Here is a 51,830-nt window from a genome sequence, read left to right on the forward strand (position 1 = left end):
AGGGCGCGTATGACAGTGTTGATGCCAATTTTGAGGACGCGAGCAGTATCACGAACACCTGAGCCGTTGAACGCCATATCAACAATCTTGTCTTTGACACCAGGCTTGCGGGCTTCATAGGTATAGGTGAGCTGAAACACGTGCGGACAGGCGGGGCAACGATAGCGAACATGGCCTGCAGGGGTCTTCCCATGGCGATATACGTGGTCAGAGTTGCAACGAGGGCAGTGAACGGTGATGGATGCCATGAAGCGATGAGTCTCAAAGGCACCCATCATACCAGCTCAACCGATCGGAGGCATTACCCGGATGTCGTAGAGGCGAGGTCGCTAATATGCGTTTTTCACATATTAGAGATGATATCTGGACGATCCCTGATACTAAGAATGGGAAGCCTCATTCGGTATTCTTATCTCGACAGGCGAAAGCGTTGATTGATGAACAGGCACTATATGTAAACGGGGACTTCGTTTTTGAATCAGATAGACCTAAAAGTGACGTAATTGAACCAATTTTAGTTGACTCGATAACCAGAGCTTTAAGGCGATTCATTTCTCGCTCTTTATCTGACATGGAACCATTTACCGTACATGATTTACGGCGTAGTGCTGCAACCAATTGGGCTGAGAGATTAGATGCAGAAGAGAGAGTGATCGAATTATGTCTGAATCATCTCCCACTAAATAAATTGGTTAGAACCTATCATCGTTCGCGACATGATGATAAGAAAAAAATGCTATGGCAACGCTGGGGCGAGTTGGTTGAACTAGAAGTAGAAAATGAGCCGCAAAAAACTAATCTTCATGGGAATGTTATTGAGTTCGTAAGAAAAGTAAAATAAAAAAAGGCGGACTAGTGTCCGCCTTTTTTTATTTGTTCATATTCTTCTCGTATCAGTCTTGTGACTACCTCATTTTTCCTTCTATCTGTTGTTTCACAGATGAAGTCTAGTCTTTTTATAATGTCTTCAGATAGCACAATGCTAACAGATTTTTTTCCATTATTCTTATCCCGATAGGTTTTTTGAGACCAAGCTGATTTCATTTTAGCTAGTAATAGCTCTCTTCTATCTTCAGCGTCGTTTAGTAAGTCGAACGTTGTTATTATTCCATTTAGATGATTTTTTTGATGCCCGTTTTCGATAAACCATATCGGATTGCTACCTTTATAAAGGTAGTTCCAAGCCCATTCTTTATTATTTGAGTCTACCCATTGGACAACATCGCGTATCTTACTTACGAATATCCACTTTTCTTTTAAAGTATTAAGCATGGTGTTTTTTATTTTTGGTTCATTGTTCAATAAATCAAAAAAACAAATAATAGATGCTTTCTTTGCTTTATTATCTTTTGGCAGGAGTGGGGTTTTATTTATCTCAGAGAGATAGTTGCTAGTTAAATTCAGACCTTTCCCAGTGTTGAAAATATCTGCCTTATCTATATAAAAATTATAATGTGGTGTTGATGGTTTTAAAATTCTAACGTAAGACCAAATATAATCGCATAACCTTTCATTTTCTGTATCAATCCAGTCAAAGTTACTTAGTTCCATGCATTCAAAATTGATATAATCAATCAACGTAACCTTGTTAATGTTTTGTTTGGAACTGAAAACCTTATATGCAGAGCGGCTTAATATAGCGTTGGCGTTTTTTTGAATTTCATTTAAAAGGGTTTGTTCATCATAAATATGGTTGAAGTCTACATTAGGAATTACTTTTGATAGATAGTTTATTTGTCTATTTGTAAGACCGACTGAATTGATTGCTTGAGGCATTTTAGTATTAATCCTTTATGATTACTTAGTAATTTATTGTGTTTTTAATGTATTTATATCGCATATTTGTGACTTTTTATGGCGTGATTTTCAACTTCATTATGTCATATTTTTGAGCCAGATCACTTAAGTTTGATGGTCTATCTATGCTGGTTTTAGGTTGTTTAAGGCTCAATACTAGATCAAGTTCTTATGGCTTTGCGCTGCAGTCGTTGTGTCTACCTGAAGCAAGGGTGCGTCACTCATCAACTTAGCCTTGTAACAGTGATGAAGGTGACTGAGCTACTATCTAAACATCCATTTTTAATAATAAAGCATTGCTCTTATGCATGACTATAAATGTGATATGCAGTACAAAAAATGCCTTTATGTATAGTGGGGAGGGGTATCTTATATTGCAGGGCTTATAGTAAGGTGTGTCGCTATAGTTGTTTTGGCTGGTGCTCTGATGAGAGATGTTTTTTACATGTGGACCTCCTCCTATGTACGACAAAGGAGCTCATCATGAAACTACTTAAATTGAAAGATGTCATCGCAATGACATCACTCTCTAAGGCATCAGTTTATCGACAGATGAATGACGGAAAATTTCCAGCGTCAGTCAAGATCGGCCCGAGATCTGTTGCTTGGGTTAGCTCTGAAATAGAGTTATGGATTGAAGGGAAAATAAATCTTCGCTAGGGCTAATTTCTGACGAATAATTTAAAAAAATTAGCTCGTTGCTGAGGCTACAAGTCTTATCCTATCAGGGATTAGAGTTATCAGGTTGGTTTTATATTAAATCATTCTGTGTAGGTAATAGTAATATATGTTTTAAGTTAAGCAGGGGGATGTATTTAGATTCTATAGGTTCTGTATTGGGAGTTCATAGGTAAATGAACCTACGTGTTTGAAACACTCAAAGCAATAGTCATCAATTATCATGACAGTTTAATTGCTCTACTCCGTATTCAAAGAAAGTGCTAATCGCATCTATACACAAACTATTCTGGTGATTACACCAGTTAATCGGCCGTGTTTGAAAAACACTACGGCTCTATCCGCAAAATATACCCATCATTATTTAAACCTTCAATGTCTATCAATAATCTATTGGGAGAGTTCAAATGTCTATTTCTATAGAAGAGTATGTCCTGCTTGCTCAGCTGTTCTACGAAGGACAGAACTATAGCTTTAATGTGGATAATTTAGAGAAAATCCTCTCTGTGTCGGAAAGTGCTCTTCAGAATTACTCAAGAGTGTTTGCTTTTCGAGTTGACTTTCATTTTGAACAACACACTGGCTTTGGAATGTATTTAGCCTTAAAGCCTGAGTCGGGTTCGAGAATAATTAAAGAGTTTTTTTCAAGGCTTAAATGGCTCATTGAGCGCGATGAGTTAGAACGACGTTATGAAGGCAAGCGGGTTCATTCGACTGAGATTAGATACGTTTGGGCTAAGGAGCAGACTGCCAATGCTCCCTGTCCTCACTATCACATGATGATATTTTTGAATAGGGATGCTTACTACAAATTAGGGAACTATGAATCTGAAAGAATGAACCTTGCTAATAAAATCAGAATGGCGTGGCACAGAGCTGTGTATGATGAAGATACCACTCTGCAAGATTGTAAAAAAATGGGATTGGTGCATTTCCCCAAGAATGCTGAGTATCTCATTGAGCGGAATGATACTGAGTCACTCAAGAAGATGCTTGTGCGGGCAGCCTATCTGGCTAAACACGAGACAAAACGACGCAGAGAGGGATACCGCTGTTTCGGGGGGAGTAACCTTTGAAGGCTTATTGGTGTTGATAAGAGACTTTTACTGCAGCTTTAGATGGCATCTGAGCCGGGAGTTTCTACTCCCGGATCTGTTAAGCTAATCCCTCATTTGTTATCGCATCAGTTGGAGTAACCCATGGCAGCCTATTCCCCTCCCTTCACCCTGACCCACGCCATGTTGAGTCGAGTGGCGGACATCGCCGAGTTGGTGGGGCAGTGGCGGTTTGCTCAGAGTTCTCAGGTTCCGATGCTGCGTCGAGAGAACCGGATCCGCACGATCCAAGCCTCCCTAGCTATTGAGCACAATACCCTGAGTGTTGAGCAGGTGACTGCAGTGATTGAGGGGAAGACGGTACTTGGGCTTCCACGGGAAATCCAAGAGGTCCGTAATGCGTTTGCGGCCTATGAAGCAATGCCTGAGTGGGATCCGGCTTCAGCTGATGATTTACTTCTGGCTCACGGACTACTGATGCGTGGACTCTGTGATGATGCAGGTCACTGGCGTAGCGGTGGTGTAGGTATCTATCGAGGTGAGCAGTTAGTGCATATGGCTCCCACCGCGAATCAGGTCCCTCGCCTGATGGGACAACTATTGACGTGGCTTGCAAAGACCGAGGCTCATCCGCTGATCGCTTCCTGTGCCTTGCATTATGAGTTGGAGTTTATTCATCCCTTTGCTGATGGAAATGGTCGGATGGGGCGCTTATGGCAGACTGTGATCTTGAGTCGCTGGCAGCCTGTAATGGCCTTCTTGCCAGTGGAGACGGTGATCAAAGAGCGGCAAGATCACTACTATCAGCAGCTAAGTCAGGCTGATAGTCGCAGTGATTGCACCGAGTTCATCCTCTTTCTACTGGAAGCGCTGCGCGATGCGCTGGCTCAAGCGATTGCGATTCAACCAGCAGCAGTATCACCTCATCAGGAGAAAATGCGGGTAGAAATGAAGGTTGAAACGCAGGTAGAAAAACGGGTGAAAACACCGCAGGCCATCTTGGCAGAATTGGCGGCTGAGCCGACCATAACGCTCAAGCAAGTCGCTGTGCGGATTGGCAAGTCGACCAGTACCGTCGAGAGAGCTGTTGCCGTGCTGATCAAGGACGGTCGATTACGTTTTGTTGGACCGCGTAAGAGCGGACGTTGGGAGGTATTGGATCCTAATACGTAACCATCCAGCCCCACAACTAACCGACGTGGAATTACCTCGCCACCGGCAGGTCCTCCCAGTGGGTGGTGTAACAGGGGCTCTTGGGGCCTACAGTCTCAGGCATGATTGCCGTACAATGCATGCCTGCTATCGCATTTTTGAAGATCTTTTTTGCTTTAGAATGGATAAGAATGATCCGGATTATGGTGTCTGTAGATGTAGGTAGCTTTCTTAACAACAGATTTGCTTGCCAGTTCACTCCCACTTCCAACTGAACCACGAATTCTCTAGCGGTACGGTTTCGCGCCTAAGGTGTTGCCGTTTGAGGGTGCTGGTGGAACAATATCCTCAATTTCAATATCTTGGTAACCAAAGGGCAAGGAGTACAGATTATGTACTCCTTGCTTTATGTAGGAAAATTATCATGGCGGACCTCAGTCGAGAGTCAAAAATCACTGCTGATGTGCTCGAAGAAGGAAAGATTTTCGATTACATCACCGGCGCTCAAGTAAAGAACACTGACAAAGAAAAGGTTAGGCAGCGGGTCGCACGAGCCATCATCCATGAATATGGTATCGCAGCTGAGGACATGGAGCCTGACTTCAAGGTCAAGGTGCAGGGTAAAAACCGTAAGCTTGATATCGCCATCTTCAAGCCTGGTCAGCCGCACATAATAGACAACCTCTACCGTGCAGTAACGGTTGATAAAGAGCCAAAAGTAGGAACCAAAGGTGCCTACCGAATGCGTGATCCCGAGGAGGCTCGCAAAGAATTTGAGCTGTTAGAAGCCGTAATGTCCGAAGCCGAAGGCTGTCACTATGGCCTCTGGACCAACGGCCTTGAATTCTTCTTCTTCCAGAAAGAAGTTTCGCGATTCGACACTTGGCTCAATCCAATCGGTGACTGGCCCATGGGGGACGACACCTTCAGTGTTGAAGGGCGCACCATGGGGCGATTGCGTCGCGCTGATCCGGAAATGTTGCGCATCGCTTTTCGGCGGTGTCACAACTACATCCACGGCAATGAAGGAATGCCAAAAGACGCCGCTTTCTGGCAGTTCCTCTACCTCATCTTCTGCAAGATGTATGACGAGCAACAACCTAATGAAGCTCGTGGCTTCTATGTCGGCCCCTTCGAACCCTTTGAACCTGTAGGCCAGAAGGCTATTCGTCAACGCCTCAAGCCACTCTTTGAAAAGGTCAAGAAAGAGTACAGCGCTCTCTTTAAGGGGAATGAAGAAATCACCCTATCTGATAGGGCGCTAGCTTTCATCGTTTCTGAATTGGCCCGCTATGACTTCGGTCGCACCGATGTGGATGCCAAGGGTGCTGCTTACCAAGAGATTGTGGGTACTAACCTGCGTGGTGATCGCGGCCAGTATTTCACGCCACGTGGTGCTATTAGCCTGGTTGTCAAGATGCTGGCCCCTAAGGAACACGAGCGTGTGCTGGATTCATCCTGCGGCACGGGAGGTTTCTTGGTAGAAACCCTGAACTACCTGAATAAAGTCTTCCACGAAGAGAAGCGCATCAAAACTGGCGACGAGAACACCGAGGAGTTTGTATCCATACGAGAGCGGCTGGCCAATTTTGCAGCTAATAACTTGTTTGGTGCGGATTTTGATCCCTTCCTAGTTCGCGCTGCGCAGATGAACGTGATGATGGCGGGTAATTCATTGGGCCACCTCTATCACATGAACTCGCTAGAGTTTCCGCGTGGAGACTTGCCGGGAGTTGCGCCGGCTAAGGTCAACATGCCGTTAGGGTCAATCGATGTTCTGATGACCAACCCACCGTTTGGTTCTGATATTCCGATCACTGAAAAGACTATTTTGGAGCAGTACGAGTTGGCTCGACGCTGGGAACGTCAAGGCGATGGTTTCGTAATGACCAACGCTATGAAGCCTGCGGTATCGCCCGAGGTGCTGTTCATCGAACGCTGCGTTAAGTGGCTAAAGCCGGGAGGCCGGGCGGGCATAGTCTTACCCGATGGTATCTTGGGTAACCCTGGTGACGAGTACATCCGCTATTGGATTCTTCGTCACTGCTGGGTGCTGGCCAGCGTCGATCTGCCGGTGGAATCCTTCATCGTCGAGGCCAACGTCAACATCTTGACCAGCTTGCTCTTCCTGAAGCGCAAGCCTGAAGAGGTGATCAAGGCAGAAGATCTGGGCCAGAAGAAGGATTACCCCGTCTTTATGGCGGTTGCCGAGAAAGTGGGCTTCGACCGTCGTGGTAACACACTCTACAAGCGTCACCCTGATGGTGAGGAAATCCTGGTGAATGTCAGCCACGAAGAGAAGGTCCGCATCGGCGGTGACATGCACGTGCGTACTCTTCATCGTAAGGAGCGCATCCTCGACGACGATCTTCCAGAAATCGCTAAGGCGTATGCCGAATTTCGCGCCAAACACCCGGAGCCCTGCAAATGATCACTCGACTGGGATCTGGTGAATGGGTGGAGCAATCGACTCGGCAATCTTGCTCTTTAGCGATCAACCAGAAGCTGGCTGAGCACATATTGATCAATGGTTGCAAAGATGCGGCTTTCGCCGAGATGCGCTCTGCGTTTCTGACTTGGTTCCCTCTGGAGGTCGCAGTATGACCTTCGCTAGTTTCAAGAATGCACGCATCGTTCGTTCAGGATTGCTAGACGAAGGTGGTCGTCGGCTGGACTGCAACCCATACATGTCAGGTGCATTAGAAGCGCGAGATGCATTGAAGCGCTTGCAAACTGTCGACAGGCTCTCGACAGTCACTGAGCGGATCTATCACGCTGGTCGTGAGGGCCGTACATGGGTTGATGATCCTCAATATGGTGTCCCATTTTTAGGTAGCTCGGACATCTTGTCGGCAGATCTGTCGGCGTTGCCATTGCTATCGAAAAGGCAGGTCGAGCGAAATCCACTCTTCAAACTAGGCGGAGCTTGGACCTTGATCACAAGGTCAGGAACTATTGGCCGAATGGCATATGTCCGTTCCGAGATGGCTGCTATGGCTTGCTCCGAGCACGTGCTTCGAGTCGTCCCTAATCCAGAACTCATTCCACCGGGCTACCTATACGCCTTCTTGTCGAGCCGCTATGGCGTGCCTTTGGTGGTTTCTGGAACATATGGTGCGATCATTCAGCACATTGAACCGGAGCACATCGCTGAACTGCCGGTGCCAAGGTTTGCCCCGGACATTGAGTCGCGCATTGATCAGGCAATTGCCAGATCGGCTTCTTTGCGGGATGAGGCCTCGCGCACTCTTGAGCGCGCCATCACAGAACTTTTGGTTAAGGCGTTCCTGCCAGCAATGCCAACGGGAGGAGCAGTCACGCCCTTCTCCGTATCATCAGTCAGCGCGTCCAGCCTTCAAAGGCGTTGTGACGGCTTCTTCCATAGTCGCTATCACCTGGACGCGACGGCGGCGATTAAACAGTCTGGGCGCTTTCAGACCTTGGCTCAATTCACTTCCAGCATCGTGGAGCCGAACCGCTTCAAGCGTATCGTTCTGAATGCTGACTCGGGCGGAGTCCCGTTGTTTGGTACCTCATCCATCTTCTGGAACGACCCTGAGGCCTCGTACTACTTGCCGAGCAAGCTAGCGGAGCCATACATCGTAAGTTCGAACACGCTGTTGGTGCCTCGCTCTGGACAGTTGCAAGGTGTGATTGGTCGCCCAGTGCTGCCATACGGCGACATCATTGGCGGGGCGGTCTCAGAGGATGCGATTCGAATCAACTGCCATACGCCAGTCGAAGCAGGTCTTCTATTCGTCTTTCTGACCTCGGATTACGGCCTTAGGCAGTTGAAGGCTCGCGCCTTTGGCTCATCCATTCCGCACTTAGACGTGCGGCAGATTGGGGAGTGCTTGATGCCTGAATTAGATCCAGAAGTAGCTGATCGCATCGGCAGAGCAGGTCTTAGAGTCTCAGAGCTTAGGAGTGAGGCATTGCGCCTCGAGCGTGGTGCTCGACGAGCCGTAGAAGAACAGATCGAAGGGAGCTAGTGAACATGGCCAAAGTGATCCCAGTAGGCCAGCCGGTCAATGATGCAGAGCGCAGCGCCATCGCTTACTTGCGGGATCGCTTGCCAGACAACTTTATCTTGTTACACAACTTTGAGATTGAACGCCAAGGCGAGCGCTTCGAGATCGACATCGCGTTGTTGACGCCCCATGCCTTGTACTTGATCGACGTGAAGGGCACGCGTGGCAACATCGATGTGTACGGCAACAAGTGGTACCCCGAGGGGCGGGCACCCTATCCATCGCCACTAGGCAAACTACGTGGCCATGCTCGTACGGTGAAGGGGTTGGTGACTCAGGCCAATCCCGGTCGGAATGAACTGGACGGCATTTATGTGGATGCCGCCATCCTGCTCACCGCGCCCGATGCATACCTGAGCGACCGCGAGCAGCTTGACGCAGATCGGGTGGCGAAGCTGAAGGACGCCGAGCGTTACTTCAAAGACGCCACGCGCATCCCTTCACGCTTCTCGAGGAATATCCTCCAACAGCAGGGGTTGATCCTACATGCCTTGAAGGTGGTGAAGCCTGCATCGAGCATGCAGAGTTTTGGGCACTGGCAGGTGAAAGAAAAGCTCGGGGCGGCGGAGGCTTACACCGAGTTCCGTGCTGAGAATGCGTTCGCGGGTGGCACGGCTCGGCTGAGGGTGTACCAGGCTGATCCCTACCAGCCCGAAGACGTGCGCAAGGCGCAGGTCAACCGCATAGCCAATGCCTACCGGGCGCTGTCCAAGCTGCCTTTGCATCCCAACATCGTGGCCGCGCGGGATTTCTTCCCGACCGATGACGACAAGTCCTTCATACTGATCCTGGACGATGCACCGGGCCAGGCCTTGACGGTGCACATGGCTCGGCCCCAGTTAGCGCTCACGCTGGACCAGAAGTGGCGTGTTGCCAAAGACTTGTTGGAGGCCTTGGTTCATGCCCACCATCACGGGGTGGTGCATCGCAACCTGACTCCGGGGGCGATCTTGATTGGCCAAGATGGCACGACACGCATCACCGATTTTGATTTCGCCAAGCCCGGCGTGGACCGCAGCCGGACGATTGCGACGGACATTGTTGATTTGGTGGAGAAGGCCTATGTAGCGCCCGAGGCGTTCCGGGAGCCGGGTGCCGCATCGACCGCATCGGACATCTTCTCCGCAGGGGTTATCCTTTACGAACTCTTCACCGGAGAGCGACCATTTGCCGGTGAGCCCACCACAGTGTGGGATCGGGCCGGGGAGTTCCTCCACAAGCCCTCAGCACTGCGGCCGGAATTGAACGAGGCCTTTGACGCTTGGCTGCAGAGCCTGTGCGCTTTTGATGAGCACCAGCGGCTGACCGCATCGGCAGCGCTGGCTGCTTTGAATGGTTTGCTGCAACCCGTGGCGCAAGCAGCCAGCCAAGCTGCAGAGGTACCGAAGCCCGAGGTCTTTGAAGTCGATGATGCCCAAACCGACTACCTGAACTTGACGGCAGGCCATCGCCTAACCCACAAGTTCATCGTGGAGAAGAAGCTCGGGCGCGGTAGTTTCGGAGTAGTCTACAAGGTGATCGACACCTTGGGTGACGTGGCGCGTACGGTGAAGCTTATCGTCAGTGACCGGCACTCTACCTTGGAGCGCCTGAAGAAGGAATACCGCCACCTGGTGCATATCCCCGAGCACCCTCATGTGGTGCGTGTACTGGATGCGGATGTTATTCCAGGGCGTGACATCCCCTTTCTGGTGTTTGAGTTCGTGGAAGGTGCCGATGTCGGCGACATGATCCACGACCGCCTGTTGTCCCCCGAGGATGCGTTGGAGTTGGGCAAGCAGGTGATTGAGGGCCTGGTGCACCTGCATGCACAGGGCTTCCATCACTGTGACATTAAGCCGCGCAACATCTTGTGGACGCAAAAGGGTGCCAAGATCATCGACTTCAATGTGTCGGTACGAGCTGACGACAAGGAGTCACGTGGAGGGGGTTCGCGGCGCTATCTACCGCCGGACTTTGACCCGGAGGTCATTCCGCACAACAGTGAGCGCGCGGACCGGGACTTGTATGCGCTGGGCCTGACCTTGTATGAGGCATTGACGGCCCGCTACCCGTGGGATACGACAGAGCCCCCCATCAATAAGCCTGCGCCCGACCCGCGCGAACTGTCGGGCTTTGCCGACCTAGCGCCGGAGCTGGTTAACGTGCTACTTAAGGCCATCGCGCCTCGCAGGTCAGAGCGTTTCCACGCAGCTGTTGAATTTCGCGATGCGTTGGCAGATTTGCGCCATGCTCGTCGAGTGCAGACTGTTAGCCTAGCAACCATGGTGACGGGTGTGAGCAACGGGCAGTCTGCCTTGGCTAAATCGGCACCTAACTCCAACGCATTCGTTTCACACCTGCTGACACTTTACAGCCAAAGCCGCCGCAGCAATGCCGGAACGCGGGGCATGGACGCACTTGGTTTCTCTGCCTATGTGGACACCGCGCTGGACCGGGCCTTATTGCCTGCTGTGCTGCAGGGTGAGTTCCGGCTTGTGCTGATTTCAGGCAACGCAGGCGATGGCAAGACCGCCTTCTTGCAACGGCTGGAGAAAGAGGTCGAAGCCCGAGGCGGGGTTGTCAATCGTGGTTTGGCAAACGGCAGCGAACTGAGCCTGGAGGGGAATCGCTACCTGATCAACTACGACGGCAGCCAAGACGAGGGCAACAAAGACAACAACCAGGTGCTGCTGGACTTCCTAGCCCCGTTCAAGGGCAACGACACAGAGTCCTGGAGGCCACAAGAGACGCGACTGATAGCGATCAACGAAGGCCGCTTGGTGGACTTCTTGGCCGCACATGAGCGGGACTTCTTGGCACTCACGGCCCTTGTTCGACGTGCATTTTCTACCGGGGAAGCTGAATTAGGCGTTGCGGTAGTGAACCTGAACCTGCGTAGTGTTGTGGCCGATGCAGAAGGCGGATCGATTCTGGAGCGCACGCTGCGAAGCATCGTTCGTCCCGAGAACTGGTCCGCATGCGAGCAGTGTGACTTGAAGGGCAGCTGCTACGCCTTGCATAACGCGCGCAGCTTCCAGGATGAGATCGCCGGGCCGCGCTTGTTAGAACGCCTCAAGACGCTTTACACGATGGCCCACTTGCGTGGGCGTTTGCACATCACCATGCGCGACCTGCGTTCAGCTCTGTCGTTTATGCTGATTGGAAACCGCGACTGTGGTGAAATTCATGCTCTTTACACCTCGGGCAAGCACGATGACTTGGTGCGCAGCTTTTACTTCAACAGTTGGATGGGGGGCGGGCAAGCCACATCAGACCGGCTCTTGACGCTGCTGAGCGATCTGGATATAGGCCAGCAGGAAGATCCCCGCTTCGACCGAGGGCTGGACTTTGTTCAACCTGATGACCGTGCTCTGTTCCGCTTCGAGCGCCGAGGGCAGTTTGACTTCGAGGTGTTGAGGCGCCTGTTTAGTGATCTGCCGCGTGGCGTTTCTGACTTATCAGTCCGCCAACGGGCACGTAAACATCGCGAGTATGTGGCTATGGCACGCCGCAAGCATTTCTTTGAGCGGCGTGACGCCAGCTGGGAAAAAATGCTGCCTTATCGCTCCGCCAAGCGCATGGTGGAGATTGTTCGAGGTGAAATGCCCATCGATGAGCTCACGAGTGAAATCCTGCATGCCATCAACAGAGGGGAAGGGCTGCTGCGCCCAGAGCGACTTGGAGCCAGCCTAGCCTTGCAGTTGCGGCAGGTCGAACACGGTACGGTACGCAGCTACCGGCTCTTCCCTGTGGAGGGTTTTGGGCTTCAGGTACAAGACTTTGCAGCTAAGGCTCGCTTCGTTGAACACCTGCCGACCGGTCTACTGCTGAAGTACCAAGGCCAGGGCTCAGGTGCCATCAGCAGCGAGCTGATCATCAACCTCGATGTGTTCGAAATGCTAGTGCGCCTGAATCAAGGCTATCGGCCTAGCGTTGAAGAGATGCAGGGTTTTTATCTCTGTCTCGGTGTGTTCAAGAACAGCCTCAACGCACAGCCGTACCGTGAAATTTTGCTGACCACCACGGGGCACGACTTCTACCGCTTGGCCCGCCATGACGATGGGCGGGTGGAGATGCGATTGCTGCACGGACCGGTGGCTGGTGCGCGCCAAGAAGAAGTCGCAGAGAGCGGCTCCAGGGGGAACTGATGGCATTGCAGAAAAAGGACAGGGAGTTCCGGCTCCCGAAAATCAGCTATCTCGACTTTAAGACGATTGAAATGGATCGGGTGCTCACGGGTCTGTTCGAGCGCTTGGAGCATGGCGGCTACCCGAGCGTTTTCCGCGACAAACGAGAACTGACCGTGGACAAGTTCGTCGATGACATCCTCGATGCCCGCGACAAGTTCTTGGGCTTCACGCAGCATCGAGACATAGTCGAGCGTTGGGTGGAAACGCATCTGATGGACATCGTGAACCGCGGCAAGAAGAACGCCGCTGTGGCGGGGCCACGCCCTCTGCACGGCTACACCTATCGCTTTCGCAATCCGAAGCACTCGCGTGACTACGGGGCTGCACAGCATCTCTATCAGATGCTTCATCACGCCCGCCACCTCGCAGGCCACAAGGCCATCGAGCATCTCAAGGGCTTTTTCTTCGACGGGTTCGACAAGCTCACGCGAGAGCTGAACGACAAAGCGCTGACAGACATAGAGACGGCGACGCTGCTGCACTTCTTGTCGCAGAGGAAGGACACGGCAGACACGCGCGCTGGCGGAGATCGGTTCGCGCCAGTGTGCATCGGCTCAGCCGATCTGATGGCCGAAGACATTCAGCGACTGTTGTTCTACAAGCCTTTCATGCCACGCTCGGTGATGGTGGAGTACCTGAAGGTGCTCTTGTCGTTCCACTTGGCGTTGTACCACCTTCGCTTGCTCAAGCTACTGCCTGCCTGGCAGAAGCTTGAGGGAGCCAACTCGCTGTGCGCCGAATCTGCGTGCCCCATGAAGCCCCGTGAGCAACGCGAGCCTCAGGGGGACTGCCCCTACAAGCTGGGACTGTTTGTTGATTTGTCAGGTAGCGCAGAGTCCGCAAGCGCAGCACTGGCTGAGCGCAGCGCAGATGGTTACTACCGGCTCATTCCAGGATTTGTGCGAGCGTACTTCGTCGCCAAGAAGTTGGACGAATTTTCTGAACACCTCGTTCGGCGAGGCAAGCTGATTCGGCCCTTGAATTCCGTGTTCTCGGTGAGAGAGTTGTATAGCCTTCAAGGAGAACCGTTTGAGGAAGAACGGGACAAGTTCTTCGGTGAGCGCCTGGCTGGGTTGCTGGAATCTTTGTCCGAAGGTGATGCAGGCCTGGATACAGAGGTCGAGGCAATAACAAAGATGGGATTATCGGACTTTGAGACCTACATCGAGATTCTGGTGGCTCTGCGTGGTGCCTTCCACCGGAAGTACATCATCGAGTCGTTGGACGCGACGATGCTGAAGAACAAGTCGGGGGCGCTGCTTGCTCAGACCCGCGCGCGAAATGCGCCTCGGCGATTTACTTTGGAGAGCCGCCTGCTGGAGGTGTTGCTGCAGATCGCAGTGTTGAGGCCAGGTGGAGATCTGGGTTACTTCACCGGCGAGATGCGGATCGATGACCTGCTGTCATTCTTGCGCGAACGCTATGGGCTGTACATCGATCAGCTGCCGCTCGGTGAGGGCTCACCGACTATTGACGAACGGAAAGCCCTGCGCAGCAATGTGCAGGCTTTTACCGGACGCCTGCGCGAGATTGGCTTCTATCGAGATTTGTCTGATGCTTACGTGACCCAGACAGTGGTGCCGCGCTACACGATTGCAGAACGAAATGAAGGAGCGTGCTCATGAGCAAGGGATTACGTGAACTCACGAGTCAAGAATTGAACGCTGCACTGGAATCTGTTCTGCTTCCAAAGCTATCTCATCGGCTTGCTGCCCGCGAGCTTGGGCATTGCATGCGGGTCACCGACTTGGATCGGGAGCTGATGATCCGTTTGGCTGGTGGTTTGCGGGCTGCAGTGCCGTCAGCGAACGTCGTAGTGTTGGCGGATGAGAGCTTGCGAGTGATGGCGCCGGACATGGCTGTCAGCAGCACCAAACTGGTTGAGTTGCGGAACCCGCTTCCAAACGATGAGCTTAGACCTCCGTTGTTGGTGTTCGTGCCGAATGACCTACGCGCCTCAGCGGAGGATTCATTTGGGGTTGCTACGTTCGAAGAGATTCCCATTGATGGCGCTTATGCAGAGCTGAGCGGGCAGTTGCTTGCCCAAGTTCCTGCCAACTTGCGCGTGGCCGTAGAGGCCTGCTTGAGCGAGTTACGGCGGCGTGAATCCCGGTGGCGGTATGCCGATGACGCTGCCGTAGCGCGGTACCTGCTCACCTGCCAGGTCAATGAATTTGATCCGGACGCCATGGGGGCTGCGCTGTTTGAGCTTGCTCTGGTGCCAGACTTTGAATTGTTCCTGCATGCAGAGAGCGCGCCAATACGGGTGGCTCGCAACCGGGAGTGCGTTGAGCGCGTGACATGGTCGACCAAGACGGAGCGCGTTCGACCACTTGAGCTGGGCTTGCTGGATCCCGTGTTCTGCAAGCAGCTGGGTGAATTCTTTTTCCGTATCGGCGTATCCAATCCCAAGGAGTGGACGCAAGCCATCGTTCGCGACCGTGTGAATTGGCGACTTGCGTTCAATAAATGGTTGTTCGAGGACGGAGGTGTCAATCCGGACGCGATCTACATAGGCGATGTCGCGCTGCCTGACCTGCCTGTGGTGAAGGATGATAATGAAGATCCCCGCTTGACCGAGTTGATCGGGCATAAGGTGCTGCCCATCTCAAAGACCGGTCTCAAAAAGTTCAGTGTCTCTTTCCGTGTTGACCCTGTGCCTTCCAAGGTCGAAGGGTTGTCACGGTTTGTAGCGGAGGTTGTGTCGCGAGACAATGGGCCGACAGGTTTGCGTAGGCGTAAAGCAGCTTGGACCAAAGGAACCGACTCCGGCGCGATTGCTTTTTCTTCGATTGGCAAGATCGACTGGGAAGAAGGCTGGCACTACGTGCGGGTGTATGCAGAGACCGAAGACGGTGAGCGCATTCCCCTCGCGGACGGAGAAGGCAATCCTATTCAATTCAATAGTGATTCATCTGAGGTGTATGCCAGCTCTAACGAGAGTGACCTCTTCTATGTGGTCACTGACGATGAGGTCGAGGTTGAACCACCACAGCGTGCAGTTCCGCGTGAGGTGAGCTTGATGCATGCATTGCTGCGTGCACGTTTTGCGGCCGTAGCCCAGGATCGCGATCCTGATACCGTTACTGTTACCGGTTGCGGTTGGGTAGAACGCAGTAGCAAGGCTACGGCCAGCGGAGAGACCTTGGAGATTCGCCTGGGTAAGGAGGGTAAGGCGAACGTCTTGGTGTCCAGCCGATTGGCTAACTTGGAGCGAGCGTTTTTAGAAGACCCCGAAGGTCTCAACCGTTTAAGGTTTTCGATCAGTGCTTCGGGTGTTGCCACACGATCCACTACGTCGTTTCAGTGGCCAGTCTCAGAGGAGGTTACTCGGTTTCGAGAGGCGCGGGAGACATTGTTCGCCGCTGTACTGAAAGGTGACCAACGGCTGATCATGCAGGCCAGCGATCTTCTGTCCCTTAAGGAACCGGCGCAGAACTATGCCTCCGCCTATCTGGCTTGGATCGACGCAGTGCTTGCTCGTGCCAGCTCCACAGAGACGGCCGTTGCGCGGCAAGCTATGGATGAGCTTCGCTATGCGCTCACCATCGATTCAGTGGCCCTCGTGTTGGAAGACTATCAAGGCAGGCGCCGAGATGCTGTTCTGCTGGGGCCAACACATCCGTTGCGTGCCAATTGGCACGTCACGTGGAGCCATCTCGGGCAGGCTTGGATGGAGCAGAGCCGGTCTAGCAACAAGGAGTTCGTAGTCCCCACACGTGACGCGGTGATCAAGCAGCTGGCGCCAACTGCTTTTCCTCCAGTCGTCCCTTTCGGTGAGGAGTTGGGACGGACAGCTCTGGCTGTGGACAACATCAACCCGTTCTGGTCTTTGTACGCTGCGACCGATGAGAAAGATCCTCGTGGACTGATTGGGGAGGTGTGCGCTGCTCTTGGCCTACCAGAGCCAGCCATCGGTGGTGCGAGCATTGATAGTGCTTATCTTGCCGCGCGCGTGCAGCGTTATCTGGTCCAGCACCCATATGTTGAGACGCTGACGATCAACGCTTTCAATGCGGGGCGCGCCGGTGCGTTGGCCGAGGTGTTGCTGGCACTTCAGCGACATCCTGAGTTCGCCGATCTGCGTTACGACATCCGGCTCTTCGTGCTTGATCCGGGAGCGCCATCGACTGGGGAAGCTTTGCTGGAACTCTTGTCGCCGGACTCGGGAACCAGTGCAAAGGAGGCTGATGCTTTTTCGACACCGACCAACAGCCATCTGCACCCCAAGCTGCGACTGGCCATTCGTGCGATCAAGGAGTTCCGTGAGGACCCGGATTTGCATGCTGCGCACCTCTCCTTCTTGTTCGATCTGTTCCCAGCAGAGGAAATTCGAGCAGTTGATGTTCAAGGCAGTGATGATTCGTCGTTTGTCCATGGACTGGTTCAGCCCTTCGAAGTGGATTATCTGGAGGACGAGCAGTCCATCACTTGGCTACGTCGTCCGCTTCATGGTGTCGCACAGCCGCTAGAGGGGGCAGAGGCGTTATCCGACCTCATGGGGGGCGTGTCCCGTGCAGTTTCGGTCGCTGTGGCGACGCTTGCTCGCAGTCAATACCTACCACATGCACGTCCAGTGGTTGCGTTGAGCTTGTCCGCAGATGAGCGCGCCATGCTTCATCAGGTGCATGAGGTCAGTGACTGGGTGCTCACGATTGATCGGAACTTGGGAATCGAGTTCTTTGACCATCGCAGACATGCCACTCGGCCAGACTACTTGATCGACCACTCGCCTGACATGGCGAACGCGATGAGCCATCGTTTGGCTATCACATCGAGATCTGTTGCAGAGCTTGAGTCTTTGCTGATCCCGATCTTGAGCGAATACGGATTGCCCAACACGGGTCGACATGCCTTGGTAATGCTGGATCAGCTTCGATCGTTGTCTGGACGGCTGGCTTTGAAGCTACTGTCCTCATCTTCCCAGCGGGCTGAGGCTATGGGTTTGGCGCTTTCGCGCTTGTTCCTCGAACACCAGGGCGTTTTCCAGAACCAAGTCGTCGTGCCGTTAGACGCACACTTGGAGCTGTACAAGGCGTTGAAACAAAGCGCTGAGGAAATGGGCGATGAAGTCAGCTTCCGGCGGACTGACCTTGCCCTGTTCGATCTCGATCCAGCAAGCCGTGTAGTGACGTGCCGGCTGGTCGAAGTGAAGTGCTACAGCCAGGTGGGCGATGTGGCTGCATACGCGCAGTTGAAGGCGTCAATCGCTGATCAGATCGCTCAGTCCGAGCACGTATTGGCCTATCACTTCGACCCCAAGATGGCTGATGTAGATCGGCCTGACCGCCCTATAAAGAATCGAGATCTCGCTGCGCTGCTAGGCTTTTACCTAGATCGCTCTGAGCGCTACGGCGTGGTCTTGCCAGAAGCAGCTGAAGAAGCCCACTACTTCCTGCGACGTCTCGATGAACACCCTTACACCCTGCAATTCACGCGAAGTGCAGTGGTGTTTGACTTCAGCAAGCCAGGTACTGAGCCCGCCGAGCATGAAAACGGCATCGAGTTCTATCGGATCGGTAGTGATTTGATCCGGCAGTTGGTGGAGTCGGCCGTTACTGACACCGAACCAGTGGCCAGTATCCAGTACTCACGCTCTACCGACACCGTGAGAGAGGTCACGCTGGAACTGCTTCGTCGCAGGGAGTTGGCACCGGCTGTCCCCACATTTGAAACGGCAGCCTTCCTAAGCCCACCACGGGATCGAACGCTCGCTTGGGACGACCGCCCGAGGGAAAGATTAACGCAACATGAGAAGGCTTCCAGCGTGCCCGTGCGGGAGCTGGAACCAACCACCTTGGTGCAAACGACTCCGCGGTCAATTGACGCCGTACAGGCTGCAAGCCCTGACACATCACTACCGTCTACAGACGCGCCGGGTTCAGATACGACCACGGAACAAGTGCCCTCACCAGTTCTTGTTACGGAGGAGGTGGCTCCCCAGAATGCGTTCGCTACACGGTCGCAGTCTCAAGGCGGCGAGGCTACCGATAGCCTAGTGGCCTACGACATCATGCTCGGTACCACAGGAGCAACACCTCAGTACGGCCTGATTGGCGAAGTGTCTGGACGCAAGGTAGCACTTGACCTCAATCAGACCCACACCATCAGCCTGTTCGGCGTTCAGGGGGGTGGGAAGAGCTACACCTTGGGCTGCGTGGCAGAGATGGCGTCGCTGCAGATCCCTGGTATCAACTGCCTGCCAGAGCCGCTGTCTACGGTGATTTTCCACTACAGCCCGACGATGGACTACAAGCCTGAGTTTACGTCGATGGTGGGGGCGAATTCTGTGGAAGATCAGGTTCGTGCGCTGAAGGAGAGCTATGGCGCGGAGCCAAAAGCACTCGCAGATGTCTTGCTTCTTGTTCCAACAGACAAGATCGAAGAGCGTCAGGCCGAGTACCCAGACATCGAAGTACGGCCTTTGCAGTTCTCTGCATCAGAGCTGAAGGCTTCGCACTGGAAGTTTTTGATGGGCGCCGTAGGCAATCAAGCCACCTATATCCGCCAGATCATGCGCATCATGAAGGCGATGCGTGATGACATCACCCTTGAGGGCTTACGTACGGGCATCGACGCATCATCAGTTCCCGAACACCTCAAGGAGTTGGCTCGGATGCGTCTCGATTTAGCCGCTGAGTATATCAATGACGGCACATCTCTTACCGAGGTTGTGAGACCTGGTCGACTGATCATCGTCGATCTGCGAGACGAGTTCATTGAGAAGGACGAGGCACTCGGACTGTTTGTCGTGCTCCTGCAGTTGTTCGCTGATGCCCGGATAGATGGGCGCAGCTTCAACAAACTGGTGGTGTTCGATGAGGCCCACAAATACATCGAGAGTCCCGATCTGGTTGCAGGGCTCATCGAGGTTGTACGAGAAATGCGGCACAAGGGTGTTAGTATCATGGTTGCGAGCCAGGACCCACCATCTGTGCCTGTCAGTCTTATAGAGCTTTCAAGCCAGATAATCATGCATAAGTTTAACTCTCCTGCTTGGCTGAAACATATTCAAAAAGCCAATGCTGCTCTTGGTAACTTGACTCCAGAACGTATGTCTCTTCTTAAAGCAGGGGAAGCCTATGTGTGGTCAAGTAAGGCCTCGGATGATTCATTCTCACGAGGTGCGATCAAGATAAAGTGTCGGGCCCGCGTGACACAACATGGTGGTGCAACAAGAGTCGCAGTTGAGGAGCTAACAACATTAAGCTAAAGGCATGGTTGAAATATATTTGGTGATACAGCCCCGCTTCTTGCGTTCAACGCAAAAAAATATAAAACCACAATTAAGGCCCACCAACTTTGGTGGGCCTTAATTGTATGACAGCCTAAAGGTGAGGACTCATTGTAAATGCCCCCGTTCTTCCAGCGACATTACACCTTCAGTGCCGACAATTAGGTGATCCAGGGGGCGGATATCCACAAGAGCCAAGGCACTTTGTAATCTATGGGTGATTTCAATATCCGCCCGGCTGGGTTCCGGGTATCCCGACGGGTGGTTATGCACCAGCATCAATGCAGCCGCATTGATCGCAAGAGCACGTTTGACGACTTCCCTTGGATACACGGAGGCACTGCTGAGCGTGCAACGAAACAGTTCCTCATATGCCAGGATCCGATGCTGGTTATCCAAAAACAGCATGGCAAATACTTCGTGCTCCCTACTCTGCAATAGGGTTTGCAGCGCCTGTTGTGCCAAGTGTTTGTCTGTAATCGCGACGCCCTTGGCCAGTTTCTGGCGAGCAATCTGGTTGGCGATATTTAACAAATCATCTTCGTTAACCAGACCGGTGACGAGATAAGTACCGGGTTGCTCCCCGGCGATCAGTTTGTGATGCAACATGATTAGGCTCCATACGCTATCGCCCAACCGCGTGGGATGCGGCAGAGTAGGCGAGGTATTTGGTTAATGGGTTAGTAAATATGGTGGTTGCAGGATTGGCTGGCGGTGTTCAGGCCGCAAGGGTGTGAGTAGTGCTGTCGTGCAACGGGATGTGGTAACTGGTCGCGAGCAGGGTGCCTAGCTGGGTTAGCCAGCGGTGATCCGGGTGGTCGCACAGCCATTGAGCCAGTGCATTGCCCTGTTCGTTTTCATAGCGCAAGTAGAGGGCATAACCGTCCACCGGCTGGTCTCGGTCATGCACAGCTTCAATCTGACCATCGTGCTCAAGATAACCCTCCAGCTCGATGGCGATCACGGCGTTAATCATCTTCGCTCTCCTTGTCGGCGATGGGGTAACTCTCCACGGCATAGCCGCGATGGATGCAGATGCGCTGCAGGTCAGTCAGGAAGCTTGCAAGCACACGAGGCTGATCGGTGAGTGAGACGGGCCCTTCTTGGCAACGCCAGAAACAGCTGTGTTTAGGGTCGATATAGATCTCATCTCTCGGCTGGCTCATAGTGCGCCCGTCATCGGCATTGCTGATGGTGAGCAGTTGCCACTGCACGCCAGACCAACGGACCTGCAGTGTGACTGTGCGGATGTGTGGGCTATCCGGTGTCAGGTGTAGCAGCCAGCGCTGACCACTGCTGGTGGGGGTTATCTTGGCGTTGGCGGCAACTTGTCCCAGCCACTGACGTGAGTAGTGGGAGAGCGCTAATTCATGGGGCATCGTGTCCTCCTAATCTCCTGCGACCGTGACGCTGAAGCATTCCAACCGGCAGTAGGCAATGAAATTGCTCTGCCAGATATCGAACAACTCCCGTGCTTCGGCCAGTCGCAACGGTCCCCAGCCCAACATGGTGTGTTCCCCATCGAGGAAGTTGAAATCGAGCTCTCTGCAGAGCTCGACATCCTGCCCCAGCCCTTGATAACTGAAGTCGGTGACGTAATCGAACAGCCAGCCATCGAGCCCACGGATCAGCCGGATCTCGACTGGGTGCACGCCGCCTTGTTCGGCGCTGTAGCCGGGGTTACGAAAGTTGAAGGTCAGTTGGGTTAAGCGCTCAAGATTGAGCTCGGTTTTAGCGATTTCCTGGTTGAGCAGAACCAGCAATGCTTGGTCAACGGGCAGGGCAAAGCCGTCCCGGAAAAAGGGAATGGTCATGGTGTTTCCTCATTGAGTGCAAGCAGGGGGGGAGCCCCCTGCTTTTGCTTGGAAGTGATGGGTCAGTCGTTTAACCAATCCCACAGCTTGCTGACGCCATAGGCTGCGACGGCGCCCACGGCAAGGGGGGCTAACAATGGGGCTGTGGCAATACCGGTCACCGACACTACCGTTGCAGCAGCGCCACTACCGCCAGCCGTTGTGGCCAGCGTGCTGGCAGCAAGTCCTGCCGTTGCACTGGTGGCCGCCTTGCCTAACGTGTGACGAGCGACTTCGGCAGCCACCACCGTTGCTACAGCGGTCTGCAGCAGCTTGGGGGGATGCTGAATCCCTTCAATACACCACGTGACAAACAGCTCACTGTTGGCAAACGGCTGGCCCAGCTCTCCTTCACTGAGTCGGGCGTAAGCCCGTGTCAGGCTTTCCTCTCGACTGAACAGGCGTTGAGCATGGGGTTTGACCTCAATAGCGCAGTGCTGACTGAATTGAGCCAGCGAGGTCAGCGCCAGTAGGCCTGAGTGCTTTCCTGAAGCGGATGGTAGACAGTGAATGACCTGGTCATGGCCAACAAAGATGCCATGATGGTGGCCTTCAGACTGTGGTGTTACCAAGTGATCGCCGATAATGAAATGTCGTGTCATGGAGTGATGATCCTCATCAAGAGTTGGAAATGAAAAAGGGCGTCACCATTACGGTGACGCCCTTTGGCTTTGTTTTTCCTGAGCGGGCTAATTGCCGCCAGCGGTTATCTTCAGTGGTTGATGAAACTCGGGGGTGAAGGTGGAAACTGGTAGCCGGGTGACTTCGTTGTGAGCGAGCACCTCGGTTGCCTGAATGATGGCGATGGACTTGGCCTGCTCTACCTGTCCGCAGTCAACTTCCGTAAAGCCACCGCCATAGCGTGTAGCGGAGCTCCCGCCGAACGGTTCAACTTCCAGCGTTGATTCGGCCAGCGCTTTGCCCTTCTTGTCATTAAACTGCAGCGTGATATACAAGTGACCAAACTCATCTGCTCCACCACTATCGAGGGAAAAGTGGTACGCACAGACGCCTTGGTTGGCGTATACAGTGTCGGTGTGTTGGATAGCAACATAACGTTGTTCTTGGGCACTGCAAGCTATGGCCGAGAATATCAGTGTGGAGGCCAGTAAATATCGATTTATGTCTTTCATGGAAATCCTCGTAATAATCACTTTTTCTTAATTTATTCAGTTATTTACGTCCGAGATATCTGAATATTTCTTTTCCATTGTAAAAACCAACCAAGTCATCCTCACTCTTATATTTTTTGTTTGGTTGAAATTTGACAATGGTTCCTAGTCGACACATGTCTTTCATTGAAATATTGAATTTTTCATCAGGCGTAATTGTGTAGCCAATGGCAATTTTCTGGGGGGAGCCCGCAGTGGCGATCCAGCCCCACATGCCTGCTTCACACTCACCGAATGGCTGACTGCGAACAATGACCATTGAAAGATTATTGATTTCAGTTGCGATACATTTTCTGTTTAACTTCAAATGGGCGTTACACCAAAATGGTTTCCCTGTTTTGTCCTGCACTAGTGCCGGCAGAAAGCCTGTAAACGGCTCTGCTGCCCGTAGTGATAGACTTCCAGACATAAGAGTTAGTAGTAAGCAGAATGTCAGCTTTTTCATTTTTTATCTCACCGAATAACTATTATTAAATAGAGGTGTATGGCTATCGCCAGGAACGGTAAACCACACTACTTTTCAGTTGCTCTGAGATCTGAGAATGCGTTGCACACTGGAGATACTGATCCCCGTGCGCTTGGCAATTTCAGATCTGGGTAATCCTTTGGCAACCAGTGCAAGAACTTCATTACCTTTTGCCATTGCGGTAGGCTTACGACCCTTATAAACACCTCGGCGCTTGGCTAACTCAATACCTTCAGCTTGCCGCTCCAACATCAACTCTCGTTCAAAGGTTGCGATAGCACCGATCATGGTGAGCATTAACTTGCCGGTAGGCGTTGAGGTATCGATCCCCAGATTCAATATCCGCAATGCAACTTGCTTGTGTTGTAGAAATTCTGATATCTCCAATAGGTGACGAGTATTACGAGCCAGACGGTCCAGCTTGGTAACCATCACCACATCCCCCTCCTTCACATAATCCAAGAGGAGAGCAAGTTGTGGCCTATCATCACTGGCACCGCTAACCTTCTCTTGGAAAACTTTATTGCATTCGGCCAGCGCTCGAAGCTGGACTTCAAGACTCTGACCTCCCGTACTAACACGTGCGTAACCTACCAGTGCCATGGTCTCCTCCCGGTCAATAGGGCAAGGTACACTGACCCCCATGGTCAAAAGTCTCGAAGAGACCTTCTTGACCTGAAAATGGAGGGAAATAGATGAAATGAGTGCCGATTTCGTGAGTGTCACTAGGGCTTGATCTATTGACCCCAAACCAGCGATGGGGAGAAATAACGGGACGCTTTGTGATAAACGTCCCGTAGTGATGGGTAGCAGAATATTGCGCTACTGATTGATTTGATTGGATGTGACAAGATGCCAACGTAAGTTATTGGCTTTGTGGCTCAGGCGTAGGCGGTGAAGGGGCCGCGTTTTTACCCAGTTTACTGGTCAGGGGTGAGGAACGAGGGCGGAGGCGTTTTGGTGCTGTTGCGGTTGCCAAAGGCTGTGAGGTGGAAGATGACGCTGTCATTTCTGGCTCGGGATAGAACTCCTCCAGTAACATCGGCACCTCTTCATCTATATCTTCAAACTGGCCATTGCGCAGCAGCTCGCGAGCGGCTTGTTCCATCTGGTCGATTGCAAGGCCTGCCTCTTGGTCACGCTGGGCCGCCTCTTGTGCTTGCCTGACTGCCTCAGTCAGGTTGGTTTCTTCCCGCAAGGTTAAATCCACGTAGTAGACCGGTGTGCGGTAGGACTGTGTAGTGCTCTTGGCTCGCAACCGCAGGGTGAGCGGCAGATAGCGGGTATGGCCCCCGCTCACTGCCTCCAGGTACTTCAGTCGAGCCGCCAGAGTGCGCACCGAGTTGTAGCCGGTGGTGCGGAAGATAAAGCTACCCAGCTCATCCCCTTGCCCCTCCACAAACAGGTTCAGTCGACCGTAAAGCTTGCAGCCCTGTTGCCCTGCAAAGGCGCAGCGCTCTGGTCCAGGGCAGCTGACCTCCTCCATGCCTTGCGCCCCCACACGTCTTGCCACCTCCCCATTCCCGACACAGAGCGGCCTGCCGGTTTGCCGGTCAAACACGCTGTATTCCGCCCGCAGATTCAAGTCGCTGTCGTTGAACAGCACGCGCACCGGAATGGCGCGGATCTTGGTCTGCTCCTGCCCTTGGCCACTTTTCTGCGATGAGTAGTGTTGATGCAGGGGATGGAGTAACCATCCCCCCTTTTGTTGTATCTGGGTGGTGAGAGTGAAGCTGTCGTCCTTCTCCGGCACCCATTTATCCTGTTTTTGCACCAGCTTGCCGATGCAGATCCGCCCGATCACGGGCGGGGTAATCGCCAGTCCTTTGATCATGGTGTTTGCCTCAAGGGTTGAATGGTGAAACGGCGCACGCCGGGCACCGGTTTGACGTAACGGGTGAGCAGGTCAGGATGATCCTGACCGAGCTTATCGAGATCCGGTGCCAGCCGGTCTTTGCTGCGCTTCCAGGTGATCTTGCCATCGGCAAACAGCCCGGCAGTGGCGTCGCCCATGGTGGCTTGCAGCCGTTGTTTGAGCTGCGACTCCTGCAGCTCGACCGCTTCCTTTTGCTGACGCAATCGCAGTAGCTCGCCAAATAGCTGGTTGAACTCGGGGGAATCGGAGAGATCCACCGTCTGGCCATCATCACAGGGGAAGAGCCAGCTCAGGGCATTGGCAGCATCATTGGAGCCGTCAGGCTCGGGCTGCAGGTCTTGTTGAACCATCTGCCAGAACTGCGCTTCCCGATCGGTGAGATCCTGGATCTTCTCTTCGTCACGCTCAATGCGGTAAATCCGAAAATCCTGGCCGCCGATCAGCACTGCCACCTCAGCCCAGGCATGGCCGGTGACAGCCAGCTGATGCAGCACCTGACACTGGTACGCCACCGGCACCCCTTCCTCCCACTGGGGGGCGCTGTGATAGCTGGCGGTCTTGATCTCCAGAATGCCCGGTCCATCGGAATGGCCGACCACCTCCCGATCGAGGTTGGCGAGCATGAAGGGTTGCTCGGGGTGTTGCAGCACCGCATTGACCCGGCGCACACGAAAGCCGGTGCGTTTGGCATAGACCTGCGCCAAGACCGGCTCCAGCTCAATGCCCCACAGCACAGCTTCCTTGTGGGAGATATCCTCCGGCTCCTTGCGGCCGGTCTTCTCCAACCACAGGCTGAGCGGACATTTGTAAGGGGAGAGGCCTACAGCCACGGCGGCATCGGAAGAACCAATGCCGAGCTTGCGGATAGCGAGCCACTGCTCACGGGTTAACTGGGTAGTGGAGGCCAGCCGCAGAGCTTGGCCGTATTTGGTTTTTGCTTTCATGACGACTCCTTGTTAACGGCATAAACGCCAACGCCCGGATTGGCTTGCGCCAGTCCGGGTGAGGTCGTTATGCGGTCTAAATGGGAAAGAGGAATTACTGCAGCAGAGTGAGTGCCTGATTCAGCGCTTGGGATTTGAGTTGGGCGCCTTGACCAAACCAGGCGGAATCGAGCCGGTGGTCCTGACTACGAGCGCGGCGGTGGTGATCAACGTATTCGGTAACAGCATTGACCAGCCCCCAGGCGGTATTGCGGGAGCTGGCAAGCTCTGAGCCCATACCCGCGCCCTGATAGAGCTCATGCAGCCGTTGTACCGGCTTGGTGAGGATGATGTTCTCCTCATCCAGCGGTTGCGCCAACAGGTCGCTGAAAAAGCGCAGCGCCTCTTCGGGGGCGACTGGCCGCTGTGCCAGCGCCTTGGTCTGTGCCTTGAACTCATCCCAATGAGACAGCCCTAGCCCGAGCGACTCTTTGACGGTCGCCGCATCGAACTGAGTGGAGTGGGGCACCTTGATGGCACCGGTAGCGCCGCGCAGTGCCATCTGCAGGGTGTTGTTGCAGACCACTCGCAGCGAGGTGAACTGCGCCGTGGTGCAGAGCGTGCCGTCGCAGCTGGTTGCCAGCAGCAGATAGGACTTTACCAAGTCATTGCCTTTGAGTTTTAGATCCTGGCCGGTCTTAGCCAGTGCCCACAGCTTGCGGCCACCTTTGAGCGAGCCTGCTGTTTCCAGCTCAAAGCCACCGGCTTCCACCAGGTCTTGATAGAAGTGCAGCACCTCGTGAGGCTGTACCACGTTGTAGCGGCTTGAGACCACCGACAGGGGGGCGAGGGTATCGGAGCGATAAAGTACCTTGCTGTCGCTGTAGGGGCGGATATGCAGTGCATCGGAGGCGACGTTAAACATCACGTCGCTCTGCTCGATGGTCCAATCCATCCCGGCTGCCTGTAGCCAGATATCGAGAGATTGTTGCGGGGGCAAGACATTGCCAAGGCCATGCCAGGGCGTTTGACCGGTGTAGGCCATCGTATCGATCAGGTGAGCCATGAGAAATCTCCAATGAAAAAGGGACTGCACAGAGCAGTCCCTTGGGTAGGTTCATGGAGATAATATATATCTGAAATTAATTTAAATGAGACTTATTTGCCTTGTCGGATTTCTAGCTATGGAATGCGCGCTGTGGTACCCCGTGTGGTACCCCAGGCCAAAAACGACCAAGGGGTTGGCACCATGACGATGCCAACCCCTTGTTTTATATGGTGCTCCCGACTGGAGTCGAACCAGTGGCCTGTCCCTTAGGAGGGGACCGCTCTATCCTACTGAGCTACGGGAGCCTTGTGGCGGGCATTATACAAGAAGCCGCTCCCTTTTAAACCCTTGATTCTTATTCCAATACTGCCAAATCCCCGATTTGGATGTTAAATGGCGAATATTTGTTCCGAGTGCTGATGATTGCGCCGTCCTCGAATACCTGTACCACCTCGAACAGGCCGTCTGCCGGGTTGCGCATCATACGTGACTTGCCATAGGAGTCGATGAAGTCGGCGCGGTGCTGGATGCGAAACTGATCCCCGAGCTTGACGCCGTTGCGCCGACCCAGATTGATGTGTGGGCCACGCTCGTTCTGGCCTATCACTCGGGCTGTGACCGGGGCGCAGTTGAGCTGGGCCACCAGATCCTGTACCGCCTCTTGCAACTGATAATTGACCTCCTGGCCATAGCTGGACTGCCAGAACTGGCCGCCTCTGGTGCCTATCTGATCCCGCTTGCCGAAGGTCCAGTTGGCGCGGCCCTGATACTCCTTGCGACTGAGCAGGCTGCCGCTGATGCCGTCGAACAGGTAGAGCTGCATGCGAAAGTTACGGATGGGGTCTTCGTACCAGCGTGTCAGTTGGCCGCCCTGCGGCTCAATGGAGAGGTCATCTATGCTGCCGAGCACCAGATACTGGCTGTCGGTGATAAGGCTCAGGGCCTTGATCTCCTCAAGGGGGCTGCGATCACCCTGTTGCAGGTGGAGCGGGTCTATGCGCAGATTTTCGTCCAGCCATTGGCGCGCGGCTACCCCTTGCGGCGCGTTGGCCAGTGCCTCGAACATGCGACGGGACAGGCTGGCTGGCATGTCGTCGAGGGCACCGTAGCTCGCCTGGTCCGGGTAGCGAAGCCGCAGCCTGACCAGTGTCAAATTCTTGGCGTAGTGCTGGGTCTGGCAGATCTGGCGTTCGGCTTGGATATCGGCCTGTAGCGTGATGTACATGCGGCCGTTGCGCACCTCTTCCCGCTTGAGCCGGTACTGGCGGATGTCGCCGCCGGAACGGATCTGGATCTGTTCGGAGCGAAGGCTGCCGTTCTCCAGACGCTGGGTGCTGGAGACAGCGGCGCCGCTCGCCAGCAGGGCCTGGCGCAGGGCATCGCGGGTGGCTTGCTCGCGGGCATAGACCTCGTCGCCCCCCAGGATGGCGGCACTGCCCTGGGCTTCGATAAGCTCTGCCCGGACCGACAGGCTAGCCAGCAGCAGGGTTAACAGCAGCGGTAATTTCATGACAAACACCTTGAATATGCGGGTCGGGGCTTTCACCCCTGTCGAAGTGATGGCGCCGGCCGATACAGACCACAGAACCGTGCCAGTTGCACAGCACACTGCAAATAATTAGCAAGATCCATGCCTCATTCCCGACTCAAGCTTTGGCCCGCTGAACCGATAACGAATCAGGTGCAGATACAGGAAAGGTATCCATGAACAAACTCATCACGGCGTTGGCCCTCGTGCTGGCGCTGACCAGCTGTGGTTCCGACCCCATCAACCGGAATATAGGTGACCCTCGCCAGGCCATTCATGGGATGGAGCTCAATTGGCTGGTGGCGCGCATGACCGATCAGCTGATGGAGCGCAAGTCGCTCACGACCCTGACCGAGCCGATTGCCGTCGCTTCCTTCGTCGATCTCGATACCCTGCAGGACACCAACTGGATGGGGCAGCAGATCGGGGAAAGTTTTATCCACGAGCTGAACCGGCGTGGGGAAGTCGTGGTGGATTTCAAGATGACCGGCAGCATCAGGGTGACCCCGCAGGGTGACTTCGTGATGAGCCGCAACCATCGGGATCTCGCCCCCCGGCTGCCCATCTCCCGCGTCCTGACCGGTACTTTCAGCCGCAACAGCAATGGGGTCCTGGTCAACGCCCGTATTATCGACATGCGTACCAAGATGGTGGAGACCACGGCCCAGAGCCTGATCCCGCCACAATTTCTGTCCGGTGCCAACAACTCTTTCGGGCGGGCATCGATTAATCGCGGTTTTCTGATCCGTGACAGTCAGGCTAGACCGGGCGGTCATCTGGTCAACCTGACACCTTAAGGAGCGAGTCATGAAGATCTTGTTTGGTTGCCTGCTGGCACTCTTGCTCACCGGTTGCAGTGGTAACCGGGTAGTGGATTACACCCAGGGTGGCAGGCCCGATGATTTTCCGGTGCTCAAGGCGGTGGGGTATGCGGTGATCGACATTCAGCCCGGCCCCTCCCAGTCGGAGAAGATGCTGCAGGCGATCCGCGCTTCCAAGATGGATGCCTATCGCGAGCTGGCTGAACAGCTCAATGGCCAGCAAGTGCGGGGCCAGAGCAGCTACAAGGACCTGACCCAGGTCTCCAACTCGCTGGATGTGTCTGTGGCCGGCATGGTGCGTGGTGCCCGGGTGGTGGCCTCCTATCCCCGAGGCAATACCTATGCCACCGAGATGGAGCTCGATACCCGAGCCCTCTACAACATCAACCAGTTGATGGCCGGTCAGTTCTGACGGCGAGGCAGAAAAACAAAAGGCGAACATGATGTTCGCCTTTTTTGTTGGCAAAAATGGTCAGTTGCCCATGAGTACCGGCGGCACAGTCGTCGGCTTGACGTCTTCGCTCGGGTAGCAGCCCAGCACCTTTATGTAGCGGGTGATCTTGGTCAGCTCCATCAGCGCGACCTGCATGGCCGGGGTCTGCAGGTTGGCGGAAACATCCAGATAGAACATCTCCTCCCAGGGGTTGCCCTGTACCGGTCTGGATTCCAGCTTGGTCATGTTGATCTCGTTGTTGCGCAGCACCAGCAGCGCCTCCACCAGGGAGCCGGGCTTCTGTGAGGTGGACATGATGAGGGTGGTCTTGGCCGGAATTTGTGGCGCCACGTCGATGGGCTTGCGTGCCACTACGATGAAGCGGCTGTAGTTCTCTTTCTGGTTGGCGAGCTGCTCGGCCAGCACGTCCAGTCCGTACAGCTCACCGCCAGCCGCGCTGCCAATTGCCGCCGCTTCCGGGCTTGCCAGCTCCCTGACCTTCATCATGGCGCTGGAGGAGGAGTCGCAGATCTCGTGGCGTGCCCCTTCCAGCTTGCTCAGGTAGTGGGAACACTGCTGGAACACCTGGGGGTGGGCGTAGAAGGTCTTGATGCGGCCAAGCTCGGTTGGTACTGCGGTGAGAATGCAGTGCTCTATGGGGTAGGTCAGCTCACCGACGATGGAGAGGCTGGTGTGCTGCATCACGTCATACACCTCGTTGATGGAGCCCGAGCTGGTGTTCTCTATGGGCAGCACGCCAAAGGCGGCGCGACCCGATTCCACCGTATCCAGCACCTCGCGAAAGTTCTGGCAGTTCACCTCTATCACCTGATCCTTGTAGCGGGCCAGATACTTGCGGGCGGCCAGGCTAGAGTAGGAACCGCGCGGCCCCAGATAGGCGACGCTGGTCATGGGTTCCTGCTGTTCCGGGTTGAGCAGGCTCTGCAAATAGGCCTGCTGGGAGAGCACGGAATCTTCGATGATGGTGTGATAGATGCGGGTGATGTAGTGAGCATCCAGCCCCAGCAGTCGGCCCTGCTGGATCAGGGCGACCAGCAGGTCCTGCTCGCGCTGGGTGTCGCGGATGGGACGTGGATTGGCCTGCTTGGCACGGGCAACCTCTATGCTGAGGGTCTTGCGCTTGGCCAGCAGGGCAAGCAGCTCCTGATCCAACCGGGTGATGTCTTGTCTGATCTCGTCGAGCGTAGCCATGGTGGTTCCCTATCCAAATAATCGAGTGTGGTAGCTGCAAAAAAAAGCCTCCGCTAGGGGAGGCTCGATTCGTCTTTGCTTTCTGTTCATGCGACGACAGGGCCTTCCCTCATGTGGGCCGGATAAACGAGAAAGCAAAGAAGAATGGTGCGTGCATGGGTCTTGTCCTGAAAATATCGTCATAACCATTAAGGGATTTGGGCGTGGGATGCAAGTAAAACTTGCCCGTGGGAGGCGAACGGGGCAGGGTATTTGCGTGTGCCGACGGGGCCATTCAAGCGTCATGTTGCGGCGGTTGGCTCAGCGGCAGAGGTATCATGAGGAGGTAACAATGGCGATTATTTTTGATCTGGGACGGGTGGTGGTGAGCTGGGATCCGGTGGGCATAGTGAGCTCAGTGCGAGGGCCGGACGATGCTGAGGCGCTGGCGGAGCGGCTGTTCAACCACTCGGACTGGCTGGAGGTGGACCGGGGCACGCTGTCGCTGCACACCATGGCCCGTCAGGCGCAGGAGCGCACCGGCTTGCCTGCGGCACAGAATCTTGCCATTTTGCAGGCGGTGCCCGCATCGCTCTTGCCGGATCCCGCTATGCTGACCCTGATAGCCGAGTTGCATGGCGCAGGCCATACGCTCTATGCGCTCTCCAACATGGGTCATGCCAGCATCGACTGGCTGGAGCAGCAGCCGTTCTGGCGCTTCTTCAGCGGCAAGGTGGTCTCGGCGCGGGTGCGGATGATGAAACCGGAGCCGGATATTTATCGCTATCTGCTGGTGTCGTTTGACCTGAAGGCCGACGAGTGCCTGTTTATTGATGACAGCCCCGCCAACGTGGCAGCCGCGCAGGCGCTGGGGATCGGGGGGCTGGTGTTTACCGATGCGCCCAGCTGCCGTCAGCAGCTGCTATCGCTGGGCTATCTGCCCGGTTGAGCCAACAGTCAGGAATGCTCAAGGAGACGTTATGGAGCATGGCCGGTTTCGCAATTGGTTGAGTCACTATCCGGATGCCGGCTTGCTGATCGCCTGCCTGGATGGCAGCGGTTACCAGCTCTGTGTCGAGGTCGACGGCGAGATGCTGTGTCTCACCGACAGCGAGGGGGGCAGGCTGACGTTTGGCTCCCTGGAGCAGGCGGAGGGCTTTTTGCGGGCGCATCAGGTGCATCAGGCGAAACTGCGAATTTATGATGCGCAACAGGATGAAAATGAAGGGAATTGGCAGGAGATGATCATTAAATTCTGATTTCCCCTGCTCTTTTAAGGGTTTATTCAGGATTGTTACGGCACAATGGCGACCAATTTATCATCCGGTGTTGTCATTATGGATGCCAATATAGTTGTGCTGAATCGAGGATACGATCAGACCTTTCAGGCCAGGGAGCAGCTGCTTGTCGAGACCCTGGCCAGCTACGGCGAACTGGTGGTCTCCTTCTCTGGCCGACTGGAATCCTGCTACAGCATGGATTTGTGCCGTGCCAGCGGGGTCCGGGTCAGGGCCGTCACCCTGGACAGCCCGACCCGCAGCCGCAAGGAGGTGGCGCGGGCCAAACGCTACTGTCAGCGCTATGACATAGAGCAGAGGATCATCAAGACCGACGAGATGATCTTCTGCGATCACCTGCGTCACCTCAACGAGGTGATAGATCCGGTACGCTACATCTGTCATCTCACCGCGCGGGAAACCGACTGGAGTCATCTGCCCATGCTGCTGCCCGCCCCGGTCGAGGAGTTGCAGGAGTATTTGCGCCGCTTCGGTAGCCTGCCGGCCAACACCCTCTGGCTGTTTGCCAAGCAAGGTATGACCCACAGGGACGTTCGTTACGGCTTCAACAAACGACAGCTGGGGCGCTGGGGCAAGAGTGCCCACGGCTGCCTGAGCCGTCGTTTCTCGGATCCCGAACTGGTGGACAAGCGCCATCTGCGCATGGTGGACATGGCGGAGCAGATGCTGGCCGACATGGGGCTGGAGGAGGCGCAGGTGTTCTTTCATACCCTCTCCGATCAGGCGACCACCCTGGCACGGGTACGCGTACCGCAGCGGCTGCGTGCCCAGGTATTCGACTTGCAACCGGATATCCTCAATGCCCTCAAGAGCACAGCGTTCGATCTGGTGACGCTGGACATGGTGCTGGAGGAGGAGCGGCAGGGGCTGGCCGGCTGAGGCTGGCCGCAGCGGGCAAGAACGTGAGTCGGGTCATAGGCAAGTTGTGGCCGACTCTTTATACTGACGCCCTTTTCCATCGACGCCGAGCCACAGTCCTATGAAACCTTTGTCCCGCTTGCTGGTTGCCCTTTGTCTGTCACCCTTGCTGGCACAGGCTGCCCCCCTGACCCAGGTCACCCTGCCCGATGGCCGCCAGGTGCAGCTCAACGATGACTTCACCTGGGAATATCTGCTGATAAAGCCGACGGCGAGCGGTGATGTGGTCACGGGTACGGTGGCAGTCCCCGTGCTGACCGAGCAGGCGATGACCAATCCGGATCTGCTGGCCCAGGCGGTCAAGGACGGGATCGGCGTCAAGCTCGACAAGATTGAGGGCTCGGATCCCCTGTCGCTGCAATTCATGGTGAGCAACACGGGCAGCCGCAGCGTGGTGCGGGTGCGCGGCAGTGTCACCCTGTTCAGCGAGCAGGGTGCCCAGCTGGCCAGGCAGGAGGCCCGTTTCTGGGTGGGCGAGAACCGCCTGCCGGAGTCTTATCTGCGCAAGGGTCAGCAGCGTCCCTCCCTGGTGATCGAAATGCCGCGCCCGGCCGGTCTGACTGGCCAACCCCTGGTGCGAGTCGAGATTGAGGAAGTGGAATTCCGCTAAGCCCTCGCCACCCCGATGCCTTTTGCCAAACAGGTTCCATGACTGAGCCTGTTTGGGCTCAATTGTTAATTCGGTAACCGCCAGCAACAGTTGCTTACATCTGACATGATTTAGCAACAGCTTGCCGCTCGGTATTCTCCCGCCTGCTCGGCACAATGGCTCCATTCCAGCTAGGTCTCAACTAGCTCAACACGTGGAGTCATCAAAATGAAAAAAGTTGCACTTTCTGTTCTGGTTCTGGCCGGTTTCGCTTCTACTTCCGCTCTGGCACAGGATGCCTTCAGCTATGCCAAGGGCGGCGTGACCTGGGCACACACCAAGTCCGATCACATCGGCGGAAAAGACAGCAACCACCGCGATTTCGGTGGCCTGAATCTGGATCTCTCCAAGAGCTTCGGTTCCAACTTCTATGGCCGTCTGGGCAGCGAATACACCTCCCGCAATGATGGCAACGACAGCATGGGCCTCTCCAGCCTGGGTCTGGGTGTCTACACCCCGCTCAGCACCGGTCTGAACCTGTACGGTGAAGCGGGTCTGATGGGTTACAGCATGGAGCGCGAAGTGGCTGCCAACGTGAACAACACTGGCTGGGACAACATCAACCGCAAGAACAGCGGCAGCATGTACGGTGAAGTGGGCCTGCGCTATGACATTGGCGCCGTCGAGCTCTCCACCGGCTACCGTTACGCCAACATGACCGACGACATGCAGGACTTCAAAGTGGGCGCCGCCTACAAGGTGAGCCAGAACCTGGCCCTCACTGCCGACTACACCTATCGCAACTGGGATCTGCAAAAAGGTTCCATCTCCAGCCTGGGTGTGAAGTACAGCTTCTGATCTTCCCTCCCGTAGTGTCTTGATTGCTTGCCCATGACGTCTGTCATGGGCTTTTTCATTTCTGGTGATCCTGTTTTTGCCCTTGTGCCGTATCAGTCCGCAATAGTTATACAACTTTCTTTTCTTTGTATAACTGCTATAACTGAACTCAGGCTTATACAAGGAGCGTCAACATGTACAAGATTAAAGTCGGTATCAGTGCCTGCCTGTTGGGACAGGAAGTACGGTTCGACGGGGGCCACAAGCGCTCCAGCTTTTGCGAACGGGATCTTGGCGCTCACTTCGATTATCACCCCGTCTGTCCCGAGATGGCCATCGGCCTGGGGGCGCCGCGCGCCGCCATCCGCCTGGTCAAGCGCCATGGCGAGATCCGCGCCGAGGCGAGCAACGGGAGCTTCGATGTCACCGAGCAACTGATCGCCTTCAGCGAGCAGAAGGCTCGTCAGCTCGACTTTATCTCGGGCTACATCCTCTGCGCCAAGTCCCCCAGCTGCGGCATGGAGCGGGTACGCATCTATGGCGCCAACAACGAGGGGAGTGCCAAGGAGGGGACTGGCCTGTTTGCCAAGGCGTTGATGGAGGCTAACCCCCTGTTACCAGTGGAAGAAGATGGCCGCTTGTGTGATCCCATTTTGCGAGAAAACTTCGTGTTGCGGGTCTTCGCCTACCATGACTGGCAGCAGCTCTGCGCCCAGGGGCTCAGTGCCGCGGCGCTCATCCGCTTTCACTCCCGTTACAAGTATCTGGTGCTCTCCCATGCCACCACCCACTACCGCATCCTTGGCAAGCTTCTGGGCAACCTCGGTAAGGCCAACCTGCAGCAGGTCGCCGACAGTTACATCAAAGGATTGATGGCGGCCCTGACCCTGCGGGCCAATCGCCGCAGCCACACCAATGTACTGATGCACCTGCAGGGTTACTTCAAGCGGGTACTGACCCCGTCCCAGAAGCAGGAGCTGGCCGACACCATAGACAAGTACCGCACCGGTATCTTCCCCTTGCTGGTGCCGTTGACCCTGATCCGCCACTACCTGCGGGAATACCCCAATCCTTATCTGGCGCAGCAGGTCTATCTCAATCCGCACCCCGATACGCTCAAGCTGCGTTACGGGCTCTGATCCCGCTTTGTTGCCCCGGCGCGCTGTGTGCACCGGGGCGATCCACCCCTCTGTTTGATGGACGTAGTTATGTCTGATTTACCGCACGAAGTTGCTCCTTTGCCAGATGTGGGGATTTACCCCATTCGTGATGTCTCCCGCCTCACCGGCGTCAATGCCGTGACCCTGCGTGCCTGGCAGCGCCGCTACGGGCTGGTGCAGCCGGCCCGCACCGAGAAGGGGCATCGCCTCTACAGCGAGCAGGATATCCGCCAGATAGGCGAGATCCAGCGCTGGCTGGAGCGGGGGGTGAGCATAGGTCAGGTCAAGGGATTGCTGAACGAACCCCAATCCCAGCTGGTGAGCGATCACTGGCAGCAGACCCTGGAGCAGCTATGCCAGTCGGTGCTTGGCCTCAACCAGCGCAAGGTGGAGGCGCAACTGAATGACCTGCTGGCGAGCTACCCGTTCGAGCTGGTGCGCAGCCGGGTGTTGCAACCCCTGGTGGGGCAGTTGCTCGGCCTGTGGCGCGAGCGGCCCGATGGCGAGCTGCTGCAACAGGTGTGGCTGGGCTGGCTTCATACCCGCTTCGCTCGCCACCTCATCGAACAAGAGAAGGGACGCCCGGTTACCCTCGCAAGCTGGGGTCAGGTCGGCCCCCTCGATCTGGTCTGGTCTGCCTATGAGCTGATCGGCCAGGGTTATGAGGTGCAGCTGCTGGGGGCCGTCGAGCCACGCCACTTTGCCCTGCTGGAGGGGCGGGCGGCCACGCCCTGGTTGCTGCTGCTGGGGGCCGGGCTTGGCAAGCCGGATATGGCCACTGGCTGGCCGGCGGGCACTCTCATGTTTGGCGAGCTGGGCCGCCTCTATGACGCGGATTGGTTGGCGGCCCATGGTTGGCAGCCCACTCTGGCTGAAGTCAGTTTGGACAAACCGGCAGCCCGTGGCGGTGCCGTGCGCGGGAGTAAGACCCCATGAAGCTGGTCTGGTTTCGCAATGACTTGCGCCTCGCCGACAATCCGGCTTTGCGACATGCTTGCGCCGAGACGGGGGAGGTGGCCGCCCTGTTTGTCATCTCCCCGACCCAGTGGCGGCAACACAAGATGGCCGCCATCCGTCAGCGCTTTATCTTGGCGCAGGTCGATGCGCTGGGCCGCGAGCTGGCGGCGCTTGGCATCCAGCTTCATCTGCTGCGGGTCGAGATCTTTGCCGAGCTGCCCGCGGCGCTGGCGGCCCTGACCCGGGAGCTCGGTGTCACTCATATCTACGCCAATCAGGCCATCGAGCTCGACGAACTGCGCCGTGACAGCGGCGTCGGTGCCGCGCTGGCAGAGCAGGAGATGAGTTGCCACTGGTTCAACGGCTGCTGCGTGCTGCCCCCGGGGCGGGTGCTGACAGGCGCAGGGGAGATGTTCAAGGTGTTCACTCCCTTCAGCCGAGCCTGGTTCAAGGCGCTGGAGGAGGATGGCTTCGTCATTCACAGAGCCCCTGCGCCACGGGGCGAGCCGCTGCCGTGGCAACCGCTGGTCGAAAGGGCATGTGTCGATGCTGAGCTGGGCGACGTGTCGCCGGATCCGCACTGGCCAGTGGGGGAGGCCGAGGCCCAGCGCCGTCTGCACGATTTTCTGGAACGGGCGGTGCTTGACTATGGGGAGACCCGGGACTTTCCGGCGCAGGCGGGCACCTCCATTCTCTCGCCTTATCTGGCCGCGGGCATCATAAGCCCGCGCCAGTGCGTAGGGGCGCTGCAGCAGCGGCTCGGTTACCGACCCCAATCCAAGGCGCAGCCCGGTTTCGTCTGGCTCAACGAGCTTGTCTGGCGCGAGTTCTATCGCCACCTGCTGGTGCTGGTGCCGACCCTCTCCATGAATCTGCCGTTCAAACCCGAGACCGCGGCCTTGCCCTGGGGTTGGGATCCGGAAGCCTTGGCCGCCTGGTGCGAGGGGCGGACCGGCTATCCCATCGTCGATGCGGCCATGCGCTGCCTCAACGCCACCGGCTGGATGCACAACCGGTTGCGGATGATAGTGGCGAGCTTCCTGACCAAGGATCTGCACATCCACTGGCGGCTCGGGGAGGATTATTTCATGAGCCAGCTCATTGACGGGGATCTGGCGGCCAACAACGGCGGCTGGCAGTGGGCGGCGGGAACGGGTGCCGATGCAGCCCCCTACTTTCGGGTGTTCAATCCCACCACTCAGGGGCAACGATTTGATCCACAAGGAGACTTTATTCGTACCTGGGTAACTGAACTGGCCGATGTCCCTGTCGCCTATGTGCACCAGCCCCATGACTGGTTGCGACTCAAAGGAGGATGGGGATATCCTGCCCCTATGGTGGATCATGCCCTTGCCCGGGTAAAAGCCATCGAGATGTTTCGCCACCTGGAGAAATAGGATGAACGCGCCGCTGGCCCGCTTTATTGCCCTTTACCAGCAACTGGACAAGCAGCAGTTGTATCGCTTGCCGGAAGTTTATGCCGAGCAGGTGATCTTCATCGATCCGGCCCACCGTATCGAGGGGCTGACGGCGCTCACCGACTATTTTGCGGCCCTCTATCAGCGCCTCGCCGACTGCCGCTTCGAGATAACCAGCCAGCAGCAACAGGGTCGCGAGGCCTGGATAAGCTGGGTCATGACCCTCTCTCACCCAAGACTGGCTGCTGGTCAGCCGGTGCGGGTTGAGGGGGCCACCCACCTTGAGTTCGACGCCGCAGACAAGGTGTGTCTGCATCGCGACTACTTCGATCTCGGCGCCATGCTTTACGAGCAGTTGCCGCTGCTTGGGCCCGTGGTGCGTACCATCAAGGGGAGGCTGGGGACATGAGCAGATGTGTGTTGATCACCGGCGCCAGTTCCGGGCTGGGTCGCCAGCTGGCGCTCGATTATAGGCAGGCGGGCTGGCAGGTGTGGGGTTGCGGTCGTGATAGCGAGCGGTTGGCACAGTTGGCCCGGGACGGTATTACCCCCTTGCAGTTCGATGCACGGGATGCGGCGGCCATGGCAGAGGTGGCTGCCAGCCTGCCGCCGCTGGATCTGTTGATCCTCAATGCCGGCAGCTGCGAATACATGGATGTGGCGGACGGCTTTGACGGTGAGCTGTTTGCCAGGGTGATCGAGACCAATCTCATCGCTACCGGCCACGCGCTTGCCGCTTTTCTGCCGCTGCTTGGCGAGGGGGCGCGGCTCGCCATCGTCAGCTCGTCGGTGAGCTGGTTGCCACTGCCAAGGGCGGAAGCCTATGGCGCCTCCAAGGCGGCCCTCGACTATCTGGCCGATACCTTGCGTCTCGATCTCAAGGCCAGGGGAATCGCGGTGACCCTGATCCGCCCCGGCTTTGTACAGACCCCGCTCACTGCGAAAAATGATTTTCCCATGCCCTGTCTGGTGACGGTGGAGGAGGCCTCTCGCACCATCCTGACCGGACTGGCCGCCGGTCGTCATCAGATCCACTTTCCCCGCCGCTTCATCTGGTTGTTGCGCCTGCTTGGCGCCCTGCCGGTGGGACTCTGGCTGCGGCTTGGCAGCACGCTTGTTTCGAAAGGACGCCATTCATGAAGAAAAAGATTGCCATCGTCGGCTCAGGTATCTCCGGGCTTACCGCCGGTTTTCTGCTCCACAAGTGCCACGACATCACATTGTTTGAGGCGGCCCCCACCCTGGGTGGCCACACCGCCACCGTCGATGTCAGCCTGGCCGGTCGCAGCTATGCCATCGACACCGGTTTTATCGTGTTCAATGATCGCACCTACCCCCATTTCCTCACATTGCTGGAGCGGATCGGCGTGGCACGCCAGGACGCCGAGATGAGTTTTTCGGTGAAGAGCCCGGAGGGGCTCGAGTACAACGGTCACAATCTTGACACCCTGTTTGCCCAGCGCAGCAATCTGCTGAGCCCGCGTTTTTACCGCTTCGTCGCCGAGATCCTGCGTTTTAACCGGGAAGCGCGCGCCTGGCTGGCTGATAGTCAACGGCAACAAGAGAGCTCTGAGCTGACGCTCGGGGATTTCTTGCAGGTGGGGGATTTCAGTGACTACTTCGCCCGCCACTACATTCTGCCCATGGGGGCGGCCATCTGGTCATCCACCCTGGCGGACATGCGCGCCTTTCCCCTTGGCTTTTTCCTGCGTTTTTTTGCCAATCACGGCTTGCTCGATGTGGCCAACCGTCCCCAGTGGTACGTGATCCCGGGCGGCTCGCGGGAGTACATAGGCCCGCTCACGGCTGGCTGGCAGCCGCAGATCCGCCTCGCTTGCCCGGTACAGGGGATCCGGCGGCTGACCGAGGGGGTGCTGATCCAGAGCAGCTATGGCGAGGAGCAGTTTGACGAGGTGATCCTCGCCTGCCACAGCGATCAGGCGCTGGCCCTGCTTACCGATGCGAGCGAGCGGGAGCAGGCGATTCTGGGCGACATGGCCTATCAGGCCAACGATGTCTGGCTCCATACCGATGCCAGCTGTCTGCCCACTCGTCGCAAAGCCTGGGCCAGCTGGAACTATCAGCTGGACGGGGACGACGAGGCTCGGCCGCTGGTGAGCTACAACATGAACATATTGCAGGGGGTGAACTCGCCAGCGCCCTTCTGCGTCAGCCTCAATCCCAAGGGCAAGGTGGACGAGAGCAAGGTGCTGCGCCGCTTTGTTTATCACCATCCGGTGTTCAATCAGGCATCCATTCTGGCACAGCAGGCGCGGTTGGAGATCTGTGGTCAGCAGCACACCCATTTCTGCGGCGCCTACTGGTACAACGGCTTTCACGAAGACGGGGTGCGCAGCGCGCTGGACGTCGCCAGACGCTTCGGGGCCGAGCTATGAGTACTGTCGCCATGGCTCAGACAGTCAGCGCCATCTGGCAAGGTTCGGTGCGCCATCGCCGCTTTGCACCCAGGGCACACGCTTTTTCCTACAGCCTCTTCATGCTGGGGCTGGATCTGGACGAGCTGACACAGCTTAATCAAGGGCGCTGGTTTGGGGTGGAGCGGGCAGGCTTGCTCTCTTTTCACCGCAAGGACTATCTCAAAGGCAGCGAGGGAAGCCTCAAGCAAGCGGTGTGGGAGAAGGTGACCGAGCTTGGTGGGGCTGCAGAGCCGGACGGGCGCGTGCTACTGCTCGGCAATGTACGCTGCCTGGGCTTCTATTTCAGCCCGGTCAATTTCTACTTCTGCTACCGGCACGGGGATGCGCGTTACCTGCTGGCAGAGGTCTCCAACACCCCCTGGAACGAGCGCCACTACTACCTGCTGGATCTGGCGGCGCTGGCGCCCCATGACAAGGATTTTCACGTCTCTCCCTTTATGGGGTTGGCCATGCGCTACCACTGGCGCATTCGCCCACCGGAGCAGGAGACACTGATCCATATCGAGAGTCATCCCCAGTCTGGCGAGGCCAAGCTGTTTGACGCCACCCTGGCGCTGAGCCGCGAGCCGCTGTCGCGCAAGGGGTTGGTGGCGCTGCTCACCCGCTGGCCCTGGATGACCCTGAAGGTGCTGCTTGGTATCTACTGGCAGGCCTTGCGTCTTTTTATCAAACGAACACCTATCTTCAGCCATCCGGAGACGCGCTAATGGAGCAGATACAATCCACTTCCGCAGCCTCAATGTGCTATCCGGCGGCCAGCTCTATTCATGACTCAGATTCAATTCAAACGCTCTGCCACTTATTCTTCAGCCATCCGGAGACTCACTAATGGAACTGGTGCAATCAACAAGCTCTGCCTCTTTCATCGACAAAGGCGCAAGGCAACTACTGCTAGCCCTGCTGGGGCGCCTCGAGCAGGGTCAGTTGCTGCTGCGAGACGGCAGCGATCGTCATAGTTTCGGGGTGGCGGGTACTGACCTGCACGCCGAAGTGGTGGTAAAGGATCCGGCCTTCTATCGCCGCTTGTTGTTGGGGGGCAGCATAGCCGCTGGCGAGACCTGGGTGGAGGGGCTTTGGACCAGCCCGGATCCGGTGGCGCTGGTGCGGTTGCTGGCACGCAATATGACACTGCTCGATAGCCTGGAGCGGCGGCTTAGTTGGCTGAGTTTCCCCTTCAACAAGGCGCGCCACTGGCTCAATCGCAATACCCTGACAGGTTCACGATCCAACATCGCCGCCCACTACGATCTGGGTAATACCCTATATCAGGGTTTTCTCGACAGCCATATGCAGTATTCGAGCGCCATCTATCCGGGGACTGAGTCCACTCTGGAGGAGGCACAAGAGGCCAAGCTGCGCACCATCTGCGAGCGCCTGGAGCTGAGGCCGGACGATCACCTGCTGGAGATAGGCACTGGCTGGGGCGGGCTGGCCATTTATGCGGCACGTCACTATGGCTGCCGGGTGACCACGACGACCATCTCCCAGGCTCAGCATGACTACGCTCGCGAGTGGATCGAGCGGGAGGGACTCGGAGATCGGATTACCTTGCTGCTGGAGGATTATCGCAAACTGGAGGGGACCTTCGACAAGCTGGTCTCCATCGAGATGATAGAGGCGGTGGGTCACGCCTTCCTGCCCGATTACTTCCGCCAGTTGTCACGGCTGCTCAAACCCGGTGGCCGCCTGCTGATCCAGGCCATCACCATTGCCGATCAGCGCCACGCCCAATATCTGCGCAGTGTCGACTTCATCCAGCGTTACATCTTCCCGGGCGGCTGCCTGCCGAGTGTCTCCCAGATGGCGGGGCTGATTGCCCGCGAGACCGACATGCAGTTGGTGCGGCTGCACGATCACGGTCATCACTATGCCCGCACCCTGGCGCATTGGTGCGAGCGCTTTCTGGCGCTGGCCCCCGAGCTGCCCAAGCTGGGTTACAGCCAGGATTTCATCCGGTTGTGGCACTTCTACTTTGCCTATTGCGAAGGAGGCTTCTGGGAGCGGGCCATCAGCCTGGTCCAGCTGGAAGCAGCCAAGCCGGGGCCCCTCGGCTGGTCGGGGGATCTGCCAATGAGCGGTCACTGACCATGTGGCAGTGGGCTCATCTGCTAGGGTTCAACCTCTACTGGCTGCTGGCGGTGAAATGGCAGCAGCCGGGCCCGCTGCTGTTGATGCTGTTGCTCCACTTCCTCTTTTCCCCCAGCCGCAGGCGCGATCTGCGGTTATTGCCAGTGGCCCTGGCCGGCTGTCTGCTCGATGGCCTGCTCTGGCAGCTCGGATTGTTTCAATTTTCGGTCGGTTTCCCCCTCTGGCTAGCACTGCTGTGGCTGGGATTTGCCTTGAGCCTCAGCCATGGATTGCGCTGGTTGCGCCCCTTGCCCCGCTGGCAGCAGGGGCTGTTTGGCATTGCGGGTGGTGCTTCCTCCTATGTGGCGGGAGCGGCCATGGGCGCAGTACACTTACCTTGGGGCATCTGGATCAGCACAGCACTATTGGCGGTGATCTGGATGTGGTGGTTACCCGTACTCCTGTGGGGAACGGTCAAACTGGAGGGTGAATCAAGATGAACACCTTTTCGACCGACACCTTGTTGTTTTCCAAGTGGACCAAAGAGAGCCAGCACGAGCTGACAGAGCGTTACTATCTGGTGGTTGCCTGCCAGCGTGATGCCCAGGGGCGACTGGCCCGTGTGGTGATGCAGGATATCAATACCTTGCTGGAACAGGAGATGGATTGGCATGAACTGGAAGATCCCGCGAATTGGCACATGGGGTGGAATTAGCCTGCTGATCGTGGCCTTGAGCAGCCCGCCCACACTGGCCAAAGAGGCCCCTTCCCCCCCCTGGCAGCAGCTGCGAGCCGTGGGGCAGGGGGAGATGAGCTGGCTCTGGTTCAAGCTCTATGACGCCACCCTCTACAGCCAAAGTGGCCGCTATGAACCGGGCAACTATCCACAGGCATTGACCCTCACCTACGCCAGAGATATCGAACGGAGCGATTTGCTTACCGCCACCGCCGAGGAGTGGCAGCGACTCGATCTCGGCAGCGATGTCGATCGCCAGCGCTGGATCGGGCAGCTGGCAGTACTCTGGCCCGATGTGGGGGCGGGAGACAGGCTTACCTTCTATGTGGATGAAGCCGGGGTTGGCCACTTCTGGTGGCACGATCAGCCGCTCGGCACCCTTGCTGATCCCCAATTTTCAGCGGCCTTTTTGGCCATCTGGCTCGCCGACAATAGTCGCGATCCCACGCTCACCCGCCGTTTGCGCGGTCAACTCTGATGCTGGAGCAATTCATGGTTTTATTTCGTGTTTTTCGTTGTCTACTCCTGCTGCCACTTTTGGTGCTGGCGGGTTGTGGCAGCAGCCTGGATGACTATCGCGGTCAGGGGCCGAGCTGGGATCTCGCCCGCTTCTTCAACGGCAAATTGGTGGCTCATGGCCTGGTGACCGACCGCAGCGGCGAAGTGACCAGTCGCTTCCGGGTAGAGATGCAAGGGCATTGGCAGGATGGCAAGGGTGAGCTGTTCGAGCAGTTCTATTTCGATGATGGTCGGCAACAGACCCGCACCTGGTTCCTGAACAAAGGGGCAGATGGCCACTGGCACGGCACGGCATCCGACGTAGTGGGGGAGGCGGTAGGCAAAACCCAGGGCTTTGCCTTCAACTGGCGCTATCAACTCGATCTGGCCCTGCCGGACGGGGAGGTGGTGCGGGTGAGCTTCGATGACTGGATGTATCTGCTGGATGAAGATCGCTTGATCAATCGGGCCGACATCAGCAAGTTCGGCATTCATCTGGGCGAGGTGATCCTCTACATAGAGCGGCTCCCGGAGTGAGTCATACCAGATCATCCGCTGGGGGCACTTGGCGATAGTCGCTCGCTATTAATCAGTTAGGCAGTAACTATTACCTTTTGAGTCTTAAGGGAGCTAATCTGGCTCAGTCGTCAAATCTGGAGGTGAAACATGAAAAGTCCGATTGGTCTTGATACCGTTCAATCACAAGCCCTGGCCGCCGAGCTGAACAAATTGCTGGCCAGCTACCAGATCCTCTACATGAACGTCCGTGGCTTCCACTGGAATATCCGCGGCAACCAGTTCTTCGAACTGCACCTGAAATTTGAAGAGATCTATAACGATCTGCTGCTGAAGGTTGACGCCTTGGCCGAGCGGATCCTCACTCTGGATGGTGTGCCCATGCACAGCTTCAGCGACTACCTGACAGTTTCTGCCATCCCGGAGAAGAAGGGGCTGCATGACGGTCGTGCCTGTGTCGAATCCCTGCTTGAGAGCTTCCGCGAGCTGCTGGTCGCCCAGCGTCTGATCCTGGGACAAGCCGCCGAGGCCGGTGACGAGGGGACGGCCTCCATCCTCTCTGACTATGTGCAGCAGCAGGAAAAACTGGTCTGGATGCTGCGCGCCTATCTGGCCTGACCCTTTGTTGCAGAGAGTTTTGTTGTAAACCAGCGTTGTATCTTCTTTTATCCACCCGCTGCCGCCCTGTTTGGGCGGCTTTTTTGTTTTTGATCTGCATCACCAAAAACTTAATTGGCAAAATGAATGCCTATTAAGTTTTTGGTGAGGGGCATAGAATCGCCACAAAACAAGCAACTGAAATATCAAATTAGGAGAGGCATGATGTTTTGTGTGCAATGTGAACAGACAATTCGTACCCCGGCAGGCAATGGTTGTGCGTATGCACGAGGCATGTGCGGCAAGACGGCCGAAACCTCGGATCTGCAGGATGTGCTGATCTATGCGCTGCAGGGCCTCAGCGCCTGGGCGCTGGCCGCCCGCGAGCACGGTGTCATCGACAATGAGATCGATGCCTTCGTGCCCAAGGCCTTCTTCGCGACCCTCACCAACGTCAACTTCGATTCCGCCCGCATCGTTGCCTATGTCAACCAGGCGCTGGCTCATCGTCAGCAGCTGGCCGACCGTCTGGTTGCATTGGCGGTACAGGTCACCGGCTTGCCCGAGGCCGCCAGCTTCGAGCCGGGTGACGAGCTGCTCGCCCAGCTGGCCCATGCGCCGCAAACCGCAGTCAATCGTGGCAAGCGCGAGGTGCACGAAGACATCATGGGGCTGCGTCTGCTCTGCCTCTACGGCCTCAAGGGCGCTGCCGCCTACATGGAACATGCCCGGGTGCTGGGTCAGCAGGATAGCGAGGTGGCTGCCGAGTTCCATCGCATCATGAGTTGGCTCAGCACGGACCCGAGCGAGCTGGATCCCCTGTTCAACTGCGCCATGGAGATTGGTCAGCTCAACTTCAAAATTATGGAGATGCTGGATCTGGGCGAAACCAGCGCCTTCGGCCACCCGGAACCGACCCAAGTCAGGGTCACTCCGATCCCGGGCAAGTGCATTCTGGTCTCCGGCCACGACATGATGGATCTCAAGCTGATCCTGGATCAGACCAAAGGGACCGGCATCCATGTCTACACCCATGGCGAGATGCTGCCGGCGCTGGCCTATCCCTTCTTCAAGCAGTATCCCCATCTGGTGGGCAACTACGGCTCTGCTTGGCAGAACCAGCAGAAGGAGTTTGCCAACTTCCCCGGTGCCGTGGTGATGACCTCCAACTGCATCATAGATCCCAACGTGGGCGACTATAGCGATCGCATCTTCACCCGCTCCATCGTCGGCTGGCCGGGCGTGACTCACCTCGAAGGGGACGATTTCTCCGCCGTGGTGGCGAAGGCACTGGCGCTGGACGGTTTCAAACACACAGAGCTCGAGCACTTCATCACCATCGGCTTCGCCCGTAATGCCCTGATGCAGGCGGCGCCTGCGGTGATCGACAAGGTGAAAGCGGGTGAAATCAGCCACTTCTTCCTGGTGGGCGGTTGTGACGGCGACAAGGCCGAGCGTGCCTACTTCACCGAGTTTGCCAAAGCCACCCCCAAAGACAGCCTGCTGCTCACCCTGGGCTGCGGCAAGTACAAGTTCAACAAGCTTGATTTTGGCAACATAGGCGGCATTCCCCGTCTGCTGGACGTGGGTCAGTGCAACGATGCCTACTCTGCCATCCAGCTGGCACTGGCGCTCTCCGAGGCGTTCGAGTGTGGCGTCAATGACCTGCCATTGACCCTGGTGCTCTCCTGGTTCGAACAGAAGGCCATCGTCATTCTGCTTACCCTGCTGGCGCTCGGGGTGAAAGACATTCGCACCGGCCCGACCGCACCGGCCTTCCTGACGCCTGCCCTGCTCAAGGTGCTGGAGGAGCAGTTTGGCTTGAAAGGGACCACCACGGCCGAAGCAGATCTCGCCGAGATCCTGGCCGCCTGAATCCGGTGATACCGCAGGCCGTGCCGGCCTGACCATCCCGGCAGGTTGTAAGCCTTTGGCGAGCCTGATGGCTCGCCTTTTTTCAAAGAGCCGTGTCGCAAAAGCATGTGTTCAAAACGAGGAGCTTTGTGATGACCTCCACCTCTCTCACCCTGCGCTGCATCGATCATCGCGCCGACACCCATGATGTGGTGAGCTGGCAGTTCGCGCATGTTACTGCCGTCAGCGGCTATTTCTGGCTGACCCTCAACAAGAGCGGCAAGAAGGTGAAGATACTGCCGGGGCAGACCCTGCTGGTGGCGCTGGCGAGACCATGATGGCCGCCAGCCGCGCCGGAGTGTGTGGTGCCTGTCGCTGTACCACGACCGGCGAGATCCAGCGGCAGAGTCTGGTGAACCTGACTCCTCAGGATATTGAGCGCGGGGTGGCGCTGGCCTGCTCCTGCACCGCCAGGGGGGATGTCAGCTTCGACTATTGAGGGCTCCATGAGTATCTCGCCCTTTTCCCGTTGTGACTGGGCGGGTACACTCAGCCGAGTTTCACTAGAACACGGGATAAAAAATGACAATATTGGTCACGGGCGGCGCCGGTTACATCGGCTCCCATACCCTGGTTGAGCTGCTCAATGCCGGGCAGCAGGTCGTGGTGCTGGACAACCTCTCCAACGCCTCCCCCGAGTCGCTAAAGCGGGTCGAACGGATCACCGGCAAGCCGGTCACCTTCGTCGAAGGCGATGTGCTGGACAGAGCCTGCCTGCAGCAGCTGTTTGCCGCCCACAAGATTGAATCCGTGATCCACTTTGCCGGGCTCAAGGCGGTGGGGGAGTCGAGCCAGATCCCGCTTACCTACTACCAGAACAACATCACAGGCACTTTGGTGTTGTGCGAGGAGATGGCGAAGGCGGGCGTGTTCCGGTTGGTGTTCAGCTCCTCCGCTACTGTGTATGGAGATCCGGCCTCTGTGCCGCTGCGGGAAGATTTTCCCACCAGCGCGACCAACCCCTATGGTCGTTCCAAGCTGATGGTGGAAGAGATACTGCGTGACGTGTCCAAATCCGATCCGCGCTGGGCCATCGTATTGCTGCGCTACTTCAATCCGGTTGGCGCCCACGAGAGCGGCCTCATCGGTGAAGATCCCAACGGTATCCCCAACAACCTGCTGCCGTATATCAGCCAGGTTGGCGTCGGCAAGCTCAAGGAGCTGGGGGTGTTTGGCAACGACTATCCGACCCCGGATGGCACTGGCGTGCGTGACTACATCCACGTGGTTGATCTCGCCTTCGGTCATCTCAAGGCGCTGGCCCGCATCGCTGCCGATAGCGGTGTGTTCACCTACAACCTGGGTACCGGCCAAGGCTATTCCGTACTGCAGATGATCACGGCGTTCGAGGCGGCCAGCGGTCGCACCATTGCGTACCAGATCAAACCGCGTCGCCCCGGTGACATAGCCGAGTGTTGGGCCGAGCCGCACAAGGCTCGTGACGAGCTGGGCTGGCAGGCGGAGCGCGGGCTCGAGCAGATGATGATCGATACCTGGCGCTGGCAAAGCCAGAACCCGAACGGCTATGCTCCTACTGCGAAGCCGTGATCAAGGATCATGCGCTGCCCGGGATCCTCATTTATTCATATAAACTCCGGTCCCTGCGCTGCTCTTCGCCTTGCTGACAGCTCCTCGCGACGGCCCATCAGGGCTGAGGGGCTGAAGCCTGAATAGCAAAACGCCCCGGCATCGTAATGCCGGGGCGTTTTTTTATGTGCGAAAGGCTGGGTTACTGAATGCTCTTGCCCGCGCGCACATCCTTGATGAAGCCTTTCAGGCTCGCCAGATCGCGAGGGGCGCCACGCAATATCTGGTCGCCTATGATGAAGGCCGGTGTGCCGGAGATGCTCATGGCTTCGGCCAGCGCCCGGTTGGTGCCGAGGTTCTGATCTATGCTGCCATCCTTGATCTTGGCCTCGACCTTGCTCCAGTTCACCCCGGCAGCTTCTGCCAGCTGCTTCACCTGGGCTTCATCGGACAGCGGACCCTGATGGGTGTACAGCTTCTCATGGAAGGCCTGGTATTTGTCAGGCTGACCCAGTTGTACCGCCAGCGCAGCACGGGCGGCGAAGTAGGAGGTCTCGCTCAGGATGGGGAACTGCTTGTAGATGTAGCGGATATCTTTGTCTTCACTCAGCAGTTGCTTGATCAGCGGATGGGCGCGCTTGCAGTAACCACAGTTGTAATCGAAGAATTCGACCACGGTCAGGCTGCCCTTGGGATTCCCGCTCTCGGGATCTTTATTGGCATAGAGCTGCTTGGCATGCGCCTGGATCAGGCTCTTGTCGTTGGCCGCCTGCTGGCTCTCCTGCTTGGCGCGCAGGGCATTGGACATCTCGACCAGGATCTCCGGATTCTTGACCAGATAATCGCGCACGATTTGCTCGACATCGCTCTTGGTCAGCTCACTTGCCTGAACCGGAGCAGCAAGCAGGGTGGCGCCAGTCAGGGCGCAAAGCAGGGCATGTTTGATTCTCATAAGTCCATCTTGCTGGGAGTTTCGTGATGGCCACTATAGTGGGTGAGTCTATTTTCAAGTCAAGTTATCTGGTTGAAAAAGCGCTGATAATGCCCCGTTAGTCGACTTTATGGGTCATTTAGACCAATAAATCAGCAAACGCACCGCGAGGGGATTTACAAGCCGGATCGCCATGGGTAATATTCGCCGCACTGTCGCGGAGGGGTGGCAGAGCGGCTGAATGCACCGGTCTTGAAAACCGGCGATGGGCGACCATCCGTGGGTTCAAATCCCACCTCCTCCGCCATTTATTCAGCCAAAAAGGCCATCCGAAAGGATGGCCTTTTTGCTATGTGTCCTATGTACTGCGGACTTTCAACGGTACTTTCATGCAGGTATATTTGAATTTACAGGATAAACCGTGGGCAATCTCCGATTTTGTGACAGGTCCAAGTGTGCCATCCGTTGACGCTTGTTAACATGCGGCATGTTTCCATGTTTGGCCACACGACCTTGTGCACGATACTCATACCGTAGAAATGAATACCCTGCATGCGCAGGATCTCATCGCCCAGTTCGAAACGGCTGCTGATCAGCGCACCATAGTGAGCCTGTTGCGTGAGCTGACCGCGCGCATGGGGTTCGACTATTTTCGCCTTGCCCTGATCTTTCCCAGTACCATCCAGCGTCCGGACGTCATCATCTTCAACGGTTGCCCGCAATCCTGGGTAGATACCTACACGGCCAGCGGTTTCTTTGCTATTGATCCCATCGTCAAATGCGGCATGACCCAGAGCACCCCCATTCTGTGGGCCGATGTGGTACGCGATAACGAGAGTTGTGATGAACAGGGCCGGGAGCTGATGCAACTGGCCAGCGAATTTGGCATTCGCGATGGCGTGACGTTTCCCTGGCACGGAGCCAACGGTCATGTGGGCCTGCTCTCCTTTATCACCAGCACACCTCTTACTAAGCAGCAGTGGCTCTATGCGGTGCCTTTTCTCAGTTGGCTCTCCATGCATATATTCGAGGCGGTAGCCCGGGTCTGTCTGGCCGGTCTGTCGCCCCAGGATGTGCTGAGTCTGCGGGAACTGGAGGTTTGCCAGTGGGCGGCAGAGGGGAAGCAGGTGAGCGATATTGCCCAGATATTGGGCATTACCCCTAGAACGGTGACCTTTCACCTGGAGCGTATTGCCGAGAAGCTGGGAGCCAGCAATAAAAGCCAGGCGATATCCTGGGCGCTCAAGCAGGGGCTGGTGAGGCTCAATATCGATGCTGCGTTAGTGGGGAATGTGGATGAGGGTGGTCAATAATTCTGTCTTGTGCAACAAGTTGCGCAGCATGTGGAATTTAATGCTATTAGTGTAACTTTTGCTGGCGTAATGGACTATCTGGCGCAACATCTTGCTGTTGGCTGGGGCTGTGTCGTGGTGTTTTTTATTAAAGTATTGATAATTAAAGGATAAATAAATTGGCACGGTCACTGCTAAGGGTTTGGTCGAGTGCTAGCTCATTTAACCCACCTATTTAGGAGCATACCCATGCCAACTCCATGTTATATCAGCATCGAAGGTAAAACCCAGGGCAACATCACCGCTGGTGCCTTCACCTCCGACTCCGTCGGCAACATCTTCGTACAAGGTCACGAAGACGAGATGCTGGTACAAGAGTTTCAGCACGTTGTCACCGTGCCGACTGACCCGCAATCCGGTCAGCCTGCTGGTCAGCGTGTCCACAAGCCGTTCAAGTTTACCGTTGCGCTGAACAAAGCCGTGCCGCTGATGTACAACTCCCTGGCCTCCGGCGAGATGCTGCCGAAAGTGACCCTGAAGTGGTACCGCACCTCTGTGGAAGGCAAGCAGGAGCACTTCTTCTCTACCGTGCTGACCGATGCCACCATCGTTGACATCGACTGCCAGATGCCGCACTGCCAAGACCCGGCGAAATCCGACTTCACCCAGCTTATCCAGGTCTCTCTGGCTTACCGCAAGATTGACTG

47 protein-coding genes, 2 tRNA genes, 3 pseudogenes and 1 other annotated feature are annotated in these 51,830 nt (G+C 56.1%); of the genes and pseudogenes, 35 read left to right on the forward strand and 17 right to left on the reverse strand.

The window, feature by feature from the left end:
* Positions 1–271: pseudogene (locus BN1129_RS12810) on the reverse strand (IS1-like element transposase); the annotation flags it as partial.
* Between the two features lie 48 nt (positions 272–319).
* Here BN1129_RS12810 and BN1129_RS22585 point away from each other — a divergent pair.
* A pseudogene (locus BN1129_RS22585) lies at positions 320–841 on the forward strand (tyrosine-type recombinase/integrase); the annotation flags it as partial.
* Between the two features lie 11 nt (positions 842–852).
* On the opposite strand, the gene BN1129_RS12815 reads toward BN1129_RS22585, so the two are convergent.
* Entirely contained in the window at positions 853–1,776 is a 924-nt protein-coding gene (locus tag BN1129_RS12815; RefSeq protein ID WP_042037029.1) for a ribbon-helix-helix domain-containing protein, read from the reverse strand.
* Positions 1,777–2,280: 504 nt separating this feature from the next.
* Here BN1129_RS12815 and BN1129_RS12820 point away from each other — a divergent pair.
* From BN1129_RS12820 to mads8, 8 genes are all read left to right on the forward strand, one after another.
* Positions 2,281–2,457, forward strand: coding sequence for a helix-turn-helix transcriptional regulator (locus BN1129_RS12820; RefSeq protein WP_042037030.1), 177 nt, complete (start codon positions 2,281–2,283; stop codon positions 2,455–2,457).
* 425 nt (positions 2,458–2,882) lie between these two features.
* Positions 2,883–3,551 carry an inovirus Gp2 family protein gene (locus BN1129_RS12825; RefSeq protein ID WP_052449350.1) on the forward strand — a complete coding sequence of 223 codons (669 nt, stop codon included), beginning with the start codon at positions 2,883–2,885 and terminating at the stop codon, positions 3,549–3,551.
* Positions 3,552–3,674: 123 nt separating this feature from the next.
* Positions 3,675–4,703, forward strand: a complete 1,029-nt coding sequence (locus tag BN1129_RS12830) for a Fic family protein (RefSeq protein ID WP_042037032.1) — start codon at positions 3,675–3,677, stop codon at positions 4,701–4,703.
* Positions 4,704–5,106: 403 nt separating this feature from the next.
* Positions 5,107–7,113, forward strand: a complete 2,007-nt coding sequence (mads2, locus tag BN1129_RS12835) for a methylation-associated defense system DNA methyltransferase MAD2 (RefSeq protein WP_042037034.1) — start codon at positions 5,107–5,109, stop codon at positions 7,111–7,113.
* A 169-nt stretch (positions 7,114–7,282) separates the two neighbouring features.
* Positions 7,283–8,674, forward strand: a complete 1,392-nt coding sequence (gene mads5 / locus BN1129_RS12840; RefSeq protein WP_042037035.1) for a methylation-associated defense system restriction endonuclease subunit S MAD5 — start codon at positions 7,283–7,285, stop codon at positions 8,672–8,674.
* A 5-nt stretch (positions 8,675–8,679) separates the two neighbouring features.
* Positions 8,680–12,843 (forward strand): methylation-associated defense system protein kinase MAD6, encoded by a 4,164-nt coding sequence (mads6, locus tag BN1129_RS12845; protein WP_042037036.1) that lies wholly within the window; start codon positions 8,680–8,682, stop codon positions 12,841–12,843.
* Positions 12,843–14,510, forward strand: a complete 1,668-nt coding sequence (gene mads7 / locus BN1129_RS12850; protein ID WP_042037037.1) for a methylation-associated defense system protein MAD7 — start codon at positions 12,843–12,845, stop codon at positions 14,508–14,510. Before mads6 ends, mads7 begins: the two co-directional genes overlap by 1 nt.
* Positions 14,507–20,098: a methylation-associated defense system ATP-binding protein MAD8 gene (mads8, locus tag BN1129_RS12855; RefSeq protein ID WP_042037040.1), complete on the forward strand. Its 5,592-nt coding sequence runs from the start codon at positions 14,507–14,509 to the stop codon at positions 20,096–20,098. The genes mads7 and mads8 overlap by 4 nt, the downstream gene beginning before the upstream one ends.
* A 129-nt stretch (positions 20,099–20,227) precedes the next feature.
* Here mads8 and radC read toward each other — a convergent pair whose 3' ends face one another.
* The 13 genes from radC to BN1129_RS12920 all read right to left on the reverse strand — a co-directional run bounded on the left by radC (position 20,228) and on the right by BN1129_RS12920 (position 28,967).
* Positions 20,228–20,728, reverse strand: coding sequence for a RadC family protein (radC, locus tag BN1129_RS12860; RefSeq protein ID WP_042037041.1), 501 nt, complete (start codon positions 20,726–20,728; stop codon positions 20,228–20,230).
* 109 nt (positions 20,729–20,837) lie between these two features.
* Positions 20,838–21,095: a hypothetical protein gene (locus tag BN1129_RS12865; RefSeq protein ID WP_042037043.1), complete on the reverse strand. Its 258-nt coding sequence runs from the start codon at positions 21,093–21,095 to the stop codon at positions 20,838–20,840.
* Positions 21,088–21,498, reverse strand: a complete 411-nt coding sequence (locus BN1129_RS12870; RefSeq protein ID WP_042037045.1) for a hypothetical protein — start codon at positions 21,496–21,498, stop codon at positions 21,088–21,090. The genes BN1129_RS12865 and BN1129_RS12870 overlap by 8 nt, the downstream gene beginning before the upstream one ends.
* A 9-nt stretch (positions 21,499–21,507) precedes the next feature.
* Positions 21,508–21,933: a DUF2787 domain-containing protein gene (locus BN1129_RS12875; protein WP_042037046.1), complete on the reverse strand. Its 426-nt coding sequence runs from the start codon at positions 21,931–21,933 to the stop codon at positions 21,508–21,510.
* Positions 21,934–21,995: 62 nt separating this feature from the next.
* Positions 21,996–22,574 carry a lecithin retinol acyltransferase family protein gene (locus BN1129_RS12880; RefSeq protein WP_042037047.1) on the reverse strand — a complete coding sequence of 193 codons (579 nt, stop codon included), beginning with the start codon at positions 22,572–22,574 and terminating at the stop codon, positions 21,996–21,998.
* 87 nt (positions 22,575–22,661) lie between these two features.
* Positions 22,662–23,105: an IrmA family protein gene (locus tag BN1129_RS12885; RefSeq protein ID WP_042037048.1), complete on the reverse strand. Its 444-nt coding sequence runs from the start codon at positions 23,103–23,105 to the stop codon at positions 22,662–22,664.
* Between the two features lie 40 nt (positions 23,106–23,145).
* Positions 23,146–23,589: a hypothetical protein gene (locus tag BN1129_RS22590; RefSeq protein WP_042037049.1), complete on the reverse strand. Its 444-nt coding sequence runs from the start codon at positions 23,587–23,589 to the stop codon at positions 23,146–23,148.
* Positions 23,590–23,664: 75 nt separating this feature from the next.
* A complete protein-coding gene (locus BN1129_RS12895) occupies positions 23,665–24,213 on the reverse strand; it encodes a recombinase family protein (protein ID WP_042037050.1) in 549 nt (182 codons plus the stop codon).
* Between the two features lie 262 nt (positions 24,214–24,475).
* Positions 24,476–25,444, reverse strand: coding sequence for a recombination directionality factor (locus BN1129_RS12900; protein WP_042037051.1), 969 nt, complete (start codon positions 25,442–25,444; stop codon positions 24,476–24,478).
* Positions 25,441–26,430, reverse strand: coding sequence for a YqaJ viral recombinase family nuclease (locus BN1129_RS12905; protein ID WP_042037052.1), 990 nt, complete (start codon positions 26,428–26,430; stop codon positions 25,441–25,443). Before BN1129_RS12905 ends, BN1129_RS12900 begins: the two co-directional genes overlap by 4 nt.
* A 94-nt stretch (positions 26,431–26,524) precedes the next feature.
* Complete coding sequence (locus BN1129_RS12910) at positions 26,525–27,475, reverse strand: DUF932 domain-containing protein (protein WP_042037053.1); 951 nt, start codon at positions 27,473–27,475, stop codon at positions 26,525–26,527.
* A 210-nt stretch (positions 27,476–27,685) separates the two neighbouring features.
* Positions 27,686–27,762 (reverse strand) — tRNA-Arg (locus BN1129_RS12915).
* 50 nt (positions 27,763–27,812) lie between these two features.
* On the reverse strand, positions 27,813–28,967 hold the full coding sequence (locus BN1129_RS12920) for a flagellar assembly protein FlgT (RefSeq protein WP_042037054.1): 1,155 nt from the start codon (positions 28,965–28,967) through the stop codon (positions 27,813–27,815).
* Positions 28,968–29,161: 194 nt separating this feature from the next.
* On the opposite strand from BN1129_RS12920, the gene BN1129_RS12925 reads away from it, so the two are divergent.
* Both BN1129_RS12925 and BN1129_RS12930 read left to right on the forward strand, forming a co-directional pair.
* Positions 29,162–29,782 carry a FlgO family outer membrane protein gene (locus tag BN1129_RS12925; protein ID WP_042037056.1) on the forward strand — a complete coding sequence of 207 codons (621 nt, stop codon included), beginning with the start codon at positions 29,162–29,164 and terminating at the stop codon, positions 29,780–29,782.
* A gap of 10 nt (positions 29,783–29,792) precedes the next feature.
* Positions 29,793–30,218, forward strand: coding sequence for an LPP20 family lipoprotein (locus BN1129_RS12930; protein ID WP_042037057.1), 426 nt, complete (start codon positions 29,793–29,795; stop codon positions 30,216–30,218).
* 60 nt (positions 30,219–30,278) lie between these two features.
* Here the strand turns inward: BN1129_RS12930 and pheA are convergent, their stop codons facing one another.
* Complete coding sequence (pheA, locus tag BN1129_RS12935) at positions 30,279–31,451, reverse strand: prephenate dehydratase (protein ID WP_042037058.1); 1,173 nt, start codon at positions 31,449–31,451, stop codon at positions 30,279–30,281.
* Between the two features lie 38 nt (positions 31,452–31,489).
* Positions 31,490–31,612 (reverse strand) — a sequence feature (Phe leader region).
* Between the two features lie 170 nt (positions 31,613–31,782).
* Here pheA and BN1129_RS12940 point away from each other — a divergent pair.
* From BN1129_RS12940 to galE, 21 genes and pseudogenes are all read left to right on the forward strand, one after another.
* Positions 31,783–32,379: an HAD family hydrolase gene (locus BN1129_RS12940; protein WP_042037060.1), complete on the forward strand. Its 597-nt coding sequence runs from the start codon at positions 31,783–31,785 to the stop codon at positions 32,377–32,379.
* Positions 32,380–32,410: 31 nt separating this feature from the next.
* On the forward strand, positions 32,411–32,689 hold the full coding sequence (locus BN1129_RS12945) for a DUF6482 family protein (RefSeq protein WP_042037062.1): 279 nt from the start codon (positions 32,411–32,413) through the stop codon (positions 32,687–32,689).
* Between the two features lie 45 nt (positions 32,690–32,734).
* Positions 32,735–33,607 (forward strand): adenine nucleotide alpha-hydrolase family protein, encoded by an 873-nt coding sequence (locus BN1129_RS12950; protein WP_042037064.1) that lies wholly within the window; start codon positions 32,735–32,737, stop codon positions 33,605–33,607.
* Between the two features lie 100 nt (positions 33,608–33,707).
* On the forward strand, positions 33,708–34,256 hold the full coding sequence (locus BN1129_RS12955) for a DUF3157 family protein (protein ID WP_042037066.1): 549 nt from the start codon (positions 33,708–33,710) through the stop codon (positions 34,254–34,256).
* 207 nt (positions 34,257–34,463) lie between these two features.
* Positions 34,464–35,093, forward strand: a complete 630-nt coding sequence (locus BN1129_RS12960) for an outer membrane beta-barrel protein (RefSeq protein WP_042037067.1) — start codon at positions 34,464–34,466, stop codon at positions 35,091–35,093.
* A 173-nt stretch (positions 35,094–35,266) separates the two neighbouring features.
* A complete protein-coding gene (locus tag BN1129_RS12965; RefSeq protein WP_042037068.1) occupies positions 35,267–36,211 on the forward strand; it encodes a YbgA family protein in 945 nt (314 codons plus the stop codon).
* 69 nt (positions 36,212–36,280) lie between these two features.
* The gene (locus BN1129_RS12970; RefSeq protein WP_042037069.1) at positions 36,281–37,168 is read left to right on the forward strand and encodes a MerR family transcriptional regulator; all 888 of its coding nucleotides are present in this window, start codon (positions 36,281–36,283) and stop codon (positions 37,166–37,168) included.
* On the forward strand, positions 37,165–38,586 hold the full coding sequence (gene phrB / locus BN1129_RS12975) for a deoxyribodipyrimidine photo-lyase (protein WP_042037070.1): 1,422 nt from the start codon (positions 37,165–37,167) through the stop codon (positions 38,584–38,586). Before BN1129_RS12970 ends, phrB begins: the two co-directional genes overlap by 4 nt.
* 1 nt (position 38,587) lies before the next feature.
* Entirely contained in the window at positions 38,588–39,016 is a 429-nt protein-coding gene (locus BN1129_RS12980) for a nuclear transport factor 2 family protein (protein WP_042037071.1), read from the forward strand.
* The gene (locus BN1129_RS12985; protein WP_042037072.1) at positions 39,013–39,747 is read left to right on the forward strand and encodes an SDR family NAD(P)-dependent oxidoreductase; all 735 of its coding nucleotides are present in this window, start codon (positions 39,013–39,015) and stop codon (positions 39,745–39,747) included. Before BN1129_RS12980 ends, BN1129_RS12985 begins: the two co-directional genes overlap by 4 nt.
* Positions 39,744–41,003, forward strand: coding sequence for an NAD(P)/FAD-dependent oxidoreductase (locus tag BN1129_RS12990; protein WP_042037074.1), 1,260 nt, complete (start codon positions 39,744–39,746; stop codon positions 41,001–41,003). Before BN1129_RS12985 ends, BN1129_RS12990 begins: the two co-directional genes overlap by 4 nt.
* Positions 41,000–41,752, forward strand: coding sequence for a DUF1365 domain-containing protein (locus BN1129_RS12995; protein WP_042037077.1), 753 nt, complete (start codon positions 41,000–41,002; stop codon positions 41,750–41,752). The genes BN1129_RS12990 and BN1129_RS12995 overlap by 4 nt, the downstream gene beginning before the upstream one ends.
* 121 nt (positions 41,753–41,873) lie before the next feature.
* Positions 41,874–43,130 (forward strand): SAM-dependent methyltransferase, encoded by a 1,257-nt coding sequence (locus tag BN1129_RS13000; RefSeq protein WP_042037078.1) that lies wholly within the window; start codon positions 41,874–41,876, stop codon positions 43,128–43,130.
* A 2-nt stretch (positions 43,131–43,132) separates the two neighbouring features.
* Positions 43,133–43,612 carry a DUF2878 domain-containing protein gene (locus tag BN1129_RS13005; RefSeq protein ID WP_042037080.1) on the forward strand — a complete coding sequence of 160 codons (480 nt, stop codon included), beginning with the start codon at positions 43,133–43,135 and terminating at the stop codon, positions 43,610–43,612.
* Positions 43,609–43,827, forward strand: a complete 219-nt coding sequence (locus BN1129_RS13010) for a TIGR02450 family Trp-rich protein (protein ID WP_042037081.1) — start codon at positions 43,609–43,611, stop codon at positions 43,825–43,827. The genes BN1129_RS13005 and BN1129_RS13010 overlap by 4 nt, the downstream gene beginning before the upstream one ends.
* Positions 43,784–44,326, forward strand: a complete 543-nt coding sequence (locus BN1129_RS13015) for a chalcone isomerase family protein (protein WP_042037082.1) — start codon at positions 43,784–43,786, stop codon at positions 44,324–44,326. Before BN1129_RS13010 ends, BN1129_RS13015 begins: the two co-directional genes overlap by 44 nt.
* A gap of 14 nt (positions 44,327–44,340) precedes the next feature.
* Positions 44,341–44,883 (forward strand): DUF3833 domain-containing protein, encoded by a 543-nt coding sequence (locus tag BN1129_RS13020; RefSeq protein ID WP_167335279.1) that lies wholly within the window; start codon positions 44,341–44,343, stop codon positions 44,881–44,883.
* Positions 44,884–45,012: 129 nt separating this feature from the next.
* Positions 45,013–45,480 (forward strand): Dps family protein, encoded by a 468-nt coding sequence (locus BN1129_RS13025; protein WP_042037084.1) that lies wholly within the window; start codon positions 45,013–45,015, stop codon positions 45,478–45,480.
* A 204-nt stretch (positions 45,481–45,684) separates the two neighbouring features.
* Positions 45,685–47,334 (forward strand): hydroxylamine reductase, encoded by a 1,650-nt coding sequence (gene hcp / locus BN1129_RS13030; RefSeq protein ID WP_042037092.1) that lies wholly within the window; start codon positions 45,685–45,687, stop codon positions 47,332–47,334.
* A gap of 206 nt (positions 47,335–47,540) precedes the next feature.
* Positions 47,541–47,812: pseudogene (locus tag BN1129_RS22595) on the forward strand (2Fe-2S iron-sulfur cluster-binding protein); the annotation flags it as partial.
* Between the two features lie 83 nt (positions 47,813–47,895).
* Positions 47,896–48,921, forward strand: a complete 1,026-nt coding sequence (gene galE / locus BN1129_RS13040) for a UDP-glucose 4-epimerase GalE (RefSeq protein ID WP_042037086.1) — start codon at positions 47,896–47,898, stop codon at positions 48,919–48,921.
* Positions 48,922–49,102: 181 nt separating this feature from the next.
* Here the strand turns inward: galE and BN1129_RS13045 are convergent, their stop codons facing one another.
* Positions 49,103–49,852 (reverse strand): DsbA family protein, encoded by a 750-nt coding sequence (locus tag BN1129_RS13045; protein WP_042037087.1) that lies wholly within the window; start codon positions 49,850–49,852, stop codon positions 49,103–49,105.
* Between the two features lie 198 nt (positions 49,853–50,050).
* Between BN1129_RS13045 and BN1129_RS13050 the strand changes: the two genes are divergently transcribed.
* The 3 genes from BN1129_RS13050 to hcp1 all read left to right on the forward strand — a co-directional run.
* Positions 50,051–50,138 (forward strand) — tRNA-Ser (locus BN1129_RS13050).
* Positions 50,139–50,370: 232 nt separating this feature from the next.
* Positions 50,371–51,144 carry a LuxR family transcriptional regulator gene (locus tag BN1129_RS13055; protein WP_042037088.1) on the forward strand — a complete coding sequence of 258 codons (774 nt, stop codon included), beginning with the start codon at positions 50,371–50,373 and terminating at the stop codon, positions 51,142–51,144.
* Positions 51,145–51,372: 228 nt separating this feature from the next.
* The coding region (hcp1, locus tag BN1129_RS13060) for a type VI secretion system effector Hcp1 (protein ID WP_042037089.1) at positions 51,373–51,830 on the forward strand (458 nt) is incomplete at its 3' end.

Origin of the sequence: Aeromonas popoffii (assembly GCF_000820025.1) — a bacterium.
Classification (GTDB): Bacteria; Pseudomonadota; Gammaproteobacteria; order Enterobacterales; family Aeromonadaceae; genus Aeromonas; species Aeromonas popoffii.

Excerpts from the sequence above, each read along its gene's own strand:
- BN1129_RS12815 (WP_042037029.1), bottom strand. The coding sequence starts at position 1,776 with ATGCCTCAAGCAATCAATTCAGTCGGTCTTACAAATAGACAAATAAAC.
- BN1129_RS12820 (WP_042037030.1), top strand. The coding sequence starts at position 2,281 with ATGAAACTACTTAAATTGAAAGATGTCATCGCAATGACATCACTCTCT.
- BN1129_RS12825 (WP_052449350.1), top strand. The coding sequence starts at position 2,883 with ATGTCTATTTCTATAGAAGAGTATGTCCTGCTTGCTCAGCTGTTCTAC.
- BN1129_RS12830 (WP_042037032.1), top strand. The coding sequence starts at position 3,675 with ATGGCAGCCTATTCCCCTCCCTTCACCCTGACCCACGCCATGTTGAGT.
- mads2 (WP_042037034.1), top strand. The coding sequence starts at position 5,107 with ATGGCGGACCTCAGTCGAGAGTCAAAAATCACTGCTGATGTGCTCGAA.
- mads5 (WP_042037035.1), top strand. The coding sequence starts at position 7,283 with ATGACCTTCGCTAGTTTCAAGAATGCACGCATCGTTCGTTCAGGATTG.
- mads6 (WP_042037036.1), top strand. The coding sequence starts at position 8,680 with ATGGCCAAAGTGATCCCAGTAGGCCAGCCGGTCAATGATGCAGAGCGC.
- mads7 (WP_042037037.1), top strand. The coding sequence starts at position 12,843 with ATGGCATTGCAGAAAAAGGACAGGGAGTTCCGGCTCCCGAAAATCAGC.
- mads8 (WP_042037040.1), top strand. The coding sequence starts at position 14,507 with ATGAGCAAGGGATTACGTGAACTCACGAGTCAAGAATTGAACGCTGCA.
- radC (WP_042037041.1), bottom strand. The coding sequence starts at position 20,728 with ATGTTGCATCACAAACTGATCGCCGGGGAGCAACCCGGTACTTATCTC.
- BN1129_RS12865 (WP_042037043.1), bottom strand. The coding sequence starts at position 21,095 with ATGATTAACGCCGTGATCGCCATCGAGCTGGAGGGTTATCTTGAGCAC.
- BN1129_RS12870 (WP_042037045.1), bottom strand. The coding sequence starts at position 21,498 with ATGCCCCATGAATTAGCGCTCTCCCACTACTCACGTCAGTGGCTGGGA.
- BN1129_RS12875 (WP_042037046.1), bottom strand. The coding sequence starts at position 21,933 with ATGACCATTCCCTTTTTCCGGGACGGCTTTGCCCTGCCCGTTGACCAA.
- BN1129_RS12880 (WP_042037047.1), bottom strand. The coding sequence starts at position 22,574 with ATGACACGACATTTCATTATCGGCGATCACTTGGTAACACCACAGTCT.
- BN1129_RS12885 (WP_042037048.1), bottom strand. The coding sequence starts at position 23,105 with ATGAAAGACATAAATCGATATTTACTGGCCTCCACACTGATATTCTCG.
- BN1129_RS22590 (WP_042037049.1), bottom strand. The coding sequence starts at position 23,589 with ATGAAAAAGCTGACATTCTGCTTACTACTAACTCTTATGTCTGGAAGT.
- BN1129_RS12895 (WP_042037050.1), bottom strand. The coding sequence starts at position 24,213 with ATGGCACTGGTAGGTTACGCACGTGTTAGTACGGGAGGTCAGAGTCTT.
- BN1129_RS12900 (WP_042037051.1), bottom strand. The coding sequence starts at position 25,444 with ATGATCAAAGGACTGGCGATTACCCCGCCCGTGATCGGGCGGATCTGC.
- BN1129_RS12905 (WP_042037052.1), bottom strand. The coding sequence starts at position 26,430 with ATGAAAGCAAAAACCAAATACGGCCAAGCTCTGCGGCTGGCCTCCACT.
- BN1129_RS12910 (WP_042037053.1), bottom strand. The coding sequence starts at position 27,475 with ATGGCTCACCTGATCGATACGATGGCCTACACCGGTCAAACGCCCTGG.
- BN1129_RS12920 (WP_042037054.1), bottom strand. The coding sequence starts at position 28,967 with ATGAAATTACCGCTGCTGTTAACCCTGCTGCTGGCTAGCCTGTCGGTC.
- BN1129_RS12925 (WP_042037056.1), top strand. The coding sequence starts at position 29,162 with ATGAACAAACTCATCACGGCGTTGGCCCTCGTGCTGGCGCTGACCAGC.
- BN1129_RS12930 (WP_042037057.1), top strand. The coding sequence starts at position 29,793 with ATGAAGATCTTGTTTGGTTGCCTGCTGGCACTCTTGCTCACCGGTTGC.
- pheA (WP_042037058.1), bottom strand. The coding sequence starts at position 31,451 with ATGGCTACGCTCGACGAGATCAGACAAGACATCACCCGGTTGGATCAG.
- BN1129_RS12940 (WP_042037060.1), top strand. The coding sequence starts at position 31,783 with ATGGCGATTATTTTTGATCTGGGACGGGTGGTGGTGAGCTGGGATCCG.
- BN1129_RS12945 (WP_042037062.1), top strand. The coding sequence starts at position 32,411 with ATGGAGCATGGCCGGTTTCGCAATTGGTTGAGTCACTATCCGGATGCC.
- BN1129_RS12950 (WP_042037064.1), top strand. The coding sequence starts at position 32,735 with ATGGCGACCAATTTATCATCCGGTGTTGTCATTATGGATGCCAATATA.
- BN1129_RS12955 (WP_042037066.1), top strand. The coding sequence starts at position 33,708 with ATGAAACCTTTGTCCCGCTTGCTGGTTGCCCTTTGTCTGTCACCCTTG.
- BN1129_RS12960 (WP_042037067.1), top strand. The coding sequence starts at position 34,464 with ATGAAAAAAGTTGCACTTTCTGTTCTGGTTCTGGCCGGTTTCGCTTCT.
- BN1129_RS12965 (WP_042037068.1), top strand. The coding sequence starts at position 35,267 with ATGTACAAGATTAAAGTCGGTATCAGTGCCTGCCTGTTGGGACAGGAA.
- BN1129_RS12970 (WP_042037069.1), top strand. The coding sequence starts at position 36,281 with ATGTCTGATTTACCGCACGAAGTTGCTCCTTTGCCAGATGTGGGGATT.
- phrB (WP_042037070.1), top strand. The coding sequence starts at position 37,165 with ATGAAGCTGGTCTGGTTTCGCAATGACTTGCGCCTCGCCGACAATCCG.
- BN1129_RS12980 (WP_042037071.1), top strand. The coding sequence starts at position 38,588 with ATGAACGCGCCGCTGGCCCGCTTTATTGCCCTTTACCAGCAACTGGAC.
- BN1129_RS12985 (WP_042037072.1), top strand. The coding sequence starts at position 39,013 with ATGAGCAGATGTGTGTTGATCACCGGCGCCAGTTCCGGGCTGGGTCGC.
- BN1129_RS12990 (WP_042037074.1), top strand. The coding sequence starts at position 39,744 with ATGAAGAAAAAGATTGCCATCGTCGGCTCAGGTATCTCCGGGCTTACC.
- BN1129_RS12995 (WP_042037077.1), top strand. The coding sequence starts at position 41,000 with ATGAGTACTGTCGCCATGGCTCAGACAGTCAGCGCCATCTGGCAAGGT.
- BN1129_RS13000 (WP_042037078.1), top strand. The coding sequence starts at position 41,874 with ATGGAACTGGTGCAATCAACAAGCTCTGCCTCTTTCATCGACAAAGGC.
- BN1129_RS13005 (WP_042037080.1), top strand. The coding sequence starts at position 43,133 with ATGTGGCAGTGGGCTCATCTGCTAGGGTTCAACCTCTACTGGCTGCTG.
- BN1129_RS13010 (WP_042037081.1), top strand. The coding sequence starts at position 43,609 with ATGAACACCTTTTCGACCGACACCTTGTTGTTTTCCAAGTGGACCAAA.
- BN1129_RS13015 (WP_042037082.1), top strand. The coding sequence starts at position 43,784 with ATGAACTGGAAGATCCCGCGAATTGGCACATGGGGTGGAATTAGCCTG.
- BN1129_RS13020 (WP_167335279.1), top strand. The coding sequence starts at position 44,341 with ATGGTTTTATTTCGTGTTTTTCGTTGTCTACTCCTGCTGCCACTTTTG.
- BN1129_RS13025 (WP_042037084.1), top strand. The coding sequence starts at position 45,013 with ATGAAAAGTCCGATTGGTCTTGATACCGTTCAATCACAAGCCCTGGCC.
- hcp (WP_042037092.1), top strand. The coding sequence starts at position 45,685 with ATGTTTTGTGTGCAATGTGAACAGACAATTCGTACCCCGGCAGGCAAT.
- galE (WP_042037086.1), top strand. The coding sequence starts at position 47,896 with ATGACAATATTGGTCACGGGCGGCGCCGGTTACATCGGCTCCCATACC.
- BN1129_RS13045 (WP_042037087.1), bottom strand. The coding sequence starts at position 49,852 with ATGAGAATCAAACATGCCCTGCTTTGCGCCCTGACTGGCGCCACCCTG.
- BN1129_RS13055 (WP_042037088.1), top strand. The coding sequence starts at position 50,371 with ATGAATACCCTGCATGCGCAGGATCTCATCGCCCAGTTCGAAACGGCT.